The organism is Nocardia sp. 852002-51101_SCH5132738, assembly GCF_001665695.1.
Taxonomy (GTDB): domain Bacteria; phylum Actinomycetota; class Actinomycetes; order Mycobacteriales; family Mycobacteriaceae; genus Nocardia; species Nocardia nova.
Window position 1 is genome coordinate 1 of the sequence record NZ_LZML01000047.1, and the last position, 54,206, is coordinate 54,206.

Here is a 54,206-nt window from a genome sequence, read left to right on the forward strand (position 1 = left end):
TCGTCGGTCCTTCCTGCCGAGCCATCAGGCTCGACTCATCGGACCGAGATCAGATCCACCGGAACACCGACAGTCCCGGCGCGGATGCCGGGCGGGTCGTTCCACAGGACCACGCGCGCCGGGAGTGGCAGCGCGGGGCCAATGCGCCGCGCCACCGCGGCGGGGTCGTCACGGCACAGGCGCATCCCACAGTGGGAACCAGCGCTCGAGTTCGGCTTCGATGGGGAGTTCGCCGGAAAGTGCTGCGCGAGCTCGGAGTTCGAGGGCGTTGTCGCGGCGTTGCTCGCCGGAGGGCGCGAACGGGTAGACGGTGCCCCGTTTGAAAAGGTAAACCAAGCCGAGCCGGTGTGGCGGGAGGTCAGCGGTGGCGAAGCCGATGACGGTGCACAGCAGGTTCGGGCCGAAACCGTTGTCGGACAGAGTGGAATTGATCGCGTGCAGCGCGGTCGTCAACGCGGACAAGTCTGCGGTGTCTTGCCTGCAGGTGATCCAGGTGTAGCCGAATTCGTCGATCGTCACTGCCACTGCGATGGTCGGTTCGAGGTGCAGCAGATCGAGGATCTCCGCCTCGGACTGTCTTGCGCCGGCGCCTTCGGCCTGTTTGAAGCACACGGCCCCAGCCCCGGTCGGGTGGACGTCCAGCGCCGCCTGCAGAGTGTAGGCAGCGGGTGGAACAGCGAACAGTACATCGAGATTCGGCTGCACCGGCTTGGTGCGGCCCAGCAGCGCGTTGAGGAATCCCATCTCGATTTCAGCTCTCCTGCCCGAGTTCGGTAGCCAGTGCGCCGAGCTGGTCCAGTCGCTGCTGGAGGCTCGGATGGGTGGACAGTAGCGTCGACCAGGTGGCGCCGGCGCCCAGCGCGGGGGCGAAGAAGAACGCATTGAACGGCTGCTCGGTGCGCAGGTCACGACTGGGAATGCGACCGATGTCCCCGCTGATCTTGGTCAGCGCCGAGGCAAGCTCCGACGGGCGGCCGGTGAGGATCGCCCCGGCTCGGTCGGCGGCCAGCTCGCGATACCGTGACAGCGCTCGGATCAGCAGGAAGCTGATCGCGTAGACGGCCGCGGAGACCGCCATCACGGCTAGAACGACGAGGAACAGGTTGTCGCCGTCGCGGCGGTCCCGGCCGCCTCCGCCGAACATTGCCGAGTACAGAGTGAATCGTGCGATCAGACCCGCAAGCACGCCCATGAACGACGCGGTGGTCATCACCACCACATCCCGGTGCGCGATGTGCGAAAGCTCATGCGACAGCACACCATCGAGCTCATCGGCATCAAGCCGCTGCAGCAGGCCGGTAGTGACGGCGATGACAGCGCGGCGAGGGCTGCGACCGGTGGCGAACGCGTTGGGCATATCGAGGTCCGCGATAGCGACCTGCGGTTTGGGCATGTTCGCGGTGGCGCAGAGCCGGTCGATGATGCCGTGCAGCTGCGGCGCCTCCTCCGCGGTGACGACACGCGCCCGCATCGCGTACAGAGCGATCCGGTCGGAAAACCAGAACTGCGCGAACAGCAGCCCGCCCACGATCACCACGACCACCACGACCGACTTGATCAGCACCACCAGCGCCGCGATGAACGCGACATAGATCAAGCCGAGCAAGAACATGGTCAATCCCATGCGGGCCGTGAGCCGATGGTCCGGCCGGAAACGGGTACGCATGGCAGTTATCCCGGAATCAGTCCGTCGTCGCGCAGCATCGCGTGAACCTCGGACAGCGGCATGTCCGCACTGGGAAGCACCAGATCCGAGGCGACCAGCGCATCGTCGGCTACCGGGGTAGCAAGATCCCGGACAGTGGCCAGCATGCGGCCCAGGACGAGCGAGAACCCGGTGTCGTCGCCCGCGTCGGCGGCCTGCAGCAGCTCGTCGTCGAGTTCATTGAGGTCGCTGAGGCGGGCGTCGTCGAGGGTGTATTGGCCTTCGCCGAGAATACGAACGATCATGATTGCGGCCTTTCCTGCGCGTTCGCCTCGATCGCCGGCGTGAGTGAGCTTTTCAGTTGCGCCAGTTCGGCATCGACATCACTGCCCCGACCGGCGTCGAGGGCGGCCTGAATATCGTCACGCCGGCCGACCGGAGCGGTGGCATCTTCCAAGGCACCGGAGGCGATCAGCTCGTCCAGCGCTTGCGAGCGCGAACTCATCTGCGCTGTCTTGTCCTCGGCCCGCTGGATCGCCAGCCCGACATCGCCCATCTCCTCCGAGATGCCGGTGACAGCCTCGCTGATCTTGGTCTGCGCCTCGGCCGCGGTATAGGTGGCCTTGATCGTCTCCTTGCGCGTACGGAACGCCTCCACCTTCGCCTGTAACCGTTGCGAGGCGGTGGTGAGCTTCGCCTCCTGCGCGGCCAGGTCGTCATACTGCGGCCGTAGCTGCTCGATCTGGGCAAGGGTTGCCGCGCGCCGAGTCAGCGCCTCCCGAGCCAGGTCGTCGCGACCTTGCCCGACCGCCTGCCGGGCCTGGCTCTGCAGGCGGTCGGCGGCCTGCTGGAGCTGGTTTTGCTGCAGCTCGATGCGTTTACGGCTGGTAGCGACATCCGCCAGGCCGCGCCGCACCTGCGCGAGCATCTCCAACTGCCGCTGATACGAGTAGTCGAGCACCTCACGAGGGTCCTCGGTGCGATCGAGCAGCTTGTTCGTCTTGACCCGGAACAGCAAAGCGATACGTCGAGCGATACTCACTTCTCGTCACTTCCTCACATGTAGGAGACGCTGTCTCCACTGTCGTCGCCCACTACGCTCGCTGCCAGGGACCTACGGCCCAATTTCGACCGTCCATGCGTACGGCCCGGGTCTTCGGCTGGAAACTGACTGCGCATTGCGGAGCAAAAGCCTTGCCGCGATCTCAGCTGCGGTAGTTGGGATCGAGCAACCGCCTGACAGCTGTGCGGTACGCACCACCAGGAGAGAGAGGCGGAGTCCGGGGATCGTCGGGCGGGAGGCGCGGTTCACCGAAGGGGGTCAGCGGTCGGGTAGCCGTACAAGCCGCTGGGTGTCGTCGAACAAGGCCTGTTCGGCTACGCGGGCAGTGGTGAGGGCGCCCAGCGCGGTGGCGGCGAGCAGCATGTACATGACGACGATCTGGTAGCGGATCGCGGTGAGCGGGTCGACGCCGGCGAGGATGAGCCCGGTCATGGCGCCGGGCAGGCTGATCAGGCCGACGACTTTGGTGGAGTCGATCGCGGGGATCAGCGCGGTGCGCAGGGCCGAGCGACGATGTGGCGCGAACGCCTCTCGGGCCGAAAGGCCCAGGCACAGCCGGGCTTCGATGGCCGGGCGGGCATGCTGGGCGTCTTCGCGCAGACGGCGCAGGGCGATGCCGGTGGCCTGCATGGCGGCGGAGACGATCATGCCACCGACCGGGACCACGACGCGGGCTTGGGTGGAGATGATCCCGAGTGCGAGCAGCGCGCCGAGAGTGATTCCCGATCCGGTGGCCACGCCGATGGTGGCCGCGCGAGCCGCGTGCGGCAGACCCGCGCCGCGCCGTGCGGCGACTTGCCCCGCGATGACGATCATGACCAGGACCCAGCCGAGAGCGCCGGGCAACCCGGTGTGCCGGAACAGAATCAGCAAGAGCGCGCCGACCGCGACCAACTGGATACCGGCACGAGCGGCGGCGACGAGCAGTTCGCGGGTCAGGTGCAACTGCTGGCGGTAGGCGATGGCGGCGGCTACCGCCACCAGTGCCAGCGATGTCGCCACCCCGCCCCAACCGGGCACCGAAAGGCCCGCTGTCACTTCGTGTTCCGTGGTTCGAGGGGGCGGGAACTACGGGTCAGCCGCCCCTGGTGAAGCGACCAGATCGTGTCGGCGACGCCGTCGACGAAGTCGGTATCGTGGCTGACCAGCACGACGGTGCCGCCGTCGCGGGTGTGGGTACGGATGAGTTCGGCGACCGCGGTGGCGGAGTTCTTGTCGAGAGCGGAGGTCGGCTCGTCCAGCAGCAGCACTTCGGGTTCGACGGCGAGTGCGCGGGCCAGGCAGACTCGCTGGGCTTGACCGCCGGACAGCTGTGCGCATCGACGGGTGGCGAACTCCGGCCCCAACCCCAGCAGGGCCAGCAACTGCTCGAGACGCTGCGTAGCCAAATCCGCTCGGGCATACCGGATCTCCTCGGAGACGGTATCGGTGAGCAGGACGGGCTGTTGTCCGACGAGCCCGACGCGACGACGGAGGTCGAGTACGTCGAGGCTGGTGATCGGCGTGCCGTCGAGCCGGATGGTGCCACTGGTGGGTTCGGCGAGCCGGTTGAGCAGCCGCAGCAGTGTCGTCTTCCCGGCGCCGCTGGGCCCGACGACCGCCGAGCAGGCGCCACGGGCGAATTCCGCGTCGGCGTCGACGAGCACCGTGGTGGTGTCGTGGCCGGCGGTGACGCGGTCGAGGGAGATGGCAGACATGGGTTCCAAACAGGTTCAGCTGATGGGCTCGAATTCCCACAGCACCGGAGTGCCGTCAGGGCCTTTCGGGATCGGTACGTAGCAGTGGTGGGTAGCGGGGTCCACCGCGAGCGAGTGGGCGCCATCGGCCACATGCGCGGCGCCGACCGCGACGGTGCGGCCGGCGCGGCGGTCGAACACGCTGACCCAGCCGCTTTCGGCCGCGACGTACACCCGGTGCGTGCCCGGGTCGTAGACCAGTACGTCGGGGGTCTCGCCCACCGGGTCGCGGCCGGTGACGGTGCCGGTGGCCAGGTCCACGGTGACCATGGCCGCCCCTGCTTCGCAGCCGACGAACATCACCCGGTCTGTCGCGTCGAGGGCTTGCCCGTGCGGGGCATCACAGCCGGGAATCGGAATGCGTTGGGTGACAGTGGCTTTCGCGGGATCGATCAGCGCCAGATCGTTGCGGCCGTGCACGGCGACCACCATCCGGTCGGTGACCGGGTCGTAGACGACGTTGCCGGCCTCACCATCCACTGCGGCGGTCGCGCGCACCGCACCGGTTTCGGCGTCGACGACGGTCTCGGTACCGGCGTGCTCGTCGGTCGTCCACACCGCACGGCGAACCGGGTCGTAGGCCAGCCCATCGGGGTAATCGCCGGTCGGTGCGGTGAACATCACCGCACCGGTGTCCTCGTCGATCGCGACGAGTTGATTGCGGCCGGTCGCGGTGGCGTACACGCGATGAGTGTCTCCGACCACGAGCACCCCGTGCACGTCGGGCATATCGGCAAGGGTGCGTACAACCCGATGGGCGCGCACATCGACCTCGACCACCTCCCCGGCGCCCATATGGGCCACGAAGAGCAACCCGCGCGCGGCATCGAGGGCGGTGTAGTCGAAACGCACCGGTCCGCCGGTCAGCGACACCTGCGCGACCCGGCGCAGCGGCAGCTCACCGGGGTGCGGAGGCCCCAGCGTTCCCGAGCTCGAGCAGCCGCTCATCAGAACGGCCGCGCCCAGCAGCACCGCACATATGCGAATCGGCCGCATCAACCGTCTCTCACTCGGCGTAACCGTGGTTTCGACACTACGCCAGACGGTCGCCAGGCCGAACCCGTCGATTCATGTGCGCGATGTACCTGCAGCGAAAACCGACAGCAAGCTCACGGACAGATCGGCCACAGCGGCGTCGCGGTCGGCGAGGAAGTCGCGCCGGATGCCGAGGGGCCGGGAGAACTTCGCACCCAACCGGAGCTAGCGTGCGGGTTCGATTCGGAAGACCGGATACCGGTCCGCGATCTGCTCGAACTCACCGAGCGGGGCGGTGCGATCGATCGGAAAGTGCGGACGTGCACCGGGCGCCACAGCAAGGTAACGGCGCAGAATCGGCGCCCGCTCCCCCACCTCCACCTCGGTGAGCCGCACCTCCTCACGACCGCGCCGGAGCAGGAACGCACGACCGTGCGCCGCACGAACATTGCGCACCCACCCCGCCTCCGCGCCCAGCATCGACACCAGGTACCGCTGCCCCTCGTACTCCGCGACCGCGATCGGAAGCCGCACCGGGCGCCCGGTACGCCGACCGGACACTTCCAAAGTCATGGCGTAGCCAGGGGACAACACGCCCGCCGAATACATCCACTCCGAGGCCCGATTCAATACCCGGGCCAATCTCCCCGGCCGGTCACCCCAATACATCCGGCGTTTCGCCGCATACAGCAGATCCCGCACCCCGCCCATCCGATCCACCTTCCCTCGCCTGCCCCAGCGGTACCGCAAGACGGTAGCGCCTCACCTGTGCAGACGATGCACGACAGTCGCGGGCAGTGAGTTGGTGGCCCCGCTCGTCGAGCCGGATCAACCAGCAGACGCCCCGAACAAATCGGGCAACCCAGCCGAGACCGCGTCGGGGAATTGCGGATCCCGCTTGGAGAGAAACGCATCCACACCCTCGCGGACGTCATCCGACACGCCGCGCAGGTAAATCGCCACGGACTCGGCGCGGTGGGCGATCTCCGGACTGCCCGCTCCGAGCATCCGCCACATCAGTTGCCGCGTCAACGCCACCGACACCGGGGCGGTTCCCGACACCATGTCCCGCGCCAGCTCGACCGCGCGGTCCAGCACCTGATCGGCAGCGACCAACTCGCGTACCAATCCACGGTCGAGCGCCTCCCGGGCAGAAACCATTCGTCCGTTCAGCGTCCATTCCAATGCGGTGGAGATACCGACGATCCGTGGCAGGAACCAGGTGGAGCATGCCTCGGGCACCAGACCGCGGCGGGTGAAGACGAACCCGAATTTCGCTGTGTCCGAGGCGATTCGGATGTCCGCCGGAAGTGTCATCGTGACTCCGACGCCGGCGGCCGGACCGTTGATCGCGGCGATCACCGGTTTGTGTGACCGGTACACCCGCAGCGCGACTCGGCCGCCCTGGTCCGCCGGTGCGCCGCCGGTGTCCGGGTCGTCGCCGAGCACGAAGGTATCGCCGCCGGCGGCGAGGTCGGCGCCGGCGCAGAACGCGCGGCCTGTGCCGGTCAGGACGACAGCACGTACGGTGTCGTCGGAGTCGGTCTCGTCGAAAGCCGCGATGATCGCCTCGCACAAGTCGTCGGTGAAGGCGTTGAGCCGGTCCGGGCGGTGCAGCCGCACGACCGCGATTTCGCCGTTCCGCTCGATCAGCACCGGCGCGTCAGCGGCTACATTGCTCATCGCACCTTCTCGAATCGTGTTGCCACATCGCGGTATTCGTCGCGGATGGCCGTCTTGGACAACTTGCCGCTCGGTAACCGCGGCAAGGGCTCGTCACGGATCACGACATAGCGGGGAACCTTGTAATCGGCGACCAGCTGATCACAATGCGCGACGATCGCGGCCGCGTCGACAGCTCCGTTGACGGTGACGATCGCGGCGGGCGTCTCGCCGAATCGCTCGTCGGCTGCGGCGATGACGGCCACCTCCTCGACTCCGTCCAGATCCGCGATCACCCTTTCGATCTCGACCGGGGAGATGTTGATGCCGCCGGTGATGATCAGATCCTTCATGCGATCGACGAATTTCACTCTGCCGTCTTCGTCTCGGGTCCCCAGGTCACCGCTGTGCAGCCAGCCGCCCCGCAGGGCTTGGGCCGTGGTGTCCTCGTCGTTCCAATATCCGGGTGTGACGCCGGGACCGCGCACCACGATCTCGCCCTCCTCGCCTGGGCCGGCCTCCGTACCGTCCGGACGGACGACCTTCAATTCGGTGAATATCGATCCGGCCCCGCAGGTTTCGGGGTGGCTGAAGGCTTCGTCGCGCGTGGTGGCGGTGGCTACACCGCCCGCTTCGGTCATGCCGTAGATCTGGCGCAGTGCGACGCCCTTGTCGGCCCACGCCTTCAACAGTGCGGGCGCGACAGCGGCTCCGCCGACAATGGCGGTGCGTAGCGAGGACATGTCCGTATCGGCGAATTCCTCACTCTTGGCGATGGATTCCCATACCAGCGGCACCCCGAACAACGCGTTGACGCGATGCCGGCCGATCAAGGCGGCTGCGCGCCCCGGACGGAACTCCTTTTCCACGACAAGCGTATTTCCGAGGACGACCGACATCAGCAGACCCCAGACCAGACCGGGCGTGAAGACCAGGGGAAGCAGCAACAGCGAGGTGCACCCTGGGCGGAACCCTTCCTCGGTAAGAGTCGCCTCGAAGACGATGCTCAGCAACGTCCGGTTCGTGCAGATCACGCCCTTGGACAATCCGGTCGAGCCGCTGGTGAACAGCAGAGCGACGGGTTCGTCGGGCTCCACGTCGATGCGGAAGTCATCGCGCTCGCCTGCCCGTAGCCCGGTGAATTCGTCGAAGGACAGGGGACGGAAGTCGGTTCCCAGTGTCCGCGTCTGCTCGATTCGTTCGGAGAACTCCGGCGGCGCGATCGTCAGCACGGCACCGGAGTCGTCGAGAACCTTGCGCAACTCGGCCGCGGTGAGTCGGGGATTGAGCGGCACGAGGACCGCGCCCGCCTTGAGCACACCGAGAGCCAGGACGGGCCAGACGAGGGAATTCGGTCCGAGTACGCCGACCCGGTCGCCCGGCGCGATGCCTGATTCGGCGAGCCGCCGTGCCACCCGGCTGGACCAGTCCTGCAGCTCTCGATAGGTGAGGGACTCCTCGTCGACGATGAGCGCGGGCCGGCCCGGTGTGGTTTCGGCCCACCAATACAGGGCCGAGGCGATTGTCGCAGCCATTGCTTTCCTTCTCGTTGTGAAATGGCTTGGGGCGTCGTGGAGTTCTGTGCCGAACTCGGCGCCCGGGAGGCGTTCGGCCGACGATGCGGCATCGGAATTCTGGATGATTCGGAATGTGCACGTACCGAAGTCACATGCGCCGGAAAGGCGGTCGGGGGACGGTTCGGTATGTGACCCACACTACTTAGCATTACATATTACGTCAATCGATATTTGTATCATGTTCAATCGATTCGAGGGTGCACCGAGACGAGCGTTCCGATACTCACCGGCCGAGCCACCGGGGCTCGCGCTTGGCCGCGAAGGCGCGTGGGCCCTCCTTCGCGTCCTCACTGGTCATCACGACGCGGGTCGCGTCCCGGCTGATCTTCCACTCACCGTCGCCCCATCCGGCATGTTCCGCGGCGCTCTCGTGCATCACCCGCTTGCTCTGCTGCACGGCCAGCGGCGCGTTGGCGGCGATGACGGTGGCCAATTCGAGCGCGGCGGCGAGCGCCCCACCGGCCGGAGCCACCGCGTTGACCAATCCGAACTCGTAGGCGCGATGCGCGGACACGGGTCGGCCGGTGAGCGCTATCTCCGCGGCGATCTTCGGCGGAACCTGCCGGTGGATGCGCAACACGCCACCCGCCGCGGCGATCAGACCGCGCCGAACCTCGGGCAGTCCCAGTGACGCCTGTTCATCGATGACGGCGAGGTCGGCGGAGAGCACGATCTCGGTTCCGCCACCGAGTGCGAATCCGTTCACGGCGGCGATGACGGGTTTGGGGATCCAATGCCGGACTATCCCCGCGAAATCCCATTCGCGATGATCGGGATCGTAGACGCTACGCCCGGCGGCGATCTCCCTGAGATCGGCGCCGGCGCAGAACGCGCGCCCGGCACCGGTGACGATCACGACTCGGACTTGCGGATCCTGTGCGGCGCGCTCGAACGCGGCGCCGGCAGCGGCGGACAGCGCCGCGTCGACCGCATTGAGCGCGTCCGGACGGTTCAAGGTCACCACGGCTACGTGATCGCGCACCTCATACCGCGCGGCTGGTTCCGGTTGGGGCACAACATCTCCTGACGGGCAGAGGGGGCTTGGGGATGGTTCAGAGGTCGAGCACGAGCCGGGGTGTGTGGCTGCGCGAGACGCAGATCATCATCGCGTCGCCGGCTGCCTGTTCGTCCGCGGTGAGCACGGAGTCGCGGTGATCGGGCCGACCTTCGAGCACGGCGACTTCACACGTTCCGCAGGTGCCCTCCCGGCAGGAGAACTCGACGTTCACGCCGCGGCGCGCAATGGCATCCAGCACCGACTCGCCGGCGCCTACTTCGATCACCTCGCCGGTGCGCGCCAATTCCACCTCGAACGAGTGTGCCGGCGTGTCGGATCCGATCGGTCCGGGTGCGAATCGCTCGACGTGCAGATTCACATGATCTCTTGTCTCACAGGCACTTTCGATTGCCTGGAGCAGCGGTTCCGGCCCGCAACAGTACACCTCGGTCGCGGTCGCGAGGCCGTCCAGAGCCGCTCCGAGGTCGAGCAGTCCACACTCGTCCTGCGGGCAGAGCGCGACCCGATCAGGATGCGTCGACGCCAGCTCGTCCGCGAAGGCCATACTCGCACGCGTGCGTCCGCCGTACAGGAGCCGCCAAGGCCGTTGGGCCGCGTCGACCCGGCGCAGCATCGGCAGCAGGGGCGTGATGCCGATCCCGCCCGCGACGAAGAGATAGGATTCGGCGTCGGTCAACCGAAAAGCATTGCGGGGACCCGCGATCGAGATCAGATCGCCGGTGTGGAGTTTGTCGTGCACGAAGGCCGACCCGCCGCGACCGTCCGGTTCGCGAAGTACGGCCACCGTCAACGACCGCCGATCGGACGGATCGCCACACAAGGAGTACTGCCGGGTCATGTCGCCGAGAACGAGGTCGATATGGGCGCCGGGCTCCCAGACCGGCAGCGCTTCACCGTCCGGGTCCGCCAGCGTTACCGCGACCACGCCGGCGGCGACGGACTCCTTGCCGATCACCCGCATTCGCCGGGGTGTCCGCTCTTCGCTCATCAACCCAATCCGTCCATCGGAACCACAATGGCTAAATCTTAAGGTATTAGATTAATTCAATGCAATACCCAGCTAGATCGCACTTGCGAACCACGCGTAACGCGTATAAATCTATAGCCGTTAGTCATCGAGACGTCGTGACAGGAGTCAACGCATGGACATCACCGGCCGCAGCGTCGAGTCGGTCCTGGACCTGTTCGCACTGACCGGACGCGTCGCCGTGGTGACCGGCGCGGGAGCCGGTCTCGGTGCCGGCTTCGCGCGAGCGCTGGCCGAAGCCGGGGCGGACGTGGTCGTCGCGGCCCGGCGCCGCGACACGCTCGACCGAGTCGCGGAAACGATCACGGCGCTGGGAAGGCGGTGTCTGGTCGTACCGACCGACGTCACCGACCCCGAGCAGTGCGAGGCATTGGCCCGGGCGACGATCGACGAGTTCGGCCGCCTGGACATCCTGGTCAACAACGCCGGCGTCACCCATGCCGCGCCGGCCACTCGCGAAGACCCGCAGGGCTATCGAAATGTTCTGGAGGTCAATCTGTTCGGTGCGTACTGGATGGCACAGGCTTGCGCCCGGGTGATGCGTCCCGGATCGAGCATCGTCAACGTGGCGAGCATGCTCGGTCTGGTCAAGTCCGCCCTGCCCCAAGCGGCCTACGCCTCGAGCAAGGCCGGACTGATCGGGTTGACCCGCGACCTGTCCCACCAGTGGTCCGGCCGAAAAGGTATCCGAGTCAACGCGGTAGCGCCCGGGTTCGTGGAGACCGACATGATCGGCGCGATGGCCGAGGAGACACTGACGGAATTTCTTCGCGGCTGTTCGCTCGGCCGGACGGCCACCCAGCGCGAAGTCGATGCGGCAGTGGTGTTTCTGGCCGGCCCGGCGTCGGGGTATGTGACCGGATCGACCCTCGCCGTCGACGGCGGCACATCCGGCCACTGACACGGAGGCATCGAGCCCTGTGCCGCGCGCCTGCTCGACTTTCTCGACGACGTGGTGGCAAACCACCGGTCCCGATCTGCGAACCGTTACCATCAATCTTAAAGGTGCTAGGTAATTGACCTGGTACGAGCCGAGTGGAAAGCCGGAGATGCCCCGTCCGTCGCAACCTCTGATCCATCGCTCCGCCGTCATCGCGGCGTCCATCGAGATCATCGACTCGGAGGGTCTCGAAGCCTTCAGCCTGCCCAAACTCGCCAAGTACATCGGCGTGAGCGCGCCGTCGCTCTACCACCATTTCGCCGACCGATCGGCGATCCTGGCCGCGGTGGCCCGGCATATCGCGGGTGCGGGCACCATTCCGCGCCGTAAGCCGGGACCGGACTGGCCCGAGTTCTTCGTGCAACTGGCCTTGAACTTCCGCCGGTCGATCCTGCGTCACCCCAACGCGGCGCCGGTTCTGCTGCAGTACCTTCCCCGCGACCTGCTGATCGGCACCTACGAGGAGACGGCGCGATTCCTGGAGGATTCGGGTGTGCCCACCCATCTGCATGTGCAGATCCTCGACGGGATGGAGCGGCTGACTCTGGGCGCCGCGCTCACCGACGCGGTTCGAGGTCCCAGCACCCGCACGACGATCTTCCCGAACGTCGACCCGGAATCGCAGCCCATCCTGACCCGGGCGCTGTCGGAGAACACGCTGACCTCCAAAGGACTCTTCGAGGAGATGGTTCGCAGTTTCCTGTACGGGGTGATGCGACACCAGGATTCGCAAGCGACCCTGACCGCCTAGAACCGGGCAAGGACGAGGCCGGTACGCGGGTCGATCCGCGTACCGGCCTGACGTCTCCGCCGGGCGATTACTGTGCCGGAGCAGGCATGTGCACCGTCTTGGTCTCGAAGAATTCTTCCAGCCCCTCGATCCCGCCCTCGCGGCCCAGGCCGGACTGCTTGTATCCACCGAACGGCAGGGTGAAGTCGATGACCGATCCGTTCACGCTGACCGTGCCGGTCCGGATCCGCTGGGCCACAGCGTAACCGCGCTCCAAGTCCTCGGTGTATACCGCACCGGAAAGGCCGTAGATCGAGTCGTTCGCGATCGCGACGGCATCGTCCTCGTCCTCGTAGGTGATCACGGAGATCACCGGTCCGAAAACCTCTTCCTGGGCGACGCGCATGTCGTTGCGCACCCCGTCGAGGAGGGTCGGGGCGACGAAGTAGCCCTGCTCGACTCCCTCCGGAGCATGCCCGCCGGCGATGACCTGGGCGCCGTCCGCCACGGCGCCCGCGATGTAGCTCCGGACGCGATCACGGTGGCGCTCCCCCGCGAGCGGTCCCAGAATCGTCGTCGGCTCCCACGGATTGCCCATCGGCAGCGCGGAATACGCGGCCGACAGCGCCGCGACCACCTCGTCGTGGCGGGCACGCGAGACGAGCACCCGGGTCAGAGCGATACACGCCTGTCCCGATTGCATGCACCCGCCCATGGGCAGTGACTGCAGCACATGCCCGAGATCGGCGTCGTCGAGAATAATGGCGGCGGATTTTCCGCCCAACTCCAGTGACACGCGGGCGATCCGGTCGCCGGCGAGGGCGGCGATGCGGCGACCGGCGGTGGTGGAACCGGTAAAGGTGATGTGGTCGACGCCGGTGTTGGTCACCAGGCTTTCGGACACCTCCCGGTCGGCGACGAGCACGCTGACGACACCCTCGGGGATCCGCCCTTCGTCGACGAGTTCGGCGATCACATCGGCGAAGACGGCCGGCGACAGCGGCGCGTCCGGTGCGGCCTTGAGAATCACCGAACAACCGGCTGCCAACGCCGGAGCGACCTTGAACGCGATGGTGCCGATGGGGCCGTTCCACGGAATGATCGCGGCGACGACACCGGTGGGCTCGCGCAGGATGCGCGACACTCCGCCGTCGGCGCGCACGCGATCCTCACGCTGTTCGAACTGTCGGGCCTCGGCAGCGACCGCGCGGAACAACCCCGCGCTCATCTGCTGCGTCATCGCGCTGACCGTCACCGGCACGCCGACCTCGAGCACACCGAGGGTGGTGAGTTCGTCGATCCGCCGCTCCAGCCTGGTGGCGATTTCATCGATCACGTCCGCGCGTTCGGCCATGGACTTGCCCGACCAAACGCCGGAATCGAAGCTGCGCCGGGCGGATTGGACGGCACGAGCGACATCCTCGCCGGTGGCGCTGCGAATTCGAGCTGCACGCTGTTCGCTCCAGGGATCGATCAGGTCGATCCATTCATCGCCCGCCGAATCGACCCAGTGGCCGCCGATGAAGATCTGCTCGCGGTCGGCGACCGTTCGCGCGGTGACAGCGGTATCGGACGTAGTGGTCATTGCTATCCGGCCCTTTCAGCGGTTGTTGTAGCCGGCGTCGACGGGCAGCGTCACTCCGGTGATGTATCGGGCCTCGTCGGAGGCCAGGAACGCCAAGGCGTTGCTGATGTCGATCGCCTCGATCAGTTCGACCGGCATCGGGTTCTTGTATGCCTCGTCGTCGGCAACCTCGGGGTGGGAGTTCACGAAGGCGCCGTATTCGGCGTTCGCCACCATCGGCGTGTTCACACCCGTCGGGTGAATGGTGTTGACTCGGATGGAATGTTTGGCCAGCTGTTTCGAATACAGCCGCATGAGGCCCACGACGCCGTGCTTGGCGGCGGAGTACCCGGCCTGCCCGGGAAAGGTGTTGAGCCCCATGCTGGTCAGGCCGGCCGCCGAACTGGTGATGGTGATCGATCCGCCGTTTCCGCGCTCGACCATCGGGGGGACTGTCACCTCGAGGGCGTGCCAGACGCCGGTGAGCATCGTGTCGACGGCATCGTGCCAGGCCTGCGGCTCGCTGCCCTGCTCGATCACCGGCATGATGCCGGCGTTGGCGACGACGACATCGACGAACCCGAATTGTTCGATGCCCGCGTCATAGGCTCGCTGGACGTCGTCGCGACTGCGCACGTCGCCGACGGTGGTGACGATGCGCCCACCGGATTCCTTCACCAGACGGGTGGTTTCGGCGAGGTCCTCCTCGGTCGCCATCGGATAGAACACCGACGGTATCTGCGCACAGATATCCATGCCGACGATGGCCGCGCCTTCCTGCGCCAGCCGCACAGCATGGGACCGGCCCTGCCCGCGCGCCACACCGGTGATGAACGCGACCTTACCTTCGAGACGTTTCATGAAATTCCTTTTGTCACAGCTTTTCCGGAGACACGCCGAACTCGACGCATGAAAACAACCGGGAGGCGGGACTTGTCCATCACCGTGCCCGTTGAATACGGCGAGCGGCTACGAAGTTCGTGAGACGACGGTAGCGCTTCCATGCCGCGAGCGGGGCCAAATAAACCTATTTCTTGTAGATTTATCGATTTTCCGCCGGGGTCGCGGGACGCGCGTCCGCGGGCTCCTGCAACACTCCGGCGCGAACGAGTCCGTCGATCTCCGCCCCAGCCATCCCCAGCACGTCTGCGCAGATCTCCCGAGTCTGCTGTCCGGCCAACGGCGCGGGCCGCAGGGGCGGATCGGCGATGTCGGCGAAAGATGCGGCGCGCGCGGTGGCCGGCAGTGTCGCGGAGAGCAACTGGTGCTCGACGTGGGCGTAGGAGCGGCGCGCAGACAGTTGAGGGTCGGTGAGCAGTTGCGGCAGCCGCAGCATCGGCCCGGCGGGGACTCCCGCACCCTGCAGCTCGGCGGCAGCTTGCCGAGGTGTCCGCCCGCGCAGCCATTCGGCGAGCAGAGAATCCACTTCGTCGCGGTGCCGGATACGGTCCGCGGTCGTGGCGAATCGTTCGTCAGTGGCCAGGTCGCGCCGCCCCAGGACATCACACAGTGCCCGCCACTGCGCGTCGTCACGGATGGTCACGACACACCATTCATCGTCGCCGGCACAGGAGTAGACACCGGCGGGAGCACAGTGCGGATCCGCATTGCCCGGAGCGACCACCGATCCCGGAGACAAGCTTTCGGCCACGAGCTGGACGCCGAGCTGCATCAGCGCGGTATCAGACTGCGCCACTTCGATAGTCGTTCCCAGTCCGGTCCGACGGCGGGCGATCAGCGCCGCCAGCACAGCGCTCGCGGTGATATGCGCGGCGATGTGATCGGGGTAGACGGTCTGGCCGTCGCACAGTAGTTCCTCGTTGTCGGGGTAACGCCACAGGGCGGACACCCCGCACGAGGCACGCACCAGCGGCCCGTAACCCAGTCGGGTCCGCCACGGCCCCGATGCGCCGAACGCACTGGATTCCGACACCACGATGCGCGGATTGACCTCGGCCAGACTGTCGTAGGACAGTCCCATCGCCGCGAGGGTGCCCGGCTTGAAGTTGGCCAGCACCACATCGGCGTCGGCGACGAGGCGGCGGAAGATCTTCACCCCCTCGGGGTGCCTGAGGTCCACTCCGATACTGCGTTTGTTGCGGTGCCCCCATGCGACCGAGGCCGCCAGCGCCGCACCGCGTTTCGACTGCCGCAGGCCGTCGGGGAAGTTGGCGTTCTCGACCTTGATCACGTCGGCGCCGTAGTCGGCGAACTGTCTGCTCAATTCGGCGCCGAATACGATCACCCCGAGGTCGAGCACCCTGAGACCGGCCAGTGGGGCGGCCGACGGATCGCCGTTACCACCCCGCGGTGGCGCCGGCCGCTGCTCGACGGTCCGGTCGTGTTCGCCGAGTCGCGGTGCGGGCGTGGAGATCCCGGCTCGGACACCGCCGATCTTCGTGTAGCCGGAGGGCACCTTGGCACGCACGCCGGGGATGATGTCCGCATCCACGAGCGCACCGGACGCGTCGAAGTGCGGGGTATTCAGAACCTCGGTGAGGGTGTGCACTCCGCCCACGGGGACGCCGCGACGGGCGCCTTCCTCGACGAGTTCGGCTTGGGTGCGGGTCGCGAAGAGTTCCCCGATCAGCGGGTGCAGCCGGTCGGCCGCGGCGAATCGAGCGGGGATCGTGTCGAATTCGGGTCCGGCGAATTGCGCCGGTTCGCCCAGCCATTCGAACATCGATCGCCACTGCCGCTTGGCCAGCAGACAGATACGGACGTGGCCGTCCTTGCACGCGAAGACCGGATAGAAGTTGGCGGCATCGGGCCGGCCGCGGGGGAAATCCTCGGATCGGCCGGCGGCCGCCGAACCTTGCGTGCCGAAGCCCGGATCGAAACCGTGCACCATCGCTTCGAACGCGGACACGTCCACCGTCTCGCCGTGCCCGGTGTCGACGCGACGCGAATAGGCGAGCAAGGTTGCCCACACCGCGTGAGCTCCCACCGTCTCTTCGACAAGACCTGCGGGCGGGAGCAACGGCTCGGCGCCCGGCGCGCCCGACCGCGAGAGGACACCCGACAGTGCGTACAGCACCGCCTCGGTCGCGACCCAATCGCGGTAGGGCCCGGTCTGCCCGAATCCGGTGATCGACGTCCATACCAATCCTGGTGCGGCAGCGCGCATGTCGTCGGCTCCCACCCCGCGCTCGGCGAGCCATCCGGGTGGGAAGGACTCGACGATGATGTCGGCGGTGTGTGCCAATGCGCGGAATCGCTCGGCGCCGGCGCTGGTGGTCAGATCCGCGGTGATCGCGAGCTTGTTGGCGTTGCGCAGCGCGAAGGCGATACTCGTGCCGCCGACCGTCGGCGCCGCCGAGCGCGAGCGCGCGCCGCCCGGTGGTTCGACTCGGATCACTTCGGCCCCGAGGTCGGCGAGATAGCGGCCGCAGGATTCACCCAGACCGTCGGTGAGGTCCAGGACGCGGATTCCGTTCAGCGGAAGTGTCATCGTTGGCTCCGTTCGATCGGTGTTGCGGCGAGTCAGGGCGTGCCGAAATACACCGATTTGGTGCGGTAGTATGGGGCGATTCCCTCCGGGCCGAGCTCACGCCCCAGACCGGACGACTTCACCCCGCCGAACGGCGCGTCCAAATCCAGCAGGTAGTGGTTGACGCCGAAGGTGCCGGTTTCGATCCGATCGGCGATCGCGAGGCCGCGGTCCTCGTCGCTGGTCCACACCGTGCCGCCGAGTCCGTAATCCGAATCGTTGGCCAAGGCGACAGCATCGTCGTCGGTGTCGTACGGCGTGATGGTCAGCACCGGACCGAAGATCTCCTCCTGGGCGATCCGCGCGGAGTTGTCGACGCCTTCGAACACCGTCGGCTCGACATACCATCCGACGGGTTGATCACCGGGGCGGCCGCCGCCGGTGGTGATCCGGTAACCCTGAGCACGCCCGGATTCGATGTAGCCGAGGACGCGCTCGCGTTGCGCTGCGCTGACCAGGGGCCCGATCCGGGTGGCCTTGTCCAGGGGATCACCGATCCGCAGCGCCCCAACCGTCTCGGTGACCACCTCGACCACCTCGGCGTATCGCGAGCGTGGGGCCAGGATTCGGGTTCCGGCATGACAGGTCTGGCCGTTGTTCACCAACGACACCTCGGCCAGCTTCGATGCGAACAGCTCGAGGTCGGCGTCGTCGGTGACGATGGACGCCGACTTACCACCGAGCTCGAGTGTCACCGGGCGCAGCAGCCGTCCGCACACGGCACCGATCGCGCGCCCGGCGGGAGTCGATCCCGTGAAGGCCACCTTGTCCACGCCCGGGTGCTCGACCAGATAGGCCCCCGCGTCGCGGTCTGCGGGCACGACGTTCAGTACGCCTGCCGGCAGACCGGCTTCTTCGGCTGCTTCGGCGAAAGCGTATGCGTCCAAAGCGGTTTCGGGCGCCGGTTTGAGAACGACGGTGCATCCCGCGGCGAGGGCCGGCGCCACCTTCATCGCGGCCAGGGATTGGGGATAGTTCCACGGTGTCACGGCCGCGACCACACCGACGGGTTCGCGCCTTACCACCGTGCGCCCGCCGAAAGCGCTGGGGCGCACATCCTCTCGTCCGGCGTCGCCGACGAGTCGGGCGTAGTACTCGACCATCAGCGCCGGGGCGTATCCGTTGACACTGATCGAGGTGGTGATCGGCATGCCGTTCTCGCGGCTGGCGAGGGCTGCTGTCTGTTTCGCCCGAGCCTTCAACGCGGCAGCGAACCGGTCGAGACGGTCCGCACGCGCAGCAGCTCCCAGAGCGCGCCACGGGGCCAGTGCCCTGCGGGCCGCGGCCACCGCGGCGTCGATATCGGAACGTTCGGCCAACGCCGCCGTACCGATGACCTTTTCGGTGGCGGCCTCGACGACGTCGACCGCCGCGCCGCTGCTGGGCGCGGTCCACTGCCCGTCGATGAACAGTGTGGTTCTGTCATGATTGATGTCCATGGTCGGTCCTCGATGGGTCAGAGTGTGTCTTCGTGGCCGAACAGCGTCGAGCTGACCAGTGGGGCCATCGGGCCTCCGATGAACAGCGAAACCCGCGCTCCCGGAACAGGGTTCGTCGACGTTCCGCGGATCTGGCGTACCGCTTCGACGGCGAGGCCCATCCCGTTGACGAACGAGTCGGCGATATTGCCGCCGCTCGTGTTGACCGGCAGCTTCCCGATGCCGGCGGTCATGTTGTCGACGGTCAGCACATCCCCGGCCGCCGGTCCGGCCGGCGCGAATCCGTGATCGATCAACGCGGCGACGGCGGGGCCACTGAAGTTCTCGTAGACCTGGACCACGTCCACGTCGTCGTGCGTCAGTCCCGCCGCGGCCCACAGGCGGTCGGCGACGCCCGGGCGACCGGGGCGCCCGGCATACCCGGCGCTGGTGTAGAGATCGTCGTTGTCGATGATCGCGGAGTATCCGCCCGGCGCGCCCTGTGCTCCCGCGAGCACGTAGGCGGCGTCCGGACGCATGAACCGTGCCCGGTCGCCGGAGACGAGCACCAGCGCGACCGCGCCGTCGCTCTCGCGTGAGCAATCGAACAGGTGGAACGGCTCGGTGATCATGCGGGAGGCCTCGTAGGTGGCCTCGTCCAGGGGCCTGCCGTAACCGGCGGCGGTCGGGTTGTTCTGCGCGTGCCGGTAGGCCGCCAGCACCAATGCCCGCATCGCTTCACGGGGTACACCGTCGTGCTCGAGCAGGCGTTGGGTACGCAGAGCGCAGACTTGAGCGGGCGAACCGACGCCGTGAGCCAGATAGTGCGGGCCGTAGAAGTATTTCGCATAGCCCAGCCGGCCCGTGTCCTCCTGCGCCATCGAGCGGTAGACCACTACCGTCTCCGCTTGGCCGGAGGCGATGGCGACCGCGGCGTTGTTGATCGCCGCGGCGACCGTTCCGCCACCACCGCCCCACATCATGTTCGACCACCGCACGTCGTCCACTCCCAGGGCGCCGCCGAGCACCGCACCGTCGTGCCCGCCGCCCGCGTAGGAGACGAACCCGTCGATCGTGTGAGGTGAGATTCCGGCATCGGCGCATGCGGCGACGATGGCTTCCAACGTCATCCGCAGCTCGCCGTGGGGTGCCTCGCCGCGCTTGTAGTGCAGCTCCGCCATTCCGACGACTGCCGCCGCCCCGCGCAATGTCATTCGGCTCATGCCCCCGCTCCTTCGGCCTCGACTCGCCGCCACCGCAACAGCGGCCACGTCGCACCCGGATCCCGTTCGACATGTCCGGTCACGCGGTCGCCGATGCGCACATTCGCGTCGTCGTCGACGAGAAGGCCCAGGACTCGCCGATTTCCGGCGCCGGGCAGTTCCACCAGGATCGTCACGTACGGCACCCGGTCGGCGAGTTCGGTGATGAAGGGATAGTGGCTGCGAGCCCAGCTGTACACCGTGCCCACCGGATCGACGGCCGTCCATTCCGGATCGAAGGTGTGGCACGCCGCACAGATCCACTGCGGGCCCCAGATCCATTCCCCGCAATTGCCGCAGTGCTGCAAGCGCAATTCACCGACGGTCAGCCCTTCCCAATATGGGAGGTCCAGGCCGTCCGGTGCCGGCCCCCACGGCAATTCCGACACCGTGTCCGTCACAGCGATTCTCCGGAAACCGTGAAATTCTCCAGCGCGGCCGCTTTCCACTGACCCTCGCGCAGTTCCCAGATCGAGCGCAGACCGATCACACCCTCGGGTGTCGTATAGACCGTTTCACCGATCTGTTTGCCGTCCACGGCCCGCACATCGCGGATCTCGACACCGTTCACTATCCCGCGCGGCACCGATACCCCGTCGAATACGGTGGGCAGATTCTCCTGCACCATATCGGCGAGGGCCGCTGTGAAATCACCGCTCGCGACGGCACCTACGTGACGCTCGTACAGTTCACGAAAGTCCTGATCAGGCATTCGAGTTCTCCTCGTTTCCCCTGGCGCGACGTGATACGCCGCGCATATTTTTACCTTAAGCCTTTAGGTTTAGGTGGTCAATGCTCGACCACTGCCGACATGCCGATTCGGCTAGCCGGTAACGAATCGGAAGGCGCCCTCGGCGCTGATCTCGACCTGTTCGCCGGCGACATCCGCATTCGCCATGCGCTCGACTGTGCTTGCGTCGCCGGTCGACGCCAGTGCGCGTCCCCCGTCCGGGGTGCGCGCGGCCAGCAGGCCCCGCTCCGGATCACCTTCGCGGTTGTAGACCACCGTCCACGACTCGGTCGCGGCGCGGCCCGCATAGGCGGGATGCGACCGCACCCGCGGGTCGAGGTCCACGCGCGGTTGGACATCGTCACGGCGAAAACCGTTGCGGGGCGGTTCGGTTCGGTAGACGCCGAAGGCGTGCTTGGTCAGGTAGCCGCCGTTGGCGGTCAACAGTCCGTAGCTGCCCGGCGACCGGCGCAACCGGGTCGCCAGGGTCGCGATCGCGTGGGTGCTGTAGTTGTTCCACGGCCCACCGGCGAACGTCAGCCCGCCGGTGACGGTGAGCGGCCGGCCCGGATCATCGAGGGGAAGCCCGAGTTCGCGCGCCGCGACCTGTACGGCCGAGGGAAAGCACGAGTACACATCGATGTGGCCGACATCGTCGATTCCGATTCCCGCGAGTTCGAGTGCGCGGGCGCCCGCGTGCCGGATCGCGGGCGAGCGGTCCAGGGCGGCGCGTTCGGCGACGTCGTAGGTGTCGTGCGCTTCGGTACCGGCGTGCAGGAAGACCCAGTTCTCTCGCGGAATGCCCAGTCGCCGAGCTGTTTCCACCGAACACAACAGCACCGCTGCGCCCTGCTCGACCATATTGTTCGAATTCATGAGCTTGGTATAGGGCGCAGCGATCCACCGGTTGGCCGCGGAGGGCGTGGCGATCTCGGCCGCGGTGTACGCCCGTTGTGTCCAGGCGTGCGGGTTGTGCGCGGCCACGTCGCTGAATCGGGACCACAACGCCGCGATCGCGTCGCGGTGCTTGTCCGTCGACCGGCCGGCCGAGATGCGCAACGCCTGTTCGAACAGCGGATAGATGTAGGCGGGCCGGTCGAGTCCGGCGCGCTGTTCCGCCTCCGATCGCATCGGCACTTCCGGAACCAGCATCGGCGCCGCGGGAACCGACTCGTCCTGCACCGTCCAGTCCGGCCGTATTCCCTGTGCGCGCAGGGTCATTCGCGTACGCCAGGATTCGGCACCGCCGACCAGGACGACATCGCAGCGCCCGGCGGCGATATCCTCCGCGGCCTGGTTGACCAGAACTTGCGGCGTACTGCCGCCACTGCCGGTATAGCCGGTGTGGCGGGGGTTCGCTCCGATTCGCTGCGCGACCAGTGCGCCGGGATCACGGTAGCGCCACGACAACAGTCCGACGATTCGCACGGAATCGACCAACTCCAGCAGCCGGCTGCTACCGGCCTCGGTCGCCGCGCGGGAGGCGGCGTAGACGATCAGATCGACCGGCTCGCAGCCGCCTTCGCGGTCGTTGATCTGACCGCCGCCGACGAGTACCGGAGTACGCGGATCCAGGCTCATGCGCGCACCGCCTCGATGATCCGCTCACGCGACTGCGGGCGCGGCCGGCCGCCGAGAACGAGTGTCGCCGAACAGGCCGGCTTCCAACCGGCGATCGCCCGCTCCATCCGCCGAGGTGGTTGCGCATCCCAGCGTCCGGCCGTCACGCCGACCTTCACCGCGCCGGCCCCTCGTGCATACACGTCATCGAATTCGTTGTCCTGTCGTCGGTTTCGGTAGATGGGCGGGGACGCTCGGTTCGGATCAGGTCGGACATAGGTCGGACTTTCCCTCGAATCGTCGACGACGGCTGCGCGACACGCGCCCGCCACCTACCGATAAAGCTAATACCTTTAGATTAAAAACTCAAGGTGGGGACTGAATCGTCGATCTATCAGCGATGTTTTCCCGGCCTTGCCGCCGCGGTCGAGCAGAGGGTTTTCAGGCTCCGCCGCGCCCGCCGCCGGTGACCACGGCGATACGACCCGTCTCAGGCGGTAGCGGTGACGTCATGAATCACCGAAGCATCGGCCGGCGCCTCCGGAAAACGCGTTCGCAGCACCGGCTTGGCCAGCTTCCCGGAAAACGTTCGCGGCAGCGGTTCACTCAGTGCGACAGCGTGTTTCGGCCGCTTGAACTTCGCGAGATTGTCTCCGGCGAGGATCGCGATCTCAGCGATGACCTCGGCGGCCGGGCGATCACTGTGGAAGACCACCATCGGAACCTCACCCCACCGCTCGTCCTTGACACCGATGACAGCGAGATCGGCCACGCCCTCGATGCGATGGAGCACCTTCTCGATTTCCGCGGGGTAGACGTTCAAACCACCGGAGATCAACATGTCCTTGCTCCGGTCGACGATCTTGAGGTACCCGGCTTCGTCCTGCAGGCCGAGATCACCGGTGCGCAACCAGCCGTCCACCAAAGTGGCGGCGGTCGCCTCGGGTTTGTTCCAGTATTCCTGCATCACATGCTCGCCGCGTACCAGAATCTCACCGACCTCACCGGCGGGAGTATCGACACCGGGATCACCGATCTTGACCTGCGTGCCGACCAAAGCGAGCCCGGCATACCCGGGACGCGGCACGGCGTCTTCGTAGTTGAGTGTCGCGACCATTCCCGACGCCTCGGTCAATCCGTACACCTGGGTGAGCGGGATACCGTGATCTCGATAGAACTCCACCAGATCGAGGCCGACCGGCGCACCTCCGGTAGCGGCGAAGGTGAAATTCGCGAATGTGCGAGTTCCGAAATCGCGGAGCGTCGTCATCCGCTCCCAGATGACCGGCACCGTCGTGGTGGCGGTGATCCGTTCACGTTCGAGGGCGTCCAACGCGATCTCCGGGTCGTACTCCCGCAGCAGCACCATGGTCGAACCCGGCACGACGACCAGTTGCATGAAGATCGACAGCACCGATCCCGTGAACACCAGCGGCGCCGAGCACAGCACCCGATCGCGCGCGCTGAAACCGTAGATCATGGTTTGCGAGATCCCCGGCGCCATCGCGCTGCGGTGGGTTACCAGCGCACCTTTCTGTACACCAGTCGTTCCCGAGGTGTAGCAGATGAAGGCACCGTCATCGGCCGCGATATCCACTCTCGGCGCAACACCCGGGTCGATCAACGCATCGTAGGGGCGATGCGCGCTACCGCCGAGCGCATAGATCTCGAACGGCGTCTGCGCCGCGGCCACCTCCAGCAAGTGCGCGAGATCGTCCTCGACGACGACGATTCGCGGCGCGCAATCGGCCACCATCGGTGCCAGCTCCTTCGCGGTGAGCCGGAAATTGAGCGGGACGCAGATTGCACCCAGCTTCAAGGTTGCGAGCATGAGGTGCGCCAGCTCGGGCCGATTGAGCATCATCACCGCGACCCGGTCCCCCTTGCCGACGCCCCGCGCGGCCAGGCCGCGGGCCAGCGCATCGGTGACCGCATCCAGTTCGGACCAGGTTTCGACGGAATCGCCGAAAACGATCGCCTGCTGACGGGGTCGGGTCTTGCCCCAATAACGCGTCAGATCCGCAAGATTCATTCGAGCTCCTCGTCATTCCCGGGCCGGATCGGACCCGAACATCGGCAGATGTGACCACCGTCACTGCACAGCAGTAAATCTAACATCTATAGGTTTTTCGCGCAATGCCGAACCCATTTCTCGTGGAATGTCGAATAAGCACGAGAATGACACTCACACAACGTATTTCGCGTGAGTGTCGATTCGGTTCGAAGGGTTCAGCTATCCCTCTCGCGCACCATCTCGAGCAGATGCCGATCCGCCGCCGCGGCGATGCGATCATCGTCGTACCCGGCTACTTCGCGCAGCACGCGGCCGGTATCCGCTCCTGCCGCCGGCGGGAGCGCCGGTGCGAAATTCTCCCCCGCGACGCGCACCGGACTGGTCACGAATTCGAGTTCTCCGACGCCGTCGTATTCGATTCGGTAGGTGTTGTCTCTGGCTCGGAAATGCGGGTCGGCAACCATCTCCGCGACGGTATTCACCGGTCCACCGGCAATTCCGTGCACCAGGAACAGTTCCACCCATTCGTCCCGGGTCCGTTGCGCGAAAATATCTTTCAGCGCTCGCCATACGTACTGCGCGCGCGCGGGCGCCCCGGCATCGGCGGTCGTGAGATCCACGTCCGCGAGATCCTCGCGCCCCACCGCGGTCAGGAAATTGCGCCAGAACTTTTCCACGTGAGATCCGAACAGCATCGCTTTGCCGTCCTTGGTCCGGTACGCCTCGAGCCGCGGCCAGTCCGGCAGCCGGCCGTCGGGCAGCCACGTCGGCCGCGGGATGGAGCGGTCCCGGTTGAGTTCCGCGTCGGTCAGGTCCGGCATCCACGCGGCGGCCACATCGATACCCGACACCTCGATCCGGCAGCCGGTCCCGGTGGCCGCCGCCCGGTGCAGTGCGGCGAGCAGCCCCATCGCACCGTAGGCACCGAGGGCGTACATGGCGATCGGCGGACTGGTCGAACCCGCAATCCCCTGCGCCGGTGGCTGTTCCGGAGTTTCGACCTCACGCAGACCCGCGTACGCGTCGAATACCGGACCACCGGTGCCCAGACCGCGGTACGGCCCATCGGTTCCCATCCCGGATACGGTGCACAGCACGATCGCCGGATTCACCTCGCGGAGGCGATCGAATCCGATTCCGAGCCAGTCCAGGTAACCGCCCCGCATACCTTCGATCACCGCGTCGCACGATCGCGCGAGATCGAGAAACGCCCGCGCGCCCTCGGCCGATCGCAGGTCGAGCGCGACCGACTTCTTCCCGCGATTCCACCTCAGGTGCATGAAGGCCGGGCCGTCCGGATCACCGATCGCGCGACTTCCACCGACCCGCACCGGATCGCCCAGCGGACCCGATTCGATCTTGATCACCTCGGCGCCGAGGTCGGCCAGGTGCCCACCGAGCGAGGACGGCGCCAGCTGGGCCACCTCGAGCACACGCAGGCCGTTCAGCAGGGAGTAGCCGCTCATCCGGCGACACCTTCTTTCCACTTCTTCGAAATATCGTGTGTCTGTTCGGGTTTCAGCTCGATCCACAACCCCTCGGCCTCTGCCAGCAGCACTGCGCCGTGGTGCAGCGTCCCGCGCAGGAGGCGCTTGCGTCCGACCTGTCCGGCCAACCGCGCCGTCACGGTCAATTCGGTGTGCAGAGGCGCCGGGGCGCGGAAGCTGACCTCCAAACGAGCGGTACGTCCCCACGGGCGGTTGTGGTTGGCGAGTCTGGCCATGATTTCGTCGAAGATCAGTGGCGCGACACCGCCGTTCATGGCGTACCGCCCCGAGTGGAAGCGTTCGACTGTGACCCGGCCGATCGCCGCGGATTCGGTGATCCGGTCCAGATGTATCGGCGGCGTCAGCGCTTGGCCGTGTCCGGCCGATTCCCACCGCTTGCCTGCGATCTGCTCATCCTCGTCGACCTCGAACGAGGCCATGGCCGAGGCGATTTCGCGCAGCCGTGCGGCCGCCGTCGCGGCCGCGAGGGGTGTCGGCTTACTGCGTGTGACCGCCTCCTGGACGGCGCGAAGCGCTTCGATCAGGTCGGTGTATTCGTCGATGGTGCCGACGGTTGGTGTGAAGGGGTCGTCCCAACCGGGATTCCAGATGTCAGGATTCACGAATCACCCCTCGTCTTCGAGGCCGCGCCGGCGGAAAAGAACGTCGAGAACATCTCTGTGACAGGCCGCTGTCCGAGCGCCGCACGCACGACCGAGGTTTCGTGGTCGTAGCGCGAGCGCAGGGTTCGCCCCGGTCCGGCGAGCAACAGGTGTTTGATATGCCGGAGACCGTCGGGCGGTTGTGCCGCAATGTCTTCGGCCGTCCGTAATGCTGCCGTGGACACCTCGGCGTCGTATCGCGTGAGCAGGCCCATGGCATAGGCCTCGCGGCCCGGCACAGCTCGTGCAGTCATCAGCATGTCTCGTGCACGGGCAGCGCCGATCAGGGTGTCGAGCAACCACGTGAGGTTCACTCCCCCGTATTTGGCCGCACTGACCGCCATACTGGTATTCGGGCCGCCGACGCGCAGGTCCGAACATGCGGCGTACAGGGTTCCGGCGCCGTAGGCCATGCCGTCGACGGCGGCCACCGTCGGTTTCGGAAAGCTGAGGTAGCGCCAGAGCAGTTCGTCGCGTTCGGCCATCGACGCCGCCGCATCCCGCGGCGTCATCGCCGCCAGTTCCTTCAGGTCGTAGCCGGCGCAGAACGCCCGGTCGCCGGCGCCCGCCAGAACCACCACTCGCACCGAATCGTCGGCGGCGGCGTCGGAGAGCAAGGCATCCACCTGCCGCTGCATCGCAATCGAGATCGCGTTGTGCGCGTGTGGACGGTCGAGCGTCAACCGCAGCACTCCCGGCGCCGGACGGTCCGAACGCACGTCCTCGTCGGCCATCGACGACTACCGCCGACCGGCCGAAGGGGCCGGCGCAGCGGACTCGAGCCGTGCGACATCACCGGCGACCATCTTGTGAAATACCTGGCCGGGCAGCTCGTTTCGGCCGTAGATCAATTCCTCGACCTGACCGTGGGCGGCATTCTCGGTGATCGTCTTGGTGACGAACCAGTCCTCGTCGTGCAGCGTCTCCATCAGCAGGTCCCAGTTCTTCTCGAGAATCCGCTCTTCGCGCGGTGTCCGCGGCTTGTGCGGTGACAGCAGTCGAATGGTGCAGTAGCTGACGTTCGGATCGACGGCGTCGGGCACGATCGTCCAGATTTCGAAGTGGTTCGGTTCGGTGACGAGCATGGTGCCCGGATAGATCGTGTAGTTCGCCAGCGAGTAGTCGCGGACGTCGAAGGAATCGGGATCGGCGTCGCGCACCTCGATAATCGCCTTGCGCGCCACCACCAATCGCCAGGAGCGGCCGACCGGATCGAAGGCGGTGATATTGCCTTCGAGGTAGTTGCACACGGTTTTGGTGTGCAACTGGCACAGGTGATACGAATCCTGCACGCCGTCGACCGCGATCTTCCAGTTCATCTCCAGCCGCCAGGTCTCCTTGCGCACCTGATACGAGTCTCCGATTCCCGTGTCGGTGACCTCGGCATCGTGTTTGTCGCCCAGCACCGCGGCGATATCCAGGTCGGCGCCGACGGTGGGAACAACCCAGACCAGGCCGTGTCGCACCTCGCAGGGAAATTCGACCAAGCCGAATTCGCCGCGATCCATTCCCTCGAAACCTTCGGCGTGCGGCATCCCTCGCAACGATCCGTCCTTGCCGTAGGACCAGTTGTGATAGGGACACGCGAACACGCGTTTGCATCCGGATTCGGCGAATTCCACCTTGGACCCGCGATGACGGCAGACGTTGGAAAAGGCCCGAACGCTGCCGTCGCTCTGCCCGACCACCAGAAGCGGAGTCCCGATCAGCTCGGTGGTCAGAAAATCGCCGGCCTTCCGGAGCTCGTCGACATGCGCCACGATATGCGGAAAGCCTCGCACCACGGCGCGCTCCTTCTCCGCGAGCTCGGGATCGTCGAATACCGAAAACGGCACGCGGAGAACGTCTTCCGCGTAATCGGTGGTGTTGTTGTCCACGTGGGCGATGAGCCGCCGCGTGAGCCTGATCTTCTCGTCGCGCTCCATCGTCCGAGACTGACACACGAGACAATTTTTGTCTAGCGTCTTATCTAAAGACTTTCGGTTTTACCGCTCTGCTTGGTACAGTTGTCATCGTGACAGGACGCGGCACGGCCACCGAACGTTCTACCGACACGCGCTCGGCCATCCTCGCCGCGGCGGAATCCTGCTTCGCCCGGCTCGGCATCGCCGCCACCACCATGGAGGACGTGGCGAGGGCGGCGGCGAGTTCCAGGGCCACCGTGTACCGCTATTTCACCGACCGCGACGCGCTCGTCACCGAATCCGTGGTGCGCCGAGCCCGCGCGAATATGGATTCCGCGCGCGAGTTCATCGCGCGGTGGCCGACCATCGAGGATCGCGTCGTCGAGGGCATCTGCGAGGACATCCGGCGCGGCCGCCGTGACCCGATGGTGCATCGGCTGGTCTCGCCCGAAGAAATGGTGCTGGCCGCACGGTTGCTTACCGAATCGGGCCGAGCGATCGAGCTGACCTACGAATTGTGGGAGCCCGTATTCGCCACGGCACAGGCCGCCGGTGCGATCCGCGCCGATCTCGATATCCGGCTGCTGTGCGAGTGGATCTCACAACTGGAAATCCAGTTCATCAGTCAGGGAGCAACCGGTGACGCCGACGAACTCGACGACATCCGGGCGCAACTGCGCACATTCCTGCTTCCCGCCCTCCTCCCCTGACGCGGGTCGACCGTTTCCTTCACCCCAGCCGGCGATGGAACCGCACGCCCGGGCCCGTCGCCGATCGCGGCGTGTGGCGGGCCCGGGCGGGTTCGTCAGCGTGGGGCGTTCCCTGCGCCCAGGGCGGACCCGATTCCCCCGATGTCGGTGATCGTCCACTGGTTGTGACTGTCCAGGGTGAGCTGATAGGTCGCCGTCGACTGGATACCTTCCGGCGCTTGGCTGTTCTTGGTCAGCACGCTGACGAAACAATCCACGGCGTAGATGCCGTTGTTGTCCGATCGCACCTTGGCCGCAACAGGTTTCGCCGTCGACACCCATTGCAGCGGAGTGATGATCTGCTCCATGGAGCCGGCCGCCTGAGTCAGACGATTCGATAGCTCCGGGCTGGTGCCTTTGGTCAGTCGGGACCGCCAGGAGGCGAGGTCTTGAAAATTCATCTCGGCGGCGGCCGTGGCGTAGTCGAGTGCGACCTGCTCGGCGTGCGCGGCGCTCGCCCGCTCGGCCCGCGCGGCATCGATCTGTCCGGCCTTGTCGTTCACTTGCCAGCCGAGCACGGCGACCGCGGCGGCGAGAACGAGGATCAGCGCGCCGAGGACGACGGCTTTCACGGTGACCGTCGACTCGCCACGTGGCGATACCCGGCGCAGGGCGGAGGTCAGCGGCGAGGAACGGCGGGACGTGTCGTCCGGCCCGGGAGCCGACGACGGTGCGGAGTCGACGGGTTCGGGATCGGTGAGTATCGGGGTGGAGTGAGTCATGTTTGCCTTCTTCGAACGCGGGTGGTCAGTGGTCGCTGCCGGTGCTGGTTCAGGGGCTACCTCCCCGGCGGTCGGATGTGAACGGTGACCGCGTCGCCCGAGACGGTCGAAGCCAATGCGTTGTCGAGGAAGCGGCCGACGTCGACCGTCGACATCGCCGCGGCACCGGCGCGGACGCCGGGCAACAGATCCACACCGAGGGTGTGCAGGTCGCCGGAGGTCTTGTCGAGGAATGTCTGCAGCTGGTCGATCAGGGGTGCCGCCCCGTCCTTGATACTCGTGAGCGGGCCGAACGACGCCGCGAAATACACTCCTCCGAGCACATCGGTGAATCCCGAACCGAACTCGGCCAGCCGCGGGGTGGCCGCGGCAAGATCACCGGGCACCGTGCCGGTGCTCTGCAGCAGCGGCTGCAACTGTGTGAGCAATTGCGTCAGATCCCCCGATCGCTGGGTGAGAGTTCTGGCGAGGAGTTCGCCCGCGTGTGACAAGTCGTTGAGCACCCATGGGTCGTCGGGCAACGCGACGTCGACGGTCGTGAAGATGTCACGAATCCGGTCCGGTTCGACCTGTTCGAGCATGCGGGTCAGCCGGGCCGACAATTCCTGGAACGTGGTGGGCACCACCACGTGAGCGGCGGAAACGGTCGCCCCGTTGGTCAGATACGGTCCGGCCGCTGTCGTCGGCAACACCGACACGTAGGCCTCGCCCAGCGCGGAGAGATTGTCGACCCGGAATCTGCTGTCCATCGGGATCCGGTATTCGTCATCGTAATTCCACGAAATCTCCGTGTGGTCGGGCGACGGCGTGATGGCGGTGACGTGCCCGATAGCCACCCCGCGCAGCAACACTCGAGATCCGACGACGAGTCCGTTGGTGTCCGGCACCGCCATATTCGCGGTGTGGACGTGGTCCAGGATTCCGGTGTTCAAGCCGATGTGGTTCAGATAGACGAACGAGGAAGCGGCGATGACGGCCATGCCGGCGACGGATGCGACAGTTTTGAGGTTCATTTCACCGCTCCCAGCATGCGCAGCAGATTTTCGACGTCGGAAACGATGCGGTCACCGGAGGCGGTGTCGATCGAGCGAATGTTCACCGAGGGGTTCTGCGCGAACGGGAGCAGAGTCGTGCGCAGGAAGTCCGACAGTTTCGCCGTATCGGCCGGCGCCTGATCCCAGATGGCGCGGCCGACGCCTCCGGTGTCGGCCAGCGAGTTCAGCATGGGCACCATCCAGAGGCCGCCTTCGTACACACTTCCGACGGAGGGCAGAATCTGGCTGATGTAGGACACGATGTTCACTGCCGTGCGGCGCCAGTAGTGCACGCTCTGCTGCGAGAACAGAGTCGACAGAACCTGCCCCTTGTCGTCGATCGCCGCACCGGTCGCCGCGAAACCGCCCAGCATTCGGTCGATTTCACCGGTGTCGCCCGCCAGATCGCGCATATCACCGGCTACGACGGTGGCCAGCCGCTGCACGTCTCCGGGCGCGGGCATGACACGGTTGATACCTGTCATGGCGTCTTCGATCTTCTGGATGCTGCCGCCGTTGACGAAGTAGGCCAGCACCGCCATGGTGTCTTCCAGCTGCGGCGGTGAACTGGTGTGGTCGACGTTCACCGTCGCGCCCGGCTGCAGGTAAGGGCCCTGCACGACGGCGCCGTGGTCGAGCGCGATGTAGGTATCGCCCAGCAGAGTGTTCTGGCGGATGACCGCGTGAACGTCGGCGGGAACCTTCGTCCCCTCCTTCACCTTGGCTCTGACACTGACGAATTTCCCCGCTGCGGTGAGGTTTTCGACCTCGCCGACGCGGAGGCCGTCCATCATCACATCCGCGCCCGTCGGCAGATTCATCGTGCTGGCGAAGTGCAGATCGAGCTGGTAGCTCGCGCCGACACCACCGCGGACCGAGGGCAGATCGTCGGGCCCGACCGAGCACGCGGATGTAGCGAGCAGACCGCACCCGAACACGGTTGCCGCGGCGCCGGCCTTCCACCGTATGTTCGTCTTCATCGCTGACCTTTCGCGAGCACCATGTCCAACAGGCCGGCGATCGAGAACTGAACCTGCCCCTCGGTGGCCGAGCAGCTGCCCGGAGCCGCCCGGTTCGCCGCCTCGCACAGAGCGGGAGCAGCCGGAGAATCGACCTGGACGGTCGGCGGACGGTAATCGATCGACATGCCGCCGTCGCCGGCTGCCTGCTGTCGCAACAGCGCCGCGACGGCAGGTATCGAATTCAGCAGGCCGGCAATGTCTTTGGATCTACTCGCGGCCAGGTGGATCGCGTCCGCGACCGGTCCCTGCAGCAACGGCCAGATATCGCCGCCGTAGTTGACCTGAATTTCGTGCAGGACGTTGACCAGCCAGCCGACGCCCACACAGACGTCGACGACCCCGGGCCACAGATCGATGCCCGCGGCAACCACCCCCGGCATCTGATCCAGGATGGATCGAATCGCCGGCCACCGTTGCAGCGCTTCGTCCGTCAAGGGCGCCATGTTCTCGATGATGGCGCCGAGGTCGGCGGTGAGCTGGTCGGGGCTCGCTGCCGCCGCGGAGGCGTGCAACATCAAGGCACGGGCATTGTCACCCTGGCCGCGCAGCGCCTGCTCGAATCCCGAGACCGCCTTCTCGAAGCTTTCCTTGTTGTCGTCCGGACTCAGCGCATCGATGAAATCCGCTGCCGAGCCCGCGATCTCGGAAATGCTCTTGGGGGTGAAGCTGTGCTGTTGCGGGATGCACTGTCCGGCAGCGAGTTCGGGCCCGGAATGGTAGTTGCCAACCAATTCGACGCTGCGATCGGCGAGGATGGATTTCGAGCGCGTCACCACGCGCACATCGGCGGGAAACCGTCGTCCCCCGTCGAGGGAGAACGTCACGTGCACGTGGTCGCCCTCCGGCTCGATCTTGTCGACGCGCCCGACCTGAAATCCCATCTGGGTCACCGGGTTACCGGGGTAGAGGCCGACCGCATCCGGCATCTGCGCACAGAACCCTGAGACCGATTTCGCGCCATCCGGGTCGACGACCGTGAAGCCGACGCCGCCGACGAGTGCGAGCGCAACGACCGATCCCGCACCGATCAGATACTTCCTGTTGATCGTCAACTCAGCACGTCCGCCCGGGAAGAGGAACACAGATATCCGTCGCCAGAACCGTGCCGCCGGCCACCGTCGCCAGCCCCTGAGGGGTGAGCCAGGCCTCGAGCTGAGCGCGCAGATCCCGTAGCTTGTCGATCGCCGGGCCCATATTCGTGGTGAAACTCTCGATCGATGTCTTCACCTTCTCGACCGCGTCGCGCACCTGATCTTTGTGATCGAGGAAGAACTTCATTTCCGGTTGCAGTCGCATCAGAACGTCACCGAGCAAGCTGTATGCCTCGTTGAATCCGGCGTGCGCGTTGTCGTAGGTGGAGACGACGACATCGATCTGGCGGATCAGGTCGAAGACGAAGTCGCGGCTGCCGTTGAACGTCTTCAAATAGTCCGAGGCCAGCCCCGTGATCTGCTCGATCTGAGAACGCTGCCGATCCATGACGGAGGCGATGCTGTTCATTCCCGAGATCACCGAGGCGAAGGAGGTCGAATTGTGTTGCAGCGCTTGGGCGAACTGGTCGATATTCGCGTCGACGGTGCTGCCGTCGACCTTGTCGGTCACGTGCGGCGCGGCCTGGAGAACGTCCCCGATCGAATACGGAACGGTGACGTGATCGGCCGGTATCACGCGCGAGCCGAGTGCACCGCGCCCGAGGGGCACGATGGTGACCGCGTACCCACCGACCGGGGTGAGCATGCGGACCTCGACACGGGAGTCGTCACCGATGAAGGTGTCGGCGGAGATACGGGCCTCGACCAGAACCGTGTCCGGCCGCAAGGACACCTTGTCGACCTTACCGACGGTGATGCCGGCTACTCGGACCTCCTGCCCGGTCGACAGCGCCGAGGCATCGGTGGTTTCGAAGGAGACACTGCGTTGCCCGACCGGATGGGTGTAGAAGACGGTGGTCGCACCCAGAGCGACAACCGCGGTGACAACCACGACCGTTCCGAGCAGAACTTCACTCCCGGCGACTCGCCGGATCACATTCCGCATCGAGCCGCGGCGCGGTCCGCTCGTCAGTGAGCTTTGCATACCACGACCTCGCTTCCGTTGAGCAAAACTTCGACCTCCGTGGGGAGTTCGGCGATGCCGTGCGTGCAGTTCATCGCCTGCGGTGCGGCCGTGGTCTGCGGCATCTGCAGGCCGGCCAGGGCGACCGGTAACAGCCGCAGCGCGTCGGCGGCCTGGGGCAGGGAGGCGAACGCCTGGGTGAGCAGTTTGTCCACGTCCACGTCGCGGGAAAACCCGAGTTCGGTGATCAGCTGATGTACGGGGGTGAGAAATTCGGGGCCGAACTTGGCCGTTTTGGGAAACTCGCCCAGTACGGTCATCGCTTTCGCGATGGGGAAACTCAGCGATTTCATGAATTCCATGACCTGCGGTGACTTTCCGCCCATCGAGTCGGAGATCCGCGACAAGTTCGTGACGAGTGTCGAGATGACTTGTTCGCGATCGTGCGCCAGGTCGGTCAGTTTCTGCACGCTGTCGAGCATCGGCGCCAGACCGGTGCCGTCGCCCTGCAGGAGGGTGATGGCGTTCTGCATGAAGGTGTTGACCTCGTCGGTACTCATCGTGCTCAGGACCGGTTGCAGGCCGTTGAACAACTGAGTGATGTCGAACGACGGGCGGGTACGGTCGGTTCCGAGGTGGTGCACGGCGCGTCCCGACTGCTCCGGTTCCTCGAGGTCGACATATCGGATACCGGTGAGGTTCTGGTATTTGACGGCCAGAACCGTAGTGTCCCGCAACTCGTACGGCTTCTCGAGTGAGAACGTCACCTCGGCTGTGCTCGCCCCGTTTCTGCGGGTGAGGTCGATGGCCGAAACCTTGCCGATCCGAACACCTTTCGTTCGGATGTCCCCATTGACGTGCAGCCCCGACACGTCGGTGAACTCGGCGCTGTAGCTTCGGGTGTCACCCCGCACAGGGTTTTTGATCGCGCTGAGAATGATGGAGAACAGCACCACCGCCAGGACCGCTGCGGTCGCGAGCTTTCCGAGTGTGAGGAACATCTTCGTGCGTGGACTCATCGGTGCTCCTCCCCGGCCGGCGCGGCCGGAATCCCGGTCAGCGCCAAGGGTGTGGCGAACATCGGCAGGTCATCGACGATGATTCTCAGGTTGAGCGTCTTCTTGCCGTCGCTACCGGTGAACGCGGCGTTGTAGCGGTCGATGAGCGTCGTCAACTCGCCCGGCACCGCGCCGCCGCCCAGAATGTGCGGAACGACATCGGTCATCGCCTGCACGAGCTGGGTGACCGGCGTCAGTTCCGAACCGTGCGACGCGAGCAGGTGACCTGCCTTGCCGAACAGGCTGTTGGCGGCCAGGCCGAGGCCTTCGTCGGTTTTGTCCATGAAGTCGTCGTCGACACCGACCGAGCCGTCCGGCCGACGATTGTATTTGCTGTCGTAGACGTTGTAGAGCGCGTCGACCGCTTGAGTGCTGAACGCCGGCATCACCGCGAGAATGTCGTCCGCATAACGCATCAGCTCGGTGGGCATCGCCTGCTGGGTGGCCGCCACCCGATCGGCGAACACGATTCCGGATTGAATCAGCGGGGTCAGTCCGTCGGTATAGCGAATCACCTTGTTCAGCGTGGTGACCATCGACTGGGTCAAGGTGCCGTCGATCGCCAGCGAACCCTTCTCCAGCATCGTCGACATGGTGAAGTCACCGGTCGGCGTCTTGTTCAATGTGCTGCCCGCGACCAGCCGGTTGCCCTCCGGATGGGCGATGAGATCCACCGCGGTGATGCCGAAGTAGTTCTGCGGCCGGAAATCGAGCTCGAAGTCATCGGTGAGGCGGGAGGAAATGCCTTCCTGCAGTTGCAAACTCATGCGCACCGTGCCCGGTGTGGTCTTTTCCAGACGCGTGATCTCGCCGATCTCCGCGCCGTGCAAAATCACCTTCGTTCCGGTGCCGACGCCCGGACCGACGTACGGTACGTCGACGTTCAGCGCGAGACCTGCCGGCTTGTGCACGCGCGGATACACCCACAGCACGACGACGAGCACTGCGGCGATCCCGAGGGCGACGCCGACGGCCGCCAATTCGACGAGACGCTTCTGGTGTCGGTCGGTTCCGCGCAGGAAGTCCTGATTGCGAGTCTTGGCCATCACCTTATCCTTTGAATACCAGCAGGGGGCTCAGGCCCCAGATGGCCACTGTCATAGCGAAATTCATAACGACGATCGCGACGAGGCTGGCCCGGATTGCGCGACCGGAAGCGGCGCCCACCCCGGCCGGTCCGCCGGAGGCGAAATAGCCGTAGTAGCAATGGATCAAGGTCACCACCGCGCAGAAAGCCACCGCCTTGATCACCGAGGCCGTGAGATCGGGCCAGCTCAGGAATTGAGCGAAATAGTGGTCGTAGGTTCCGGGCGGTTGGTGGTGGAAGACCTTGACGATTATTCCGCCGGTGAAGAAGGCGATCACCAATGCCATCAGGTAGCCGGGCAGCACGACGAGCATTCCGCCGACGAGCCGGGTCCCGACCACGAACGGAATAGCCCGCAGTCCCATGGATTCGGTGGCGTCGATTTCTTCGGAGATGCGCATCGCGCCGATTTCCGCGGTCATTCGGCAGCCGGCCTGCGCGGCGAACCCGATTCCGGTGATGATCGGGGCGATCACGCGGATATTGCCGAACGAGCCGATGATTCCGGTCAGCGCACCGAAGCCCAGCAGATTCAAGGCCATGAACGCCTCGATCGCGACCACGGCTCCCACGGCGACGCCGAGGAAGAACATCAGGCTGACCACGCCGCCGTCGACGATCAGCGACCCACTTCCCCAGGCCATGTTGTTCATCGTCTTGAGCGTCTGTTTGCGGTAGTGGCGAATCGTCACCGGCAGCAGGTACAGCGTTTTGCCGATGAAGATCGCCACCTGGCCGATCTCGCCGACGAAGTCGGTGATCCCACGCGCCACCGCGCGGATCGATCGGGCCGTGAGGGCGGGCAGGGTATACGAGGATTGCGATGGTGTGCTCATCGTCATGCCAACCGAGCCGGGAAGAACATCATCTGCAATTGACTGATGAGCAGGTTCGTCATGAAGATGCAGAACACGCTCAGCACGACGGATGCGTTGACGGCATTCGCCACCCCCTTGGGGCCGCCTTTCGCTTCGAGACCTCGCAGGCTCGCGATCAGCACGACGATCGCGGCGAAGACGAGCGCTTTGAGCACCGAGAAGGCGAGGTCCGTCGGCGTCGCGAACGCGCCGAACGACTGCCAGAAACTGCCCGGCACAACATGATTGACGTTCGCGGAAATGATCAGTCCGGCGAATACGCCCGCGGCGATGATGATGATGCACAACACGGGTGCGATTGCGATCATGGCGAGGAAACGCGGCATCACCAGCCGTTCGACCGGATCAACGCCCATCACCCGCATGGCGTCGATTTCTTCCCGGATCGACCGGGCCCCCAGATCGGAGGCGATCGCCGAGGCTGCCGCGCCACTCATCAACAGGCCCGCCGCCATCGGCGCACCTTGGCCGACCACGCCCAGACCGCTCGCCGCGCCGGCGAGCGAATTGGCACCGACCTGATTCATGATGCCGCCGACCTGCACCGAGACTTCGGCGCCGATCGGGATGGCCATCAGCAGCGCCGGCAACGCAGTGACCTTGAGCAGCAACCACATCTGTTCGACGAGCTCGTGCACGGGCATGCGCAACCGGACGGTATCCACCACCGAGTAGCGCACCACGGCGCCGGTCAGGTGTGCCGATCGACCCAGTGTCGCAAGACTGTCCAACGGCGCCTGCCGCAGATGTGCGAACAGTCGTGCGGAGCGAGACGGCGATACTGCCGGTGGGGCGCCGTCCTCGCGGGGCCGGGTCGGTCTGCCCGATGCGGGTAGGCGCGGGGCGATTATCGGTGCCTGCGTAATACTCATCGGGTGGGCACCTCCCTCCGTAGACGTCGACGCATGCGGCGATTGCGTCGCCGAGTGCGATGTGCGGTAAATAGTGTGGTGAGAGTCGCGGGAGCCGGAATTTCACCCTTCGAGAATGCGAAATTCCTTGGCGAACACGCGAAATGAAAGTTCCTGCGCGGTCCCGTGACGGTCGAGCGGAATTCCGGCGCGGTGCGTTTCTCGGGACGGATGCCGGTGCGACACACGGCACAGATTCCGGACCGGAAGAACGATCGCAGAATTCCCGATCGGTTCGGCGACATTGCCTTCGAGCGTCATTGTTCGATACTCCGATTCACGAGACCGCGTTCGCCGTTCGACGGGCGAGCAGTAAGCCACGGCAACCTCCGAGATTCCGCTCGATCACGCCGTTGTGATCCAAGACTCCGAGGGTGCAGCACGTGTCGTGGCTCACAGCAAACTTACTTCATTTTACGCTTTACGTCAATCGTCCTTTGTAAAACAGCTCGGTTTCCGATTCGTCGCTCGCTCCGCAGTCCACGGTGGCGGGGCTCAGGTTCTCGACGGCACAGAGGACGCCGGCCCCTCCGAGAAACTGGCTTCCACCGCGGCTCGCGCGGCAGGCGGCAACGTCGGAAGAATCTCGCGCACCCGAGCTCGGCGCCTGCCGACCGCACGTCGCTCCGGCATCCCGGGGGTTGCCTGCATCTGCGGGACGATTCCCTCGATCTCCTCCACGCCACCGGAGTGGTGCCCGGCATCGACGAGCGCTTGTTCGCGAGCCTTCTGCGCCTCGTCCTTCTCCTCCGACATCCCGATCGGCCCCACCATCCGACCGTTCAGGAATTGCCGGACGACAGGCTCATCGGAGGTGAGCAGAACCTCGCGGGGACCGAACATGACCAATTCGCGACGGAAGAGCATGCCGATGTTGTCGGGCACCGTTCGGGCCAGATTGATGTTGTGCGTGACGATCAGGAACGTGGCATCGATCTGCGCGTTGATGTCGAGGAACAACTGACTGATGTAGGTGGTCCGCACCGGATCCAGACCCGAATCCGGCTCGTCGACCAGAATGACCTCCGGGTCGAGTACCAGCGCTCGGGCAAGGCCGGCACGTTTGCGCATCCCACCCGAAATCTCGCCGGGCAGTTTGCCTTCCGCGCCGAGCAGGCCGGTCAACTCGAGCTTCTCCATCACGATCCGGCGAATCTCCGACTCCGTCTTCCGGGTGTGCTCGCGCAAGGGGAAGGCGACGTTGTCGAACAAACTCATCGAGCCGAACAGCGCGCCGTCCTGGAACAGCACCCCGAACAGCTTGCGGATTTCGTACAGCTGCGACGTCGAACAGGCGGTGATGTCGGTCCCGTCGACATGGATCGATCCCCGTTCCGGCCGCAACAGGCCGATCAGCGATTTGAGGAACACCGACTTGCCGGTGCCCGAGGGGCCGAGCAGAACACTGACCTCACCGGCCGGCAACGTCAGGCTGACATCACGCCAAATAGTCTGCGCGCCAAACTGTTTGGTTATTCCGGTGGTACTTACCTCGACACCCATCTTGCCTCCTTGCCAGAGCCCGGCGCATCGATCGTGCCGCCGGGGTCGGCCGTCGGTCCCGAATGAACGGACAGCGGACGACCGCAGAGCTGTGATACAAAATACGGACAGCGTCCAACGTTAGACGGATCACAGAAGCTGTGCAATGATATTGCCTGATCTCCTTCGATGGAGGTCTTCCGCACCGAGCGAGGGGGCATCGCCGTTGCGGCGCCGGAGGCGTCGTCGTCAACGGCGGTGGCGTACAGCGAAATCCGCGAGTCCAGGAGCTTCTCCATGCGTCCACATCGGCGTGCGCATTCGACACCCGCGCATCGACACCACCCCAGGCCCACCCCGGCGCTGATTTCCGCGATCGCGGCCACCGGCATCCTGGCCGCTGCATCCTCGGCCACCGCCGGGGAAGCGACTGTTCATGGCACCCATGTCCACGTTGTCGCGGAATACGCAGGGACACAACGACATAGCGTCGCTCGCGCACCGGGTCCCATGCTCGTCCCCGCCGCGATTCCCCTCGTGCGCCCCCATGCGGGTCCGACGGTCCCGACCATCGGCCCCGGCGATCCGCCGCCTGTCTTTGGCGACGCTGCGCCCGGTGCCGCGGCAACCGGTATCCCGGTCCACGTGCTGGCCGCGTACCGAAACGCCGAATTGATACTCCGGCAGTCGGAACCGGCCTGTGGCGTGACATGGAATCTGCTGGCCGGAATAGGCCGGATCGAGTCGGGACATGCCAGGTCCGGCGACGTCGACGCCGAGGGCAGGACGAGATCCCCCATCCTCGGCCCGGCGCTCGACGGGACGCTGGCGGGAAACGAGATCATCAGAGCCGCCAACGGTTACGTACGCGCCGTCGGGCCGATGCAATTCCTTCCCAGCACCTGGCAGCGATGGGCGAGCGACGGCAACGGTGACGGAATTGCCGACCCCGACAATATCTACGACGCGACCCTGGCGGCCGGACGGTACCTCTGCGCGGGCGGCGCCGATCTCCGCGATCCGCACCAACGCCTGCACGCGGTCCTGCGATACAACCACTCCATGGCCTACGCGTCGAGCGTGCTGAACTGGTCGAGTATCTACGCCGGAGAGGTGACCGGACCGGCCGACATCACACCGGTGGAGTCCACTGGCCCTACCACCGTGCCGGCCGACGACGATCCGACACCGGCACCACCACCGGCCGACCCCTCACCTCCCGACGCCATGTGGGGACCCGGCACGTCGCCCATGCCCCTTCCGGAACCGGCACCCCCGTCACTGGCACCGATGATCCAGATCCCGGGGCTGCCCCCGATTCCGTGCGGAATCTTCTGCCCTCCCCCGGCGCACTGACTCGCCCCACGCCGCCAGGGTGACGATCACCCACCCTGGAAGGCGGGAACATCATCCCATTCACCGAGCTGATAGCAGGCGTGTGCGTCTTCCTGCTCGAACGACAACAGTCGCGACAGTCGGACCGCCGCCCGGTCGTCCGGGTCGATCCGCATGAGTACCAGTTGCGTTCCGGCAGTGGCGAGTTCACTCATCGCAGCGGTGAGCAAGGCCTCCCCCAGCCCTCCGCCACGGATTTCGGGAACCACGATGAGCGCACGCACCCACGCCGCCCGCAATTCCAGATGGCGAGTCGGCCGCGGATCGAACCAGACCACTCCCGCCGGCCGGTCACATCCGGCCGACGCGATCACCACACGACCGGCGCGGTCGGCGAATGCGGTGCGGAACTGCTCGAACCGAGCCTCGGTCAATCCTTGGCGGGCCAGGACCTCGAGCACCTGGGAGGCGACGGCACTGTCGGCCAGGTCCGCCGAGCCGTCGACGGTGACGCCACCCGGGACCGGGGCCGGCACCAACGGCACCGCGAACGGGCCCGACAGATGCCGAACCATCGTCCACAGCCGCGCAGCCGGCTCGATCGCGAACCGCCGCGTCAGCCGTTCGGACGCGGGATGGCTGCCGTAGGCCCAGCACCGCAGCGAAGTCGCTCCACGCCCGCACCAACCGCCGGACGCGGTCACATCCGTGCCGAGTTCCTCCACCAACAGCGTCGACACGCCACGCGAGCGATAGTCGGGATGAACCGCGTATTTCACGCTGCCCTGCCCCAGCGCATCGATCGACAGGTTCAGATACGCCACCATCACCAGTGGCGCGTCCGCACGAGCGCTCAACCCTCGCCGCGCCTTGATCGGCAGATGCCACACCGACCGCGTCTCGTCCGAAGCCGCCTGCACATCCCACGGGTCGACCACCGAGAATCCGGCCTCTTCGTCGTATCGCGCGGCAGCTTCGACCAAGGCCACCGCCTCGGCCCGGTCCTGTTCGCCGAGCCGTCGACACCAGGTGTAGTCGATCATATTCCAGCCCTTCTCGCTGTGCGCCGGTTTACACCTAAACCTACATGAGTTAGATTTAAGTTGGTATATGAACAGCTCAGGACCATTCACCAAATGCCCGGAACACCTCTTCGGGCGAAGCTGCCGAACATTGGAGACACGCCATGACCGAGGTCGGGGCACCCCGCGAGGAACGCATCCGCCGCGCTTTGACGCACCTACGCAACGACACCACCGACGAGTTCGGGCACGTCACCTGGTTCGAGCCACACGAGTTCACCGACCCGGCCGTTGCACAGCGCGAACGTGATCTGATCTTCGGCCGAGTTCCGTCGATCGTCGCGCACGGTTCCGAAATCCCCCGTGCCGGTGACTTTTTCACCCTCCAGATGCCGCGCAACAACATCATCGTCGTCCGCCAGCGCGACGGCGGCGTAAAGGCACTGGTCAATCTGTGCCGGCACCGCGGAGCCTTGCTGGAGAAGGAGGAGAAGGGCCGATGCCGGCTGTTCTCCTGCCCGTATCACCGCTGGTCCTACGATATGGACGGCAGCCTGCGAACGATTACGCGGGACAACACATTCGGCGAACCGGAGCGTGCCACGCTCGGCCTGATCGAACTGCCCACCGAGGAGCGGCACGGCTTCATCTGGGTGGTGGACGACGCCGACGCCGAGATCGACGTGGCCGCCTGGCTGGGACCGGAGATGGACGCGGTGCTCGCTTCCTACGACCTCGGCTCCAAGGTCTGCGTCCAGGCCGAGGGATTCGACGAGCCGGTCAACTGGAAGATCATGCAGGACGCCTTCCTCGACGGCTACCACATCCAGTACGCGCATCCCAACACCGCGGCCAAGCACATCCATACCAATGTGATGGCCTTCGACGATTTCGGCCGCCACTGCCGATTCATCGCCCCGCGCAAATCCATCGACCGCTGGATCGAAGAGGACCCCGGCGATCGTAGCCTTGCCAACGACGTCACCGAAACGCACTTCCTGCTGCCCAACAGCACCCTGCTGCGCCAGCCCGACCACTTCCAACTACTGACCTTCCGGCCGCATCCCACCGAACCGCAACGTAGCCGGATGGAAATGCGGCTGATCGTGCCACCGGTCGAACAGACCGAGATGAGCGAGGAGAAGTGGACGCGGCTGTGGGACAAGAACTGGCAGATCCTGCTCAATGTGCTGCATGCCGAGGACTTCCCCCTGCTGCGGGATTCCCAGCGTGGCATGACCAGCGCGAGTGCGGGACGAATGGTCCTGGGCCGGAACGAGGTCGCCAACCAAGTCTTCCGTCGCGAGACGCAGAAGCTGCTGTCGCAGAGATGACCACGGCGCCGGGTCACACCGGCCCGGCACAGGAGGATTGCAGTGAAAACAGATCTGTTCGAGTCCGATCACGAACTCTTCGGGCAAACCGTGCGCGCCTTCGTGGAACGGCATGTCACCCCGAAGATGGAGAAGTGGGACGCCGACCGCCTCATCGACCGCGACACCTGGCGAGCAGCCGGCGGACAGGGCTTGCTCGGACTGGCGGTTCCCGCGGAATTCGGCGGCGCGGGCGAAACCGACTACCGATTCCGGGTCGTGATCCAGACCGAAATCGCCCGCGTCGGCGCCTCCGCGCTGCAGTCGGGCTTTTCCACCAACGACGACATCGTCTTGAATTATCTACTGCGCCATGCGAACTCCGAGCAGCGCAGCAGGTGGCTGCCCGGTTTCGTCACCGGGGAGACGATCGGCGCCATCGCGATGACCGAGCCCGGCGCGGGCAGTGACCTGCGCTCGGCGCAGACCACGGCGGTCCGCGAGGGCGACGAGTGGGTGATCAACGGATCGAAGACATTCATCACCAGCGGAATGCTGGCCGATCTGGTGATCGTCTTCGCGGTCACCGATCGCGATGCGGGCTCACGCGGTTTCAGCCTGTTCGTCGTCGAGGACGGCACGCCCGGTTTCACTCGCGGCCGCAAGCTCGACAAGGTCGGGCTGCACGCTCAGGACACCGCGGAACTGTTCTTCGACAACGTGCGGGTGCCGGCGGCCAATCTGCTCGGCGATGTCGGTGGCGGTTTCGGCTACCTGATGCAGAGCCTGCCGCTGGAGCGACTCGGAATCGGTATCGCCGCACAGGTTTCCGCGGAGGCCGTGCTCGATTGGACCCTCGATTACGTCAAGCAACGCCGCGCTTTCGGTCAGCGGATCGGCGAATTCCAAGGCCTCGGTTTCACCTTGGCCGAACTACAGACCGCCACGGAAGTGTCGCGGGCCTATATCGATCGCTGTGTGCGCGAGTACAACGACGGCACCCTGAGCGCCGTCGACGCGGCGAAAGCGAAACTCTGGGCCACCGAACTGCAGGGCAAGGTGATCGACGCCGGTGTTCAACTGCACGGCGGATACGGGTACATGATGGAGTACCCCGTTGCCAAGGCCTACATCGATGCGCGGATCCAGCGGATCTACGGCGGAACCAACGAAATCATGAAGGAGATCATTCATCGCGATCTCCTGCGCTCGTGATGGTATGGCCGGCGCGGTCGCCCCGCGCCGGCCGTTCTCCCCGGCCTCTACACTCCGGCGGCCGAGAGCATGTCGGCGATCTCGACGAATTTCACGCGGGGGCGGCCGCCTTCGCGACCCGCACGACGCTCGGCCGCATCGATCGCCTTCCATCCGCCGGCACCGACGCGACTCGGGCGGCGCCCGTCGAGCAACGCTGTGAGGTCCGCGCGCGATCGCCGTGGCGACTCGAGCCGACCGGCGGCGAAATCCTCCACCAGCGCGTGCACCGTGTCCTGCGAGCAATACCGGTTCGTGCCGATCACGCCCGACGGGCCACGCTTGATCCAACCCGCCACGTAGGCACCCGGTATCGGATTGCCGCCCTCGGATTCGACGACCCGGCCGCCACGATGGGGAATCGTTCCGTCGGAGTCACGGAAAGGCAAGCCCGGCACCGCGATCCCGCGATAGCCGACGGCTCCGAACACCGCACCGCAAGCGATCAGTTCACGGTTGTCCTCCGCCGGCACCGCATCCCCGGTGCGTACGAATTCCACGGCGTCGACAGCCCGCTCTCCCCGGAAACCGATCGGCGACAGGAAATATCGGAACACGACCCTGCGGTTGTTCGCATCAGCGACGCGTTCCGCCAACTGCCGGGCCACCTGCGCCTTCAGCCGAACCACGGGATCGGCGGCGTCCGGGACGACCGAGCCGGAGTCGTCACAGCGGACGTCCACCGCGCCGACCTGTCCGAGCCCGAGCAGTTCAGGAGTGGTGAAGGCCGCGTGTTCGGGGCCCCGGCGTCCGACGACGACAACTTCACGAATCCGGCTCTGCGCCAAGACTTCCAGCGCGTGATCGGCGATATCGGTGCGCGCCAGCTCGGCAACGTCGGTGACCAGAATGCGGGCCACGTCCAGGGCTACGTTGCCGTTGCCGATGACCACCGCCCGCTCGCCGGACAGATCGAAGTCACGATGCGCGTGATCGGGATGGCCGTTGTACCAACCGACGAACTCGGTGGCGGTGTGCACACCGGCGAGCTGCGCGCCCGGCACATCGAGGGTGCGGCCCTGCGACGCACCGGTCGCGTAGATCACCGCATGGTGGTGCTCCAGCAGTTCCTGCGCGCTGATGTGGGTACCGACCTCGACGTTCAATTCGAGGGTCAGCTGCTTGCGGCTCAACGTCCGAAGAAAGGAACTCGCAACCTGTTTCGTGTGCTGATGGTCGGGGGCAACCCCGTAGCGCACCAGCCCCAGCGGGGTGGGCAACCGTTCGAACATGGTGATCTCGACATCGACATCGCGACGCGACAACAATTCCTCGGCCGCGTAGCACGCCGACGGCCCCGACCCCACGATCGCCACACGCAGCGGACCACGGTCGGTCACCCGGAGCTGGGGCCGCTCTTCCTCGAACGGCACCGGGTTTCGAGGTTGGGTGAAGTAGGCGGCGTTGACCTCCCGATACGGTTCCGTCGCCGCGGTCAGATCCCCTTCGGGCACGATCGCGTCCACGGGGCACTCGTCGATGCAGGCACCGCAATCGATGCAGCTGACCGGGTCGATGTGGAGCAACTCCGCGCGCCCGAAGTCGGGCTCGCCGGGGCGCGGGCGGATGCAGTCGACAGGACAGACCGACACGCAACCGGCGTCGTTGCAGCAGGGCTGTGTGATGACGTGCGCCATCTCTCCTCCGGATCCACGGCTACTCGACCCGGCTCCGACGGGTAGGACGCCGTACAGCTGACGTTATTTGTATTTTGTTATACGCTGAGTGACGGGCGCCACGCAATAGCCCGCGCGAGCTCGGCGCTCGAAGAAAGGAATCACCTATGACCACCGCAGTGATCGTGGATGCGATCCGCACCCCCTCAGGCAAGGGAAAACCGGGCGGACAGCTCTCGAATCTGCATCCCACCGAACTGTTGTCGGCCGTACTGCGCGGCCTGATCGATCGCACCGAACTCGACCCGGCACTCGTCGACGACGTCATCGGCGGCTGTGTCGGCCAGGCCGGTGAACAAGCACTCAACATCACGCGCAGCGCTGTACTGGGAGCCGGCTTCCCGGAGGCCGTGCCCGCCACGACGATCGACCGCCAGTGCGGGTCCAGCCAGCAGGCTGCCCACTTCGCCGCCCAAGGCGTCATGGCGGGCGCCTACGACATCGTCATCGCCTGTGGAGTCGAATCGATGAGCCGGGTGCCGATGGGCACGGCGCCGCTGGGCAAGGACGCCTTCGGCCCCGGCGTGGCCGCCCGCTATCCGGATGGGCTTGTGGGCCAGGGCATTTCGGCCGAGCTGATCTCGTCTCGGTGGAAGCTCGACCGCGCCACTCTGGACGAGTTCGCCGCGCGCTCGCACGCGCGCGCCGCGGCCGCCGACTTCACCAGCGAGATTCTGCCGGTCGCCATCGGTCCCGACTCCTGGGTGAGCGCGGACGAAACCGTCCGACCGTCGACCGATGTGGAAGGTCTGGGCCGGCTGAAACCCTCCTTCTACGACGAACGCGTCACCGAGCGGTTTCCGGAAATCGACTGGCGCATCACGCCCGGAAACTCCTCGCCCCTGACCGACGGCGCGTCGGCCGTGCTGATCATGAGCGAGGGCAAGGCCGCAGCCCTCGGATTGCGGCCTCGCGCGCGTTTCCACAGCTTCGCCGTCACCGGCAGCGACCCGATGTTGATGCTCACCGGCGTGGTGCCGGCCACGCAGAAAGTCCTCGACAAGGCCGGCCTGTCGCTCGAGGATATCGACACCTACGAGGTCAACGAGGCGTTCGCGCCGGTTCCGCTGGTGTGGCAGTACGAATTCGGCGCCGATCCCGAACGTCTGAATCCGCGAGGCGGGGCGATCGCCCTGGGGCACCCGCTCGGCGGTTCGGGAACCCGCCTGCTCACCACGATGCTGAACCACCTCGAACAGATCGGCGGTCGCTACGGACTGCAGACGATGTGTGAAGGCGGCGGAATGGCCAACGCGACCATCATCGAACGCCTGTAAGCCTTCTTTCGGAGGCGAATACATCAGCGCCCGAACCGATTCCCATCGGTTCGGGCGCTGATGCGGGACTACGGCAACCACAACCGAGCGCACGGCAGCGGCGGCAGATCCGGATGCACCCGGTCGTCGATGACGACCGTGGAGTCGGGGTGCGTGCGCATCCGGGCGGCGAACGTCTCCGCTATCTCGCGCGTGCACTGGTACTCCGCGGCGACTCCCGACCGCGCGAACTGCACACGGACCCGGCACCGGCGCGAATCGAGCACATATCGGCCCAGCGCCACGAGATACCGCAGGGCGGCGGCCCGCCGGATGCACGGCGTACCCGAGCAGTGCGCATGCCGCTGCATGATCCGATGTGCCGTCTCCACTGTCAGCCGCACCGGCACCCTCGCGCAATCAGATTGCGCAGCAGTGCGTTTCGGGAACCACGGCCGCTGCGGGACAGCTGCCGCCGTCATCGCCGTCTCGGCGTACGGCCGAGCCGGCGCCGCCAGTCGTGCGCGCCGAGAAAGCGCACGAGCTTGGCCATCTGCCTGGCCCGGTCCGTGCGGACAGGAAACCAGTTCGGCTCCGATTTCAGCGCGATTCGTTCCTCGACAACAGATTGCTGACGGCAGTACTTCAACATTCCGTTCGGGCCACCGAAGCGCGAGCCCACGCCCGACTGCTTCCAGCCACCCATCGGCACGGGTAACTGGAAGGTGGCGACTATCGCGTTGTTGATCGAGACGGAGCCCGCCTCGATCCGCCGGGAAAGCCGCTCGGCGCGGTGACGGTCGCGGGTCCACAGGCTCGAGCTCAGCCCGAAGTCGGAATCGTTCGCCAAGGCGATCGCCTCGTCCTCGTCACGAACCTTCATGATCGGCAAGGTCGGACCGAAGGTTTCCTCGCGCATACATGCCATGGAATGGTCGACATCGACCAGGACGGTGGGCTCGACGAAATGGCTCCCCTCCTCTTTTCGTTTGCCGCCCAGAAGAATTCGCGCGCCTTTGGCGACGGCGTCCGCGATATGCCGCTCCACGATATCCACCTGCGCGGCGGTCACCATGGCGCCGATCTCGCAGCTGTAGGCGCCCGGCTCGTCCATCCCCGTCCGCAAGGGCCGTACCTTCGCCGCCACCTTCTCGACGAATTCCTCGTACACGGCGGCCTCGACATACACCCGCTCCACGGAGACGCACGCTTGGCCGGCGTTCATCATCGAGCCCCATACCGCGGCACCGGCGGCGCGCTCGAGATCGGCGTCGGCCAGCACGATCATGGCGTCTTTGCCGCCCAACTCCAGACTGCAGGGAATCAGCCGCTCGCCGGCGCGGGCCGCGATGGCACGTCCCGTGCGCACCGATCCGGTGAACATCACCATATCGACCGCGTCGACCACCGCGGCACCGGTCGCGCCGCCACCGTTGACCGCCGCCAGCACCTCGGGGGCGCCGATCTCTTCCCGCCACCCTCGCACCGCCTCGGTCCAGGCGAGCGGCGTGACCTCGGACGGCTTGGACAACACCGCCGCACCGGCCATCAACGCGCCCACCGCGTCCATCATCGGACCGGCCAGCGGCCCGTTCCACGGCGTGATCAGGCCGACCAGCTGGTGTGGCCGGGCGCGGACGCGCAGCCTCCGTGCAGCGTTGGCCACCCCGGCCGGACGGACTTTACGGTCGGCCAGAAACCGTTCGCCGTTGTCGACGAAGTAGTTGATGACATCGAGGACGACGGCAAGTTCCACCGCCGCGTCGGACCAGGATTTTCCCGCCTCCAATTGCACGAGCCGCAACAGCCGCTGCTCGTTGTCGAGGATCCAATCCAGCCAGCGCAGTAGGTGGCGGCCACGAGCTCGCGGCCCGATCGCCTCCCACGCCGGTTGCGCGGCACGCAGCGCGTCCGCTACCGCGGCGACCTCATCCGGTCCGGCCGCTGTGACCGAACCGACCGTCCGACCGTCGGCCGGGCAGCGAATCTCGATTCGCTTCACCGAATCAGCCTGCGGCCCAGGGGATCCGGGTTGCTGCACAGTGGTGTTCACAGATCATCGCCTCCACGGAGGTCCGGCGGCTGCCTCGCAGCCGGCTTCGGGCAACATCGCTCGACGCCGAATTCAGGCTAGTTACAAAATACAGATAACGTCAATCGTAGTTCAGTCGTTCGCTGACAAATTACGATTGACGTCAGTCGTCCAATGACGTAGCTTCGAGTGTGAGGCACAGCACTCTGCATCGCATCGGACGGGCAGATCACACGGCGTCGCAACTCGCCGGATCCGCTGCGCCTTCGCCCGCACCGGCGCCTCTCCCCGCCGGCCGCATCCGTCTGGAAATCGGAGTCCCACAATGAAGCTCGAAGGCAAAGTCGCCGTCATCACCGGAGCCGGATCCGGCTTCGGCCGCCAGTGTTCCCAGTTGTTCGCGTCCGAGGGCGCCGGTATCGCAGTGGTCGACATCGACCCCGAGCGCGCTGCCGGAACGGTCGAGCTCGTCGAGCAACAGGGCGGCAAGGCCGTCGCCATCACCGCCGATGTCAGCGTCGAAGAGCAGGTGAAATCCGCAGTCGCGGCGGCGGTGGACCACTTCGGCAAGCTGGACATCATGTTCGCCAACGCGGGCGTCGTGTCCCGCGGCGGCGTGCCGTCGGTGGCCGGTGGTGAGGAGGTCGAATTCCAGGACCTGACCGACGCCGACTGGCAGCACGTGCTGGGAGTCAACTTGAGCGGAGTCGTCTACTCCGCCAAGGCCGCCGTGCCGTACCTGCGTGACAACGGCGGTGGCACGATTCTCGCGACCTCGTCGGCGGCATCGCTGGTCGCCTACCACAACATCGCGATGTATTCGGCCACCAAGGCCGGTGTCAACGGCCTGGTGCGTGGACTCAGCCTCGACCTCGGCAAGTACGGCATTCGAGTGAATGCCATCTGCCCCACGCACGGGATGTCACCGAACTTCCTCATGCCGCCCGGATCTCCCGTGGTCGGTCAGTCCTACGAACAGGTCGCCGGCCCGTGGGATCCGACGATCTCGCCGATCCCGCTCAAGCTCAACCGGCCGCCGTCGTTGCTCGACAACGCGAAGGTCGCACTGTTCCTCGCCTCCGACGATTCGCAGTACCTCTCCGGACTCGTTCTGCCGTCGACCGACGGCGGCACCCTCGCCCGCGTCGGCATGTGGTTCGCCGAAGACAAAGGCTCGCCCGGAGATCTGTGAGATGACCGATTCGCCCGTTCACCTGGTCGTCGATCGCGCGGCCTGCGCCGGCCACGGACTGTGTTACGGAACCGCGCCGGAGCTACTCGAGTCCGACGACGTGGGAAATCCGGTCGTGCTGGCTGACCCGGTCCCCAATTCACATCTCGACGCCGCACATCGCGCAGCCGCAGCCTGCCCCGAACGTGCGCTCACTTTGACCAGCGCCCTTCCCCTATCCGAGGAAAAGCCACTATGACCACCACCACCGCAGAAGTGTCCGACGAGCTGGTCGTCGATTTCGACATCTACGACCAGTCGCTCGCATTCCCCGAAGACACCGTCCAGGACCGGGCCGCGGAACTCGCAGGCAAAGGGCCGGTCGTGTACTCCACCGCCCACGGCGGCCACTGGATCGTCACCCGGTACAAAGAAATTCACGAGGTCTTTCGCGATCCCGAGACGTTCTCGAGCTACCCCAACAACCTGGTGACGACGACCGCCGGATTCGGGAAATTCATTCCGATCGAACTCGATCCCCCGGAGCACACCGGTTACCGGCTGGCGCTGCAGCCGCTGTTCAGTCCCAACCGCATGAAGGCGCTCGAAGACGACATTCGGGCGGTGATCAACGAACTCATCGACGGATTCGCCGGCACCGGAACCTCGGAATTCATCGCCGACTTCGCCCACGAACTGCCCACCCGTATCTTCCTGGCACTCATGGACTGGCCGCTGGCGGACGGGCCGATGTTCACCCACGCCACCGATGTCCTCCTCACCGGAATCCCCGGCGCCACCGAAGAGGAGTCCAACCAGGCACGCGGCGAAGCGGCGTTCAAGATGCTGGCCTATTTCCAGAACATCATCGACGACCGCCGCGCCAACCCTCGCGACGACGTGACCACGCAGATCATCCACACCGAGGTCGCGCTCGAGGACGGCACCCGACTGCTCACCGATGAAGAACTCAATCGGATGTTCTTCCTGCTGCTCATCGCCGGCCTGCACACCGTGCAGGGCTCACTGGCCTGGAGCATCATTCACCTGTCCCACAACGAGGAACAACGTGAGCAGATCATCGCGGACGAGAGCCTGATCCCGTCCGCGGTGGAGGAGATCCTGCGCATCGAAGCCGCGGTCGTCCCCGGTCGCCGCGCGACACGTACCACCGAACTGGGCGGAGTCACGATCGCCGAAGGCGATCAGCTGATCTTGATGCTGTGCTCGGCCAATCGCGATTCCGACGAATTCGACGATCCGAACGAACTGCTGCTCGATCGGACGCCGAACCGCCACCTTTCCTTCGGCGCCGGCGCGCATCGCTGCCTGGGCTCACATCTGGCCCGAATCGAACTCCGGCTCGCGCTCGAGGAAATTCACCGCCGCATTCCGGATTACCGGCTCGTCGAGAGCGACCCTCCGGTAATGCACGCAAGCCAGGTCCGAGGCTGCGCCCGGCTCCCCATCACCTTCACCCCCGAAAAGTAGCCGTGTCCGGTGGGGCGGGGCACTCTCGCCCCACCGGCACCTACGACAACTCTCCGGACCGACATTCCACAGCGGATAATGTGAGAGTGCTCACCGAACCGCCCCCGGGACGCGCCTGGGCCGACAACCCTTCCGGCCTGCTCATGGCCGGTCCAGACACATTCAGCCACAACGGTTTTCGAGGTCGACTCGCACCGCGAAGGCCGTGAACGCCCAATGCGACGTCGAACAGACAACAAATAACGAGTATCGTCCATGGTGTCGTCAAATCTGCATACGGACGCAGGGAATCCATGGAGGGCAGGAAAAGAGAATGGCTCGACGTAACAGCAACGTCCTGAGTGGGGACGTCGAAGAGGCGCGCGGGCAGATCCTCGAAGCCGCAGAATCGACCTTCCAGCATTTCGGCGTCGCGAAGACGACGATGGACGACATTGCGAAAGCCGCCGGAGTATCACGGCCCACGATCTACCGCTATTTCCGCGATCGCGACACACTCATCGCGGAACTCATCCGACTCCGCTCTCGGAAACTGTTCGTGAAGGGAACCAAATACGTTCTCGAGCGCGAACATTTCCGCGATCAAATCGTCGACGGGTTGATCTTCCTCGTCGATCGCGGCCGGAAGGATCCGCTCATCCGGCTGATCGTCAGCCCGGAACACATGGATCTCGCCGCCGCCGTCGTAGGCACCTCCCGGCTTGCCAGCAATCTGACCCTCGAAATGTGGGGGCCGATCCTCGATCGCGCCCGCGAACGCGGCGAGATGCGAGCAGACCTGTCCAACGAGGACGCCTGCGAATGGCTCGCCCTGGTTCAACTGATCCTCGTCGGCCGCTTGGACTTCGAGGACCCGGAGGACCCGTCCCACCGTCGACTGCTGGAACGATTCCTGCTTCCCGCGTTCCTCCCGCCAGGTGAGGCATAGGTCGGAAGTGAACGACGAAGGCACCGCAATCAGCCACTCGAGGCCCAGAAACCGGCTTCCACCAGGAACTTCTATCCAACTCGCCGAGCATGAAACTCATTATCGGGCGGAGTTTGTAGATTGCCTGGTGAGAGGCGGTTTGGGGATCTGGATGTGGCAGCGCTCCCGTCTCTCACCGGAATCGCCATCGAAACTTTTCGGGTACCCCTGGGTTTACGCCATTCGGGTGGAAGATGTCGTCGATCGCGGAAACCGTGCGTCTTGGTCGAGTTGGCTGTAAGCGCGAGCCTCGCCCGGTGATGCGGCTCATGTCCGAAACCAGGAGCGTCTGTTAATCGCTGGAAGGCAGCGGTTTGGCTTCCTTCACCCGGAGCGGGATCCGACCATCCGCGAGGGTGCCGGCACCGGCCTTGGTCACGAGAATTTCGAAACTTGAATCTGCTTGCGTTGTATATCTTTTCCCGATTTTGTTGCCGGTGTCGAGTCCGTCGGCGATCGGCTGACGGGTCGCTGCGGCATCGGTCACCGGGACCATCTGCAGGCCACCGCAAGTCAATTCGATCGGCTCGGCCGCCGGCGCCTACCGCGGATCAACCGTGCCGGACTCATCGCCTTCGTCATGATTCTGATGTTCGCCCAGGACGTCATCGGTGAGTTGATCACCCTGGTGCAGGGCGTGGACCGCTATCTGTAGGTCGGTGGCGGCATCTCCTTGTGGCCGGGCACGGACTATCAGTTCCCGCTCTACGAGGGACTCGGCTGGGGCTGCGGCATGGTGGGATTGAGCGCCGTCATTTATTGCTTCCGCAACTCCGGCGGCGAGATGATCACCGATCGCGGCCTCGATCGACTGAAGATCCGACGTGGGCGCACCCTTGTGCGCGTGCTCGCGCTGGGCGCGGTCTTCAATCTGGCGATGCTCGTGTTCATGGTGGGTTTCGGCGCGATCAACCAGCATGCCGACACCACACAGCCGACAGTGCCGAGCTACCTGCAGAACGGCATGTGCGGGCTGGGCGGCAACCCTCCATGCGTCAGGGACTGGTAATCGACCACAGCGACTTCAACCGCTGCGACGCCTGAGCCGGACGGCCGATCGGTGCCGACGCCTCACCGCGATCGGCCGACCCGGTCGCGGTGAGGCGGCAGGCACCCGCGCTCAGTCCATCTCCTCCAGCACCCGGCGCAAGACCTTGCCGGTGGCATTGCGCGGCAGTTCGTCCAGGACGACCACATCGCGGGGAACCTTGTAGCGCGCCAGGTTCG

The 54,206-nt window shown here is 65.7% G+C and carries 52 protein-coding genes and 1 pseudogene; 12 read left to right on the forward strand and 41 right to left on the reverse strand.

Features of this window, described 5'->3' with window-relative positions; translation table 11 throughout:
* Nucleotides 1-168: 168 nt before the first annotated feature.
* The 12 genes from A5789_RS07115 to A5789_RS07170 form a co-directional block, all read right to left on the reverse strand.
* On the reverse strand, nt 169-744 hold the full coding sequence (locus tag A5789_RS07115; protein WP_063013468.1) for a hypothetical protein: 576 nt from the start codon (nt 742-744) through the stop codon (nt 169-171).
* A 7-nt stretch (nt 745-751) separates the two neighbouring features.
* Nucleotides 752-1,666, reverse strand: coding sequence for a zinc metalloprotease HtpX (htpX, locus tag A5789_RS07120; protein WP_064902802.1), 915 nt, complete (start codon nt 1,664-1,666; stop codon nt 752-754).
* A 5-nt stretch (nt 1,667-1,671) separates the two neighbouring features.
* Entirely contained in the window at nt 1,672-1,950 is a 279-nt protein-coding gene (locus tag A5789_RS07125) for a hypothetical protein (RefSeq protein WP_063013464.1), read from the reverse strand.
* Nucleotides 1,947-2,687 (reverse strand): PspA/IM30 family protein, encoded by a 741-nt coding sequence (locus A5789_RS07130; RefSeq protein WP_063013462.1) that lies wholly within the window; start codon nt 2,685-2,687, stop codon nt 1,947-1,949. Before A5789_RS07130 ends, A5789_RS07125 begins: the two co-directional genes overlap by 4 nt.
* A 279-nt stretch (nt 2,688-2,966) precedes the next feature.
* A complete protein-coding gene (fetB, locus tag A5789_RS07135) occupies nt 2,967-3,746 on the reverse strand; it encodes an iron export ABC transporter permease subunit FetB (RefSeq protein ID WP_063013460.1) in 780 nt (259 codons plus the stop codon).
* Nucleotides 3,743-4,405 (reverse strand): ATP-binding cassette domain-containing protein, encoded by a 663-nt coding sequence (locus tag A5789_RS07140; RefSeq protein ID WP_063910741.1) that lies wholly within the window; start codon nt 4,403-4,405, stop codon nt 3,743-3,745. Before A5789_RS07140 ends, fetB begins: the two co-directional genes overlap by 4 nt.
* A gap of 15 nt (nt 4,406-4,420) precedes the next feature.
* Entirely contained in the window at nt 4,421-5,440 is a 1,020-nt protein-coding gene (locus A5789_RS07145) for a YncE family protein (RefSeq protein ID WP_064902803.1), read from the reverse strand.
* A gap of 204 nt (nt 5,441-5,644) precedes the next feature.
* Nucleotides 5,645-6,130 (reverse strand): nitroreductase/quinone reductase family protein, encoded by a 486-nt coding sequence (locus A5789_RS07150; protein ID WP_064902804.1) that lies wholly within the window; start codon nt 6,128-6,130, stop codon nt 5,645-5,647.
* 117 nt (nt 6,131-6,247) lie between these two features.
* Nucleotides 6,248-7,102 carry an enoyl-CoA hydratase-related protein gene (locus tag A5789_RS07155; protein ID WP_064902805.1) on the reverse strand — a complete coding sequence of 285 codons (855 nt, stop codon included), beginning with the start codon at nt 7,100-7,102 and terminating at the stop codon, nt 6,248-6,250.
* Nucleotides 7,099-8,616: a class I adenylate-forming enzyme family protein gene (locus tag A5789_RS07160; protein ID WP_064902806.1), complete on the reverse strand. Its 1,518-nt coding sequence runs from the start codon at nt 8,614-8,616 to the stop codon at nt 7,099-7,101. Before A5789_RS07160 ends, A5789_RS07155 begins: the two co-directional genes overlap by 4 nt.
* 265 nt (nt 8,617-8,881) lie before the next feature.
* On the reverse strand, nt 8,882-9,673 hold the full coding sequence (locus tag A5789_RS07165; protein WP_064902807.1) for an enoyl-CoA hydratase-related protein: 792 nt from the start codon (nt 9,671-9,673) through the stop codon (nt 8,882-8,884).
* A 37-nt stretch (nt 9,674-9,710) separates the two neighbouring features.
* On the reverse strand, nt 9,711-10,664 hold the full coding sequence (locus tag A5789_RS07170; protein WP_064902808.1) for a PDR/VanB family oxidoreductase: 954 nt from the start codon (nt 10,662-10,664) through the stop codon (nt 9,711-9,713).
* Nucleotides 10,665-10,818: 154 nt separating this feature from the next.
* Here A5789_RS07170 and A5789_RS07175 point away from each other — a divergent pair, with 154 nt between their 5' ends.
* Together A5789_RS07175 and A5789_RS07180 are read left to right on the forward strand one after the other, a co-directional pair.
* Entirely contained in the window at nt 10,819-11,604 is a 786-nt protein-coding gene (locus A5789_RS07175; RefSeq protein WP_064902809.1) for an SDR family NAD(P)-dependent oxidoreductase, read from the forward strand.
* A 148-nt stretch (nt 11,605-11,752) separates the two neighbouring features.
* On the forward strand, nt 11,753-12,394 hold the full coding sequence (locus A5789_RS07180) for a TetR family transcriptional regulator (protein WP_064902810.1): 642 nt from the start codon (nt 11,753-11,755) through the stop codon (nt 12,392-12,394).
* Between the two features lie 67 nt (nt 12,395-12,461).
* Here the strand turns inward: A5789_RS07180 and A5789_RS07185 are convergent, their stop codons facing one another.
* From A5789_RS07185 to A5789_RS07245, 14 genes are all read right to left on the reverse strand, one after another.
* Nucleotides 12,462-13,958 carry an aldehyde dehydrogenase gene (locus tag A5789_RS07185; protein WP_064902811.1) on the reverse strand — a complete coding sequence of 499 codons (1,497 nt, stop codon included), beginning with the start codon at nt 13,956-13,958 and terminating at the stop codon, nt 12,462-12,464.
* Between the two features lie 15 nt (nt 13,959-13,973).
* Nucleotides 13,974-14,798: a mycofactocin-coupled SDR family oxidoreductase gene (locus A5789_RS07190; RefSeq protein WP_064902812.1), complete on the reverse strand. Its 825-nt coding sequence runs from the start codon at nt 14,796-14,798 to the stop codon at nt 13,974-13,976.
* Between the two features lie 181 nt (nt 14,799-14,979).
* Nucleotides 14,980-17,388: a CaiB/BaiF CoA-transferase family protein gene (locus A5789_RS07195; RefSeq protein ID WP_064902813.1), complete on the reverse strand. Its 2,409-nt coding sequence runs from the start codon at nt 17,386-17,388 to the stop codon at nt 14,980-14,982.
* A gap of 32 nt (nt 17,389-17,420) precedes the next feature.
* Entirely contained in the window at nt 17,421-18,866 is a 1,446-nt protein-coding gene (locus A5789_RS07200) for an aldehyde dehydrogenase (RefSeq protein WP_064902814.1), read from the reverse strand.
* Between the two features lie 17 nt (nt 18,867-18,883).
* Nucleotides 18,884-20,068: a hypothetical protein gene (locus A5789_RS07205; RefSeq protein ID WP_064902815.1), complete on the reverse strand. Its 1,185-nt coding sequence runs from the start codon at nt 20,066-20,068 to the stop codon at nt 18,884-18,886.
* Entirely contained in the window at nt 20,065-20,508 is a 444-nt protein-coding gene (locus A5789_RS07210) for a Zn-ribbon domain-containing OB-fold protein (RefSeq protein ID WP_369817504.1), read from the reverse strand. The genes A5789_RS07205 and A5789_RS07210 overlap by 4 nt, the downstream gene beginning before the upstream one ends.
* Nucleotides 20,505-20,819, reverse strand: a complete 315-nt coding sequence (locus A5789_RS07215; protein WP_064902816.1) for a hypothetical protein — start codon at nt 20,817-20,819, stop codon at nt 20,505-20,507. Before A5789_RS07215 ends, A5789_RS07210 begins: the two co-directional genes overlap by 4 nt.
* A gap of 111 nt (nt 20,820-20,930) precedes the next feature.
* Nucleotides 20,931-22,418 (reverse strand): acetyl-CoA acetyltransferase, encoded by a 1,488-nt coding sequence (locus A5789_RS07220; RefSeq protein ID WP_064902817.1) that lies wholly within the window; start codon nt 22,416-22,418, stop codon nt 20,931-20,933.
* Nucleotides 22,415-22,600 (reverse strand): hypothetical protein, encoded by a 186-nt coding sequence (locus tag A5789_RS36350; RefSeq protein WP_146100983.1) that lies wholly within the window; start codon nt 22,598-22,600, stop codon nt 22,415-22,417. The genes A5789_RS07220 and A5789_RS36350 overlap by 4 nt, the downstream gene beginning before the upstream one ends.
* Nucleotides 22,601-22,887: 287 nt before the next feature.
* On the reverse strand, nt 22,888-24,429 hold the full coding sequence (locus tag A5789_RS07225; RefSeq protein ID WP_064902818.1) for a class I adenylate-forming enzyme family protein: 1,542 nt from the start codon (nt 24,427-24,429) through the stop codon (nt 22,888-22,890).
* Between the two features lie 197 nt (nt 24,430-24,626).
* Nucleotides 24,627-25,877: a CaiB/BaiF CoA-transferase family protein gene (locus A5789_RS07230; protein ID WP_064902819.1), complete on the reverse strand. Its 1,251-nt coding sequence runs from the start codon at nt 25,875-25,877 to the stop codon at nt 24,627-24,629.
* Nucleotides 25,874-26,521: a PaaI family thioesterase gene (locus A5789_RS07235; protein WP_064902820.1), complete on the reverse strand. Its 648-nt coding sequence runs from the start codon at nt 26,519-26,521 to the stop codon at nt 25,874-25,876. The genes A5789_RS07230 and A5789_RS07235 overlap by 4 nt, the downstream gene beginning before the upstream one ends.
* Nucleotides 26,518-27,294, reverse strand: coding sequence for an enoyl-CoA hydratase/isomerase family protein (locus tag A5789_RS07240; protein WP_064923539.1), 777 nt, complete (start codon nt 27,292-27,294; stop codon nt 26,518-26,520). The genes A5789_RS07235 and A5789_RS07240 overlap by 4 nt, the downstream gene beginning before the upstream one ends.
* 6 nt (nt 27,295-27,300) lie before the next feature.
* Nucleotides 27,301-28,485 (reverse strand): Rieske 2Fe-2S domain-containing protein, encoded by a 1,185-nt coding sequence (locus A5789_RS07245; RefSeq protein ID WP_064902822.1) that lies wholly within the window; start codon nt 28,483-28,485, stop codon nt 27,301-27,303.
* A gap of 89 nt (nt 28,486-28,574) precedes the next feature.
* Here A5789_RS07245 and A5789_RS07250 point away from each other — a divergent pair, with 89 nt between their 5' ends.
* Nucleotides 28,575-29,174, forward strand: coding sequence for a TetR/AcrR family transcriptional regulator (locus A5789_RS07250; protein ID WP_155525899.1), 600 nt, complete (start codon nt 28,575-28,577; stop codon nt 29,172-29,174).
* Between the two features lie 95 nt (nt 29,175-29,269).
* On the opposite strand, the gene A5789_RS07255 is transcribed toward A5789_RS07250, so the two are convergent.
* From A5789_RS07255 to A5789_RS07305, 11 genes are all read right to left on the reverse strand, one after another.
* Entirely contained in the window at nt 29,270-29,935 is a 666-nt protein-coding gene (locus tag A5789_RS07255) for a hypothetical protein (protein ID WP_064902824.1), read from the reverse strand.
* 56 nt (nt 29,936-29,991) lie between these two features.
* Nucleotides 29,992-30,948 (reverse strand): MlaD family protein, encoded by a 957-nt coding sequence (locus A5789_RS07260; protein ID WP_064902825.1) that lies wholly within the window; start codon nt 30,946-30,948, stop codon nt 29,992-29,994.
* A complete protein-coding gene (locus A5789_RS07265; RefSeq protein WP_064902826.1) occupies nt 30,945-31,949 on the reverse strand; it encodes an MlaD family protein in 1,005 nt (334 codons plus the stop codon). The genes A5789_RS07260 and A5789_RS07265 overlap by 4 nt, the downstream gene beginning before the upstream one ends.
* The gene (locus tag A5789_RS07270) at nt 31,946-33,043 is read right to left on the reverse strand and encodes an MlaD family protein (protein WP_064902827.1); all 1,098 of its coding nucleotides are present in this window, start codon (nt 33,041-33,043) and stop codon (nt 31,946-31,948) included. The genes A5789_RS07265 and A5789_RS07270 overlap by 4 nt, the downstream gene beginning before the upstream one ends.
* 1 nt (nt 33,044) lies before the next feature.
* Nucleotides 33,045-34,067 (reverse strand): MlaD family protein, encoded by a 1,023-nt coding sequence (locus A5789_RS07275; protein ID WP_082940516.1) that lies wholly within the window; start codon nt 34,065-34,067, stop codon nt 33,045-33,047.
* Complete coding sequence (locus A5789_RS07280) at nt 34,052-35,065, reverse strand: MlaD family protein (RefSeq protein ID WP_064927162.1); 1,014 nt, start codon at nt 35,063-35,065, stop codon at nt 34,052-34,054. Before A5789_RS07280 ends, A5789_RS07275 begins: the two co-directional genes overlap by 16 nt.
* The gene (locus A5789_RS07285) at nt 35,062-36,150 is read right to left on the reverse strand and encodes a hypothetical protein (RefSeq protein ID WP_064902877.1); all 1,089 of its coding nucleotides are present in this window, start codon (nt 36,148-36,150) and stop codon (nt 35,062-35,064) included. Before A5789_RS07285 ends, A5789_RS07280 begins: the two co-directional genes overlap by 4 nt.
* Before the next feature lie 4 nt (nt 36,151-36,154).
* Nucleotides 36,155-37,033 carry an ABC transporter permease gene (locus A5789_RS07290; RefSeq protein WP_082940517.1) on the reverse strand — a complete coding sequence of 293 codons (879 nt, stop codon included), beginning with the start codon at nt 37,031-37,033 and terminating at the stop codon, nt 36,155-36,157.
* Nucleotides 37,030-37,713, reverse strand: a complete 684-nt coding sequence (locus A5789_RS07295) for an ABC transporter permease (RefSeq protein WP_321190271.1) — start codon at nt 37,711-37,713, stop codon at nt 37,030-37,032. Before A5789_RS07295 ends, A5789_RS07290 begins: the two co-directional genes overlap by 4 nt.
* A 330-nt stretch (nt 37,714-38,043) precedes the next feature.
* Nucleotides 38,044-38,241, reverse strand: a complete 198-nt coding sequence (locus A5789_RS07300; protein ID WP_064902830.1) for a hypothetical protein — start codon at nt 38,239-38,241, stop codon at nt 38,044-38,046.
* Between the two features lie 234 nt (nt 38,242-38,475).
* Nucleotides 38,476-39,483 carry an ABC transporter ATP-binding protein gene (locus A5789_RS07305; RefSeq protein ID WP_064902831.1) on the reverse strand — a complete coding sequence of 336 codons (1,008 nt, stop codon included), beginning with the start codon at nt 39,481-39,483 and terminating at the stop codon, nt 38,476-38,478.
* 684 nt (nt 39,484-40,167) lie between these two features.
* On the opposite strand from A5789_RS07305, the gene A5789_RS37675 reads away from it, so the two are divergent.
* A complete protein-coding gene (locus tag A5789_RS37675) occupies nt 40,168-40,818 on the forward strand; it encodes a lytic transglycosylase domain-containing protein (protein ID WP_227463145.1) in 651 nt (216 codons plus the stop codon).
* Between the two features lie 26 nt (nt 40,819-40,844).
* On the opposite strand, the gene A5789_RS07315 is transcribed toward A5789_RS37675, so the two are convergent.
* Nucleotides 40,845-41,840, reverse strand: coding sequence for a GNAT family N-acetyltransferase (locus A5789_RS07315; protein ID WP_064902833.1), 996 nt, complete (start codon nt 41,838-41,840; stop codon nt 40,845-40,847).
* Between the two features lie 143 nt (nt 41,841-41,983).
* Here A5789_RS07315 and A5789_RS07320 point away from each other — a divergent pair, with 143 nt between their 5' ends.
* Both A5789_RS07320 and A5789_RS07325 read left to right on the forward strand, forming a co-directional pair.
* Nucleotides 41,984-43,153 (forward strand): aromatic ring-hydroxylating dioxygenase subunit alpha, encoded by a 1,170-nt coding sequence (locus A5789_RS07320; RefSeq protein WP_064902834.1) that lies wholly within the window; start codon nt 41,984-41,986, stop codon nt 43,151-43,153.
* A gap of 42 nt (nt 43,154-43,195) precedes the next feature.
* A complete protein-coding gene (locus A5789_RS07325; RefSeq protein WP_064902835.1) occupies nt 43,196-44,347 on the forward strand; it encodes an acyl-CoA dehydrogenase family protein in 1,152 nt (383 codons plus the stop codon).
* Between the two features lie 47 nt (nt 44,348-44,394).
* Here the strand turns inward: A5789_RS07325 and A5789_RS07330 are convergent, their stop codons facing one another.
* The gene (locus A5789_RS07330; RefSeq protein WP_064902836.1) at nt 44,395-46,023 is read right to left on the reverse strand and encodes an FAD-dependent oxidoreductase; all 1,629 of its coding nucleotides are present in this window, start codon (nt 46,021-46,023) and stop codon (nt 44,395-44,397) included.
* Nucleotides 46,024-46,169: 146 nt separating this feature from the next.
* Between A5789_RS07330 and A5789_RS07335 the strand changes: the two genes are divergently transcribed.
* On the forward strand, nt 46,170-47,339 hold the full coding sequence (locus tag A5789_RS07335) for a thiolase family protein (RefSeq protein ID WP_064902837.1): 1,170 nt from the start codon (nt 46,170-46,172) through the stop codon (nt 47,337-47,339).
* Between the two features lie 68 nt (nt 47,340-47,407).
* Here A5789_RS07335 and A5789_RS07340 read toward each other — a convergent pair whose 3' ends face one another.
* Together A5789_RS07340 and A5789_RS07345 are read right to left on the reverse strand one after the other, a co-directional pair.
* Complete coding sequence (locus A5789_RS07340; protein WP_155525900.1) at nt 47,408-47,722, reverse strand: hypothetical protein; 315 nt, start codon at nt 47,720-47,722, stop codon at nt 47,408-47,410.
* 74 nt (nt 47,723-47,796) lie between these two features.
* Entirely contained in the window at nt 47,797-49,320 is a 1,524-nt protein-coding gene (locus A5789_RS07345) for an aldehyde dehydrogenase family protein (RefSeq protein WP_082940518.1), read from the reverse strand.
* A gap of 355 nt (nt 49,321-49,675) precedes the next feature.
* Between A5789_RS07345 and A5789_RS07350 the strand changes: the two genes are divergently transcribed.
* The 5 genes and pseudogenes from A5789_RS07350 to A5789_RS35345 all read left to right on the forward strand — a co-directional run bounded on the left by A5789_RS07350 (nt 49,676) and on the right by A5789_RS35345 (nt 53,988).
* On the forward strand, nt 49,676-50,542 hold the full coding sequence (locus tag A5789_RS07350; RefSeq protein WP_064902839.1) for an SDR family NAD(P)-dependent oxidoreductase: 867 nt from the start codon (nt 49,676-49,678) through the stop codon (nt 50,540-50,542).
* Between the two features lies 1 nt (nt 50,543).
* Nucleotides 50,544-50,780 carry a ferredoxin gene (locus A5789_RS07355; RefSeq protein ID WP_064902840.1) on the forward strand — a complete coding sequence of 79 codons (237 nt, stop codon included), beginning with the start codon at nt 50,544-50,546 and terminating at the stop codon, nt 50,778-50,780.
* Nucleotides 50,777-52,012, forward strand: coding sequence for a cytochrome P450 (locus A5789_RS07360; RefSeq protein ID WP_064902841.1), 1,236 nt, complete (start codon nt 50,777-50,779; stop codon nt 52,010-52,012). Before A5789_RS07355 ends, A5789_RS07360 begins: the two co-directional genes overlap by 4 nt.
* A gap of 313 nt (nt 52,013-52,325) precedes the next feature.
* Nucleotides 52,326-52,940: a TetR/AcrR family transcriptional regulator gene (locus tag A5789_RS07365; protein ID WP_064902842.1), complete on the forward strand. Its 615-nt coding sequence runs from the start codon at nt 52,326-52,328 to the stop codon at nt 52,938-52,940.
* 442 nt (nt 52,941-53,382) lie between these two features.
* A pseudogene (locus tag A5789_RS35345) lies at nt 53,383-53,988 on the forward strand (spirocyclase AveC family protein).
* Nucleotides 53,989-54,206 lie beyond the last annotated feature (218 nt).

Excerpts from the sequence above, each read along its gene's own strand:
- A5789_RS07360 (WP_064902841.1), top strand. The coding sequence starts at position 50,777 with ATGACCACCACCACCGCAGAAGTGTCCGACGAGCTGGTCGTCGATTTC.
- A5789_RS07260 (WP_064902825.1), bottom strand. The coding sequence starts at position 30,948 with ATGAACCTCAAAACTGTCGCATCCGTCGCCGGCATGGCCGTCATCGCC.
- A5789_RS07350 (WP_064902839.1), top strand. The coding sequence starts at position 49,676 with ATGAAGCTCGAAGGCAAAGTCGCCGTCATCACCGGAGCCGGATCCGGC.
- A5789_RS07265 (WP_064902826.1), bottom strand. The coding sequence starts at position 31,949 with ATGAAGACGAACATACGGTGGAAGGCCGGCGCCGCGGCAACCGTGTTC.
- A5789_RS07205 (WP_064902815.1), bottom strand. The coding sequence starts at position 20,068 with ATGAGCCGAATGACATTGCGCGGGGCGGCGGCAGTCGTCGGAATGGCG.
- A5789_RS07140 (WP_063910741.1), bottom strand. The coding sequence starts at position 4,405 with ATGTCTGCCATCTCCCTCGACCGCGTCACCGCCGGCCACGACACCACC.
- A5789_RS07240 (WP_064923539.1), bottom strand. The coding sequence starts at position 27,294 with ATGGCCGACGAGGACGTGCGTTCGGACCGTCCGGCGCCGGGAGTGCTG.
- A5789_RS07175 (WP_064902809.1), top strand. The coding sequence starts at position 10,819 with ATGGACATCACCGGCCGCAGCGTCGAGTCGGTCCTGGACCTGTTCGCA.
- A5789_RS07255 (WP_064902824.1), bottom strand. The coding sequence starts at position 29,935 with ATGACTCACTCCACCCCGATACTCACCGATCCCGAACCCGTCGACTCC.
- A5789_RS07290 (WP_082940517.1), bottom strand. The coding sequence starts at position 37,033 with ATGACGATGAGCACACCATCGCAATCCTCGTATACCCTGCCCGCCCTC.
- A5789_RS07125 (WP_063013464.1), bottom strand. The coding sequence starts at position 1,950 with ATGATCGTTCGTATTCTCGGCGAAGGCCAATACACCCTCGACGACGCC.
- A5789_RS07285 (WP_064902877.1), bottom strand. The coding sequence starts at position 36,150 with ATGGCCAAGACTCGCAATCAGGACTTCCTGCGCGGAACCGACCGACAC.
- A5789_RS07320 (WP_064902834.1), top strand. The coding sequence starts at position 41,984 with ATGACCGAGGTCGGGGCACCCCGCGAGGAACGCATCCGCCGCGCTTTG.
- A5789_RS07220 (WP_064902817.1), bottom strand. The coding sequence starts at position 22,418 with ATGAGCCTGGATCCGCGTACTCCGGTACTCGTCGGCGGCGGTCAGATC.
- A5789_RS07275 (WP_082940516.1), bottom strand. The coding sequence starts at position 34,067 with ATGCAAAGCTCACTGACGAGCGGACCGCGCCGCGGCTCGATGCGGAAT.
- A5789_RS07160 (WP_064902806.1), bottom strand. The coding sequence starts at position 8,616 with ATGGCTGCGACAATCGCCTCGGCCCTGTATTGGTGGGCCGAAACCACA.
- A5789_RS07200 (WP_064902814.1), bottom strand. The coding sequence starts at position 18,866 with ATGGACATCAATCATGACAGAACCACACTGTTCATCGACGGGCAGTGG.
- A5789_RS07245 (WP_064902822.1), bottom strand. The coding sequence starts at position 28,485 with ATGGAGCGCGACGAGAAGATCAGGCTCACGCGGCGGCTCATCGCCCAC.
- A5789_RS07355 (WP_064902840.1), top strand. The coding sequence starts at position 50,544 with ATGACCGATTCGCCCGTTCACCTGGTCGTCGATCGCGCGGCCTGCGCC.
- A5789_RS07335 (WP_064902837.1), top strand. The coding sequence starts at position 46,170 with ATGACCACCGCAGTGATCGTGGATGCGATCCGCACCCCCTCAGGCAAG.
- A5789_RS07215 (WP_064902816.1), bottom strand. The coding sequence starts at position 20,819 with ATGCCTGATCAGGACTTTCGTGAACTGTACGAGCGTCACGTAGGTGCC.
- A5789_RS07315 (WP_064902833.1), bottom strand. The coding sequence starts at position 41,840 with ATGATCGACTACACCTGGTGTCGACGGCTCGGCGAACAGGACCGGGCC.
- A5789_RS07230 (WP_064902819.1), bottom strand. The coding sequence starts at position 25,877 with ATGAGCGGCTACTCCCTGCTGAACGGCCTGCGTGTGCTCGAGGTGGCC.
- A5789_RS07365 (WP_064902842.1), top strand. The coding sequence starts at position 52,326 with ATGGCTCGACGTAACAGCAACGTCCTGAGTGGGGACGTCGAAGAGGCG.
- A5789_RS07305 (WP_064902831.1), bottom strand. The coding sequence starts at position 39,483 with ATGGGTGTCGAGGTAAGTACCACCGGAATAACCAAACAGTTTGGCGCG.
- A5789_RS07195 (WP_064902813.1), bottom strand. The coding sequence starts at position 17,388 with ATGACACTTCCGCTGAACGGAATCCGCGTCCTGGACCTCACCGACGGT.
- A5789_RS07190 (WP_064902812.1), bottom strand. The coding sequence starts at position 14,798 with ATGAAACGTCTCGAAGGTAAGGTCGCGTTCATCACCGGTGTGGCGCGC.
- A5789_RS07145 (WP_064902803.1), bottom strand. The coding sequence starts at position 5,440 with ATGCGGCCGATTCGCATATGTGCGGTGCTGCTGGGCGCGGCCGTTCTG.
- A5789_RS07295 (WP_321190271.1), bottom strand. The coding sequence starts at position 37,713 with ATGCCCGTGCACGAGCTCGTCGAACAGATGTGGTTGCTGCTCAAGGTC.
- A5789_RS07180 (WP_064902810.1), top strand. The coding sequence starts at position 11,753 with ATGCCCCGTCCGTCGCAACCTCTGATCCATCGCTCCGCCGTCATCGCG.
- A5789_RS07330 (WP_064902836.1), bottom strand. The coding sequence starts at position 46,023 with ATGGCGCACGTCATCACACAGCCCTGCTGCAACGACGCCGGTTGCGTG.
- A5789_RS07150 (WP_064902804.1), bottom strand. The coding sequence starts at position 6,130 with ATGGGCGGGGTGCGGGATCTGCTGTATGCGGCGAAACGCCGGATGTAT.
- A5789_RS07280 (WP_064927162.1), bottom strand. The coding sequence starts at position 35,065 with ATGAGTCCACGCACGAAGATGTTCCTCACACTCGGAAAGCTCGCGACC.
- A5789_RS07300 (WP_064902830.1), bottom strand. The coding sequence starts at position 38,241 with ATGACGCTCGAAGGCAATGTCGCCGAACCGATCGGGAATTCTGCGATC.
- A5789_RS07170 (WP_064902808.1), bottom strand. The coding sequence starts at position 10,664 with ATGAGCGAAGAGCGGACACCCCGGCGAATGCGGGTGATCGGCAAGGAG.
- A5789_RS07185 (WP_064902811.1), bottom strand. The coding sequence starts at position 13,958 with ATGACCACTACGTCCGATACCGCTGTCACCGCGCGAACGGTCGCCGAC.
- htpX (WP_064902802.1), bottom strand. The coding sequence starts at position 1,666 with ATGCGTACCCGTTTCCGGCCGGACCATCGGCTCACGGCCCGCATGGGA.
- A5789_RS07225 (WP_064902818.1), bottom strand. The coding sequence starts at position 24,429 with ATGAATCTTGCGGATCTGACGCGTTATTGGGGCAAGACCCGACCCCGT.
- A5789_RS07155 (WP_064902805.1), bottom strand. The coding sequence starts at position 7,102 with ATGAGCAATGTAGCCGCTGACGCGCCGGTGCTGATCGAGCGGAACGGC.
- A5789_RS07115 (WP_063013468.1), bottom strand. The coding sequence starts at position 744 with ATGGGATTCCTCAACGCGCTGCTGGGCCGCACCAAGCCGGTGCAGCCG.